53 protein-coding genes (2 of these 53 running past the window's edge) are annotated in these 57671 nt (G+C 68.4%); 24 read left to right on the top strand and 29 right to left on the bottom strand.

Features of this window, described 5'->3' with window-relative positions; translation table 11 throughout:
• Positions 1–712 carry the 5' portion of a hypothetical protein gene (locus HDA45_RS41230; protein ID WP_343072272.1) on the bottom strand. Its footprint begins 509 nt before the window's first position, so the window shows 712 of its 1221 coding nt (coding positions 1–712); its start codon is at positions 710–712; its stop codon lies beyond the left edge, outside the window.
• A 151-nt stretch (positions 713–863) separates the two neighbouring features.
• Here HDA45_RS41230 and HDA45_RS41225 point away from each other — a divergent pair, with 151 nt between their 5' ends.
• Entirely contained in the window at positions 864–1619 is a 756-nt protein-coding gene (locus tag HDA45_RS41225) for an SDR family oxidoreductase (RefSeq protein WP_184904881.1), read from the top strand.
• Positions 1620–1669: 50 nt separating this feature from the next.
• On the top strand, positions 1670–2548 hold the full coding sequence (locus tag HDA45_RS41220) for a LysR substrate-binding domain-containing protein (protein WP_184904879.1): 879 nt from the start codon (positions 1670–1672) through the stop codon (positions 2546–2548).
• Between the two features lie 122 nt (positions 2549–2670).
• Here HDA45_RS41220 and HDA45_RS41215 read toward each other — a convergent pair whose 3' ends face one another.
• Entirely contained in the window at positions 2671–3144 is a 474-nt protein-coding gene (locus HDA45_RS41215) for a MarR family winged helix-turn-helix transcriptional regulator (protein ID WP_184904877.1), read from the bottom strand.
• A 94-nt stretch (positions 3145–3238) separates the two neighbouring features.
• Between HDA45_RS41215 and HDA45_RS41210 the strand changes: the two genes are divergently transcribed.
• Entirely contained in the window at positions 3239–4327 is a 1089-nt protein-coding gene (locus HDA45_RS41210; RefSeq protein WP_184904875.1) for an epoxide hydrolase family protein, read from the top strand.
• Here HDA45_RS41210 and HDA45_RS41205 read toward each other — a convergent pair.
• Positions 4305–4898, bottom strand: coding sequence for a TetR/AcrR family transcriptional regulator (locus HDA45_RS41205; RefSeq protein WP_184904873.1), 594 nt, complete (start codon positions 4896–4898; stop codon positions 4305–4307). The two genes, HDA45_RS41210 and HDA45_RS41205, sit on opposite strands and share 23 nt — an antisense overlap.
• A complete protein-coding gene (locus HDA45_RS41200; RefSeq protein ID WP_184904871.1) occupies positions 4898–5746 on the bottom strand; it encodes an oxidoreductase in 849 nt (282 codons plus the stop codon). Before HDA45_RS41200 ends, HDA45_RS41205 begins: the two co-directional genes overlap by 1 nt.
• Positions 5747–6029: 283 nt before the next feature.
• Between HDA45_RS41200 and rox the strand changes: the two genes are divergently transcribed.
• Complete coding sequence (gene rox, locus HDA45_RS41195) at positions 6030–7481, top strand: rifampin monooxygenase (protein ID WP_184904869.1); 1452 nt, start codon at positions 6030–6032, stop codon at positions 7479–7481.
• A 124-nt stretch (positions 7482–7605) separates the two neighbouring features.
• Here rox and HDA45_RS41190 read toward each other — a convergent pair whose 3' ends face one another.
• Positions 7606–8313, bottom strand: coding sequence for a GntR family transcriptional regulator (locus tag HDA45_RS41190; protein ID WP_184904867.1), 708 nt, complete (start codon positions 8311–8313; stop codon positions 7606–7608).
• Positions 8314–8439: 126 nt separating this feature from the next.
• On the opposite strand from HDA45_RS41190, the gene HDA45_RS41185 reads away from it, so the two are divergent.
• The 9 genes from HDA45_RS41185 to HDA45_RS41145 are packed head-to-tail and all read left to right on the top strand — an operon-like array spanning position 8440 to position 19321.
• Positions 8440–9411, top strand: coding sequence for a phosphoglycerate dehydrogenase (locus HDA45_RS41185; protein ID WP_184904865.1), 972 nt, complete (start codon positions 8440–8442; stop codon positions 9409–9411).
• Complete coding sequence (locus tag HDA45_RS41180) at positions 9408–10205, top strand: TIM barrel protein (protein ID WP_184904863.1); 798 nt, start codon at positions 9408–9410, stop codon at positions 10203–10205. Before HDA45_RS41185 ends, HDA45_RS41180 begins: the two co-directional genes overlap by 4 nt.
• Entirely contained in the window at positions 10202–10810 is a 609-nt protein-coding gene (locus HDA45_RS41175) for a hypothetical protein (RefSeq protein WP_184904861.1), read from the top strand. The genes HDA45_RS41180 and HDA45_RS41175 overlap by 4 nt, the downstream gene beginning before the upstream one ends.
• Positions 10807–12045, top strand: a complete 1239-nt coding sequence (gene otnK / locus HDA45_RS41170; RefSeq protein ID WP_184904859.1) for a 3-oxo-tetronate kinase — start codon at positions 10807–10809, stop codon at positions 12043–12045. The genes HDA45_RS41175 and otnK overlap by 4 nt, the downstream gene beginning before the upstream one ends.
• On the top strand, positions 12042–12689 hold the full coding sequence (gene otnC, locus HDA45_RS41165) for a 3-oxo-tetronate 4-phosphate decarboxylase (protein ID WP_184904857.1): 648 nt from the start codon (positions 12042–12044) through the stop codon (positions 12687–12689). Before otnK ends, otnC begins: the two co-directional genes overlap by 4 nt.
• Complete coding sequence (locus HDA45_RS41160; protein ID WP_184904855.1) at positions 12686–13384, top strand: molybdate ABC transporter substrate-binding protein; 699 nt, start codon at positions 12686–12688, stop codon at positions 13382–13384. The genes otnC and HDA45_RS41160 overlap by 4 nt, the downstream gene beginning before the upstream one ends.
• On the top strand, positions 13381–14730 hold the full coding sequence (locus tag HDA45_RS41155) for a TRAP transporter large permease subunit (protein WP_184904853.1): 1350 nt from the start codon (positions 13381–13383) through the stop codon (positions 14728–14730). Before HDA45_RS41160 ends, HDA45_RS41155 begins: the two co-directional genes overlap by 4 nt.
• Before the next feature lie 5 nt (positions 14731–14735).
• On the top strand, positions 14736–18701 hold the full coding sequence (locus tag HDA45_RS43140) for an NACHT domain-containing protein (RefSeq protein ID WP_184904851.1): 3966 nt from the start codon (positions 14736–14738) through the stop codon (positions 18699–18701).
• Between the two features lie 47 nt (positions 18702–18748).
• Entirely contained in the window at positions 18749–19321 is a 573-nt protein-coding gene (locus HDA45_RS41145; RefSeq protein WP_184904849.1) for an SbtR family transcriptional regulator, read from the top strand.
• Here HDA45_RS41145 and HDA45_RS41140 read toward each other — a convergent pair.
• Entirely contained in the window at positions 19312–20070 is a 759-nt protein-coding gene (locus tag HDA45_RS41140; protein ID WP_184904847.1) for an SGNH/GDSL hydrolase family protein, read from the bottom strand. The two genes, HDA45_RS41145 and HDA45_RS41140, sit on opposite strands and share 10 nt — an antisense overlap.
• Positions 20071–20146: 76 nt before the next feature.
• On the opposite strand from HDA45_RS41140, the gene HDA45_RS41135 reads away from it, so the two are divergent.
• The gene (locus HDA45_RS41135; RefSeq protein WP_184904845.1) at positions 20147–20623 is read left to right on the top strand and encodes a hypothetical protein; all 477 of its coding nucleotides are present in this window, start codon (positions 20147–20149) and stop codon (positions 20621–20623) included.
• 72 nt (positions 20624–20695) lie between these two features.
• On the opposite strand, the gene HDA45_RS41130 is transcribed toward HDA45_RS41135, so the two are convergent.
• From HDA45_RS41130 to HDA45_RS41110, 5 genes are all read right to left on the bottom strand, one after another.
• Entirely contained in the window at positions 20696–20926 is a 231-nt protein-coding gene (locus HDA45_RS41130) for a hypothetical protein (protein WP_184904843.1), read from the bottom strand.
• Between the two features lie 132 nt (positions 20927–21058).
• Positions 21059–23833: a P-loop NTPase fold protein gene (locus HDA45_RS41125; RefSeq protein ID WP_184904841.1), complete on the bottom strand. Its 2775-nt coding sequence runs from the start codon at positions 23831–23833 to the stop codon at positions 21059–21061.
• A 104-nt stretch (positions 23834–23937) separates the two neighbouring features.
• A complete protein-coding gene (locus tag HDA45_RS41120; RefSeq protein ID WP_184904839.1) occupies positions 23938–24525 on the bottom strand; it encodes a hypothetical protein in 588 nt (195 codons plus the stop codon).
• A gap of 313 nt (positions 24526–24838) precedes the next feature.
• Positions 24839–25333 (bottom strand): hypothetical protein, encoded by a 495-nt coding sequence (locus HDA45_RS41115; RefSeq protein ID WP_184904837.1) that lies wholly within the window; start codon positions 25331–25333, stop codon positions 24839–24841.
• Positions 25330–28737 (bottom strand): CHAT domain-containing protein, encoded by a 3408-nt coding sequence (locus HDA45_RS41110; RefSeq protein WP_184904835.1) that lies wholly within the window; start codon positions 28735–28737, stop codon positions 25330–25332. The genes HDA45_RS41115 and HDA45_RS41110 overlap by 4 nt, the downstream gene beginning before the upstream one ends.
• A gap of 487 nt (positions 28738–29224) precedes the next feature.
• On the opposite strand from HDA45_RS41110, the gene HDA45_RS41105 reads away from it, so the two are divergent.
• On the top strand, positions 29225–30457 hold the full coding sequence (locus HDA45_RS41105) for a hypothetical protein (protein ID WP_184904833.1): 1233 nt from the start codon (positions 29225–29227) through the stop codon (positions 30455–30457).
• Between the two features lie 71 nt (positions 30458–30528).
• Here the strand turns inward: HDA45_RS41105 and HDA45_RS41100 are convergent, their stop codons facing one another.
• The 4 genes from HDA45_RS41100 to HDA45_RS41085 all read right to left on the bottom strand — a co-directional run bounded on the left by HDA45_RS41100 (position 30529) and on the right by HDA45_RS41085 (position 34684).
• Complete coding sequence (locus tag HDA45_RS41100) at positions 30529–33180, bottom strand: ATP-binding protein (RefSeq protein ID WP_246480951.1); 2652 nt, start codon at positions 33178–33180, stop codon at positions 30529–30531.
• A gap of 354 nt (positions 33181–33534) precedes the next feature.
• Positions 33535–33942, bottom strand: coding sequence for an SRPBCC family protein (locus tag HDA45_RS41095; RefSeq protein ID WP_281401075.1), 408 nt, complete (start codon positions 33940–33942; stop codon positions 33535–33537).
• A gap of 38 nt (positions 33943–33980) precedes the next feature.
• On the bottom strand, positions 33981–34298 hold the full coding sequence (locus HDA45_RS41090; protein WP_184904829.1) for a metalloregulator ArsR/SmtB family transcription factor: 318 nt from the start codon (positions 34296–34298) through the stop codon (positions 33981–33983).
• A complete protein-coding gene (locus tag HDA45_RS41085; RefSeq protein WP_184904827.1) occupies positions 34298–34684 on the bottom strand; it encodes a VOC family protein in 387 nt (128 codons plus the stop codon). The genes HDA45_RS41090 and HDA45_RS41085 overlap by 1 nt, the downstream gene beginning before the upstream one ends.
• Before the next feature lie 64 nt (positions 34685–34748).
• Between HDA45_RS41085 and HDA45_RS41080 the strand changes: the two genes are divergently transcribed.
• On the top strand, positions 34749–35246 hold the full coding sequence (locus tag HDA45_RS41080) for a hypothetical protein (protein ID WP_184904825.1): 498 nt from the start codon (positions 34749–34751) through the stop codon (positions 35244–35246).
• A gap of 4 nt (positions 35247–35250) precedes the next feature.
• On the opposite strand, the gene HDA45_RS41075 is transcribed toward HDA45_RS41080, so the two are convergent.
• Positions 35251–35730, bottom strand: a complete 480-nt coding sequence (locus tag HDA45_RS41075) for a pyridoxamine 5'-phosphate oxidase family protein (RefSeq protein ID WP_184904823.1) — start codon at positions 35728–35730, stop codon at positions 35251–35253.
• Between the two features lie 102 nt (positions 35731–35832).
• Here HDA45_RS41075 and HDA45_RS41070 point away from each other — a divergent pair, with 102 nt between their 5' ends.
• The 3 genes from HDA45_RS41070 to HDA45_RS41060 are packed head-to-tail and all read left to right on the top strand — an operon-like array spanning position 35833 to position 38221.
• Positions 35833–36417 (top strand): NADPH-dependent FMN reductase, encoded by a 585-nt coding sequence (locus HDA45_RS41070; protein WP_184904821.1) that lies wholly within the window; start codon positions 35833–35835, stop codon positions 36415–36417.
• Complete coding sequence (locus HDA45_RS41065) at positions 36414–37862, top strand: DHA2 family efflux MFS transporter permease subunit (RefSeq protein ID WP_184904819.1); 1449 nt, start codon at positions 36414–36416, stop codon at positions 37860–37862. The genes HDA45_RS41070 and HDA45_RS41065 overlap by 4 nt, the downstream gene beginning before the upstream one ends.
• Positions 37859–38221, top strand: a complete 363-nt coding sequence (locus HDA45_RS41060; RefSeq protein ID WP_184904817.1) for a MerR family transcriptional regulator — start codon at positions 37859–37861, stop codon at positions 38219–38221. The genes HDA45_RS41065 and HDA45_RS41060 overlap by 4 nt, the downstream gene beginning before the upstream one ends.
• Here HDA45_RS41060 and HDA45_RS41055 read toward each other — a convergent pair.
• Positions 38211–39467: an MFS transporter gene (locus HDA45_RS41055; protein ID WP_184904815.1), complete on the bottom strand. Its 1257-nt coding sequence runs from the start codon at positions 39465–39467 to the stop codon at positions 38211–38213. The two genes, HDA45_RS41060 and HDA45_RS41055, sit on opposite strands and share 11 nt — an antisense overlap.
• The gene (locus tag HDA45_RS41050) at positions 39464–40804 is read right to left on the bottom strand and encodes a M20/M25/M40 family metallo-hydrolase (protein WP_343072271.1); all 1341 of its coding nucleotides are present in this window, start codon (positions 40802–40804) and stop codon (positions 39464–39466) included. The genes HDA45_RS41055 and HDA45_RS41050 overlap by 4 nt, the downstream gene beginning before the upstream one ends.
• 68 nt (positions 40805–40872) lie before the next feature.
• Between HDA45_RS41050 and HDA45_RS41045 the strand changes: the two genes are divergently transcribed.
• Positions 40873–41412 (top strand): winged helix-turn-helix domain-containing protein, encoded by a 540-nt coding sequence (locus HDA45_RS41045; RefSeq protein WP_184904813.1) that lies wholly within the window; start codon positions 40873–40875, stop codon positions 41410–41412.
• 180 nt (positions 41413–41592) lie between these two features.
• Here HDA45_RS41045 and HDA45_RS41040 read toward each other — a convergent pair whose 3' ends face one another.
• The 6 genes from HDA45_RS41040 to HDA45_RS41015 form a co-directional block, all read right to left on the bottom strand.
• Positions 41593–42936: an SPFH domain-containing protein gene (locus tag HDA45_RS41040; RefSeq protein ID WP_184906546.1), complete on the bottom strand. Its 1344-nt coding sequence runs from the start codon at positions 42934–42936 to the stop codon at positions 41593–41595.
• 47 nt (positions 42937–42983) lie between these two features.
• Entirely contained in the window at positions 42984–43415 is a 432-nt protein-coding gene (locus tag HDA45_RS41035) for an NfeD family protein (RefSeq protein WP_184904811.1), read from the bottom strand.
• A 95-nt stretch (positions 43416–43510) separates the two neighbouring features.
• Positions 43511–44326 carry a DUF3097 family protein gene (locus tag HDA45_RS41030; RefSeq protein WP_184904809.1) on the bottom strand — a complete coding sequence of 272 codons (816 nt, stop codon included), beginning with the start codon at positions 44324–44326 and terminating at the stop codon, positions 43511–43513.
• A gap of 51 nt (positions 44327–44377) precedes the next feature.
• Complete coding sequence (locus tag HDA45_RS41025) at positions 44378–45271, bottom strand: aminoglycoside phosphotransferase family protein (protein ID WP_184904807.1); 894 nt, start codon at positions 45269–45271, stop codon at positions 44378–44380.
• The gene (locus HDA45_RS41020) at positions 45256–46038 is read right to left on the bottom strand and encodes an SCO1664 family protein (RefSeq protein ID WP_184904805.1); all 783 of its coding nucleotides are present in this window, start codon (positions 46036–46038) and stop codon (positions 45256–45258) included. Before HDA45_RS41020 ends, HDA45_RS41025 begins: the two co-directional genes overlap by 16 nt.
• Positions 46039–46042: 4 nt before the next feature.
• On the bottom strand, positions 46043–46618 hold the full coding sequence (locus HDA45_RS41015; protein ID WP_184904803.1) for a DUF3090 domain-containing protein: 576 nt from the start codon (positions 46616–46618) through the stop codon (positions 46043–46045).
• Between the two features lie 144 nt (positions 46619–46762).
• Here HDA45_RS41015 and HDA45_RS41010 point away from each other — a divergent pair, with 144 nt between their 5' ends.
• The 4 genes from HDA45_RS41010 to HDA45_RS40995 are packed head-to-tail and all read left to right on the top strand — an operon-like array spanning position 46763 to position 50692.
• Entirely contained in the window at positions 46763–48703 is a 1941-nt protein-coding gene (locus HDA45_RS41010) for a prolyl oligopeptidase family serine peptidase (RefSeq protein ID WP_184904801.1), read from the top strand.
• On the top strand, positions 48700–49587 hold the full coding sequence (locus tag HDA45_RS41005; protein WP_184904799.1) for an LD-carboxypeptidase: 888 nt from the start codon (positions 48700–48702) through the stop codon (positions 49585–49587). The genes HDA45_RS41010 and HDA45_RS41005 overlap by 4 nt, the downstream gene beginning before the upstream one ends.
• 47 nt (positions 49588–49634) lie before the next feature.
• Positions 49635–50258, top strand: coding sequence for a class I SAM-dependent methyltransferase (locus HDA45_RS41000; RefSeq protein ID WP_184904797.1), 624 nt, complete (start codon positions 49635–49637; stop codon positions 50256–50258).
• 14 nt (positions 50259–50272) lie between these two features.
• Positions 50273–50692, top strand: a complete 420-nt coding sequence (locus tag HDA45_RS40995) for a TIGR03668 family PPOX class F420-dependent oxidoreductase (RefSeq protein ID WP_184904795.1) — start codon at positions 50273–50275, stop codon at positions 50690–50692.
• A gap of 379 nt (positions 50693–51071) precedes the next feature.
• Here the strand turns inward: HDA45_RS40995 and mptB are convergent, their stop codons facing one another.
• From mptB to HDA45_RS40970, 5 genes are all read right to left on the bottom strand, one after another.
• Complete coding sequence (gene mptB, locus HDA45_RS40990) at positions 51072–52631, bottom strand: polyprenol phosphomannose-dependent alpha 1,6 mannosyltransferase MptB (protein WP_184904793.1); 1560 nt, start codon at positions 52629–52631, stop codon at positions 51072–51074.
• A gap of 83 nt (positions 52632–52714) precedes the next feature.
• The gene (nikE, locus tag HDA45_RS40985; RefSeq protein ID WP_184904791.1) at positions 52715–54364 is read right to left on the bottom strand and encodes a nickel ABC transporter ATP-binding protein NikE; all 1650 of its coding nucleotides are present in this window, start codon (positions 54362–54364) and stop codon (positions 52715–52717) included.
• Positions 54361–55266 carry an ABC transporter permease gene (locus HDA45_RS40980; RefSeq protein ID WP_184904789.1) on the bottom strand — a complete coding sequence of 302 codons (906 nt, stop codon included), beginning with the start codon at positions 55264–55266 and terminating at the stop codon, positions 54361–54363. The genes nikE and HDA45_RS40980 overlap by 4 nt, the downstream gene beginning before the upstream one ends.
• A complete protein-coding gene (locus HDA45_RS40975) occupies positions 55263–56294 on the bottom strand; it encodes an ABC transporter permease (protein ID WP_184904787.1) in 1032 nt (343 codons plus the stop codon). Before HDA45_RS40975 ends, HDA45_RS40980 begins: the two co-directional genes overlap by 4 nt.
• Positions 56295–56303: 9 nt before the next feature.
• A protein-coding gene (locus HDA45_RS40970; RefSeq protein WP_184906544.1) for an ABC transporter substrate-binding protein crosses the window boundary here: on the bottom strand, positions 56304–57671 show its 3' portion. Its footprint extends 420 nt past the window's final position; 1368 of the gene's 1788 nt are visible here — the last part of the coding sequence; its start codon lies off the right edge, out of view; the stop codon is at positions 56304–56306.

The following is a 57671-nucleotide window of genomic DNA, read 5'->3' as shown; positions in this document are numbered from 1 at the left end:
GCCGGAAGACCGCGATCAACGCCGCGACGACCACGACCGCGACCAGCACCACCGCCGTCGACCTCGACAACCCGGCCGCGAAGGCGCACAACCCGGCCAGCATCCATCGCCGCTCCAGCACCCCCACCAGCGCCCACACCGCGAACGCGCAGAACACCGCCTCCGTGTAGGCCATCGAGAACACGATCGCCATCGGCGCACCGGCCCACAACGCCACCAGAAGCAGACCGGTCCGGTCACCCCGCTCCGGCGACACCGCCCGCCCGATACGGATCAACCCGCACGCCAGCACCAGACCGCCCAGCACCGACACCGTCAGCGCCGCGGTGACCACGTCGAGCCCGAGCCACATCACCGCCTCGACGAACTTCGGATACAGCGGGAAGAACGCCATCGGCGCGTCCGAATACGGCTGCCGGGCCGCGTCCAGCGTCCCCGGCAGATCGGCGTAACCGTGCACCGCCAGCCGCAGATACCACTGCCCGTCCCACGCCGTCAGCCGATCGGTCAGCGACGCGCCGCGCCGAGCGGCAAGCAGGTCCAGCAACTGGACACTGGCCGTGCGAATCACGAGATACAGCAGGATCGCCCTCGGATAGGGCGACCGGGCCAGTCTGTCGAGAACTCTCTCGAACACACGCGCCGGGCGCCCCTGCCGGGGCGCCGTCTCGGGAACGGCGGGCTGATCAAGGTCGTCGACTTCTCGGAGCACGCTCAGAGTGTCCACAATAAGAAGCCGCTTCGCCGTTCGATCACGAATATTCGCAGCTCCGAGGACGTGGGGAAGGCCACAAACCGGGCTTGTACCCCCACCCGGATCTTGTGTTTCCCAACCCCCGCCCCCGGCTCCTACGTTCGAAACCATGAGCGAACAGAACTTGACCGGCACGGTCGCGGTCATCGCCGGCGGCGCGAAGAACCTCGGCGGACTCCTGTCCACCACACTCGGCGACGCGGGCGCCAAGATCGTCGTCCACTACCACGGAGACGCCTCGGCGGCCGACGCCGAAAAGACCGTCGAGGCCGTCCGCGGCGCGGGCTCCGAAGCCATCGCCGTCCAGGGCGACCTGACCCACGTCACCGACGTCCGCCGCCTCTTCGACACCGCGGTGGACACCTTCGGCCGCGCCGACATCGCGGTCAACACCACCGGCATGGTCCTGCGCAAGCCGATCCTCGAAACCACCGAAGAGGACTACGACCGCATGTTCGCGGTCAACGCGAAGGCCGCCTACTTCTTCATCCAGGAAGCCGGACGACGCCTCTCCGACAACGGCAAGATCATCAGCCTCGGCACCTCACTGCTGGCGGCGTTCACCGACGGATACGCCACCTACGCCGGCGGCAAAGCCCCGCTGGAACACTTCACCAGGGCCGCCGCCAAGGAGTTCGCCGACCGCGGCATCTCGGTCAACGTCGTCGCACCCGGCCCGATGGACACCCCGTTCTTCTACCCGCAGGAAACCCCCGAGCGGGTCGAATTCCACAAGTCGCAGGCCCTGGGCGGACGACTCACCCGGATCGAGGACATCGTGCCCATCATCCGGTTCCTGGCCACCGGCGGCGCCTGGTTCACCGGCCAGACCCTGTTCCCGAACGGCGGCTACACCACGCGCTGACCCCTACGCTGACCACGACGCCGTAGACCGACACGAAGGGGAACCCCGGGGTGGGCCTGGACCTGTACAAGCTGAACCACCTCATCGCCGTCGCCGAAGAAGGCAGCTTCACCCGCGCGGCGACCCGGCTGCACCTGAGCCAGCAGGCGCTGTCGACCTCGGTGCGCACGCTCGAGCGGGAAGTCGGCGTCCCCCTGCTCGAGCGGAGCGCCACCGGGGTCACCGTCCTCCCCGCCGGACAGGCACTGATCGCCGACGCCCGCCTCCTGCACGGCATCGCCGACTCCGCCGTCCAGCGCGCCCGCCGCATCGGCCGGAGCGAACCCGAACGACTCCGCGTCGGCCACACCCCCGCCGTCACCGGCGACGAGGTCACCGCCCTGCTGCACAAACACCAGGCCGACCCCGGCCTGATCATCGACGTCAACCAGCGCTACCCCGACGAACTCGTCGCACAACTGCTCGGCGGGCAACTCGACCTCGGCCTCGGCCGGGCGCTGACCCTCGCGCACGGCCTGGTCGGCACCACCCTGCTCCGGCAGCGGCTCAACGTCGCCGTCGCCACGGGCCACCGCCTCGCCGGACGCGAAGACCTCCGGCTGAGCGACCTGGACGGAGAGGAGATCACCGTCTGGGGGCATCCGGGCCGATCCGGCTACACCGATCTGCTCCTCAACCTCTGCCGGGAGGCGGGTTTCGAGCCGCGCGTCCGCCGCAACCCCATTCAGGGAACGCCGCCGGTCACGGCCGTGCTCGACACCGACGGCGTCGCCTTCGTGACCGCGTCCCCCGGCCCTGCCGCCGGGGGCGCGGTCCGGGTCATCGAGCTGGCGCCGGAGGTGTACGTCCCGCTACAGGCGCTTTGGCCCCAGCACAGCACTTCCGACGCTCGCCAAGCCTTTCTCTCGTCGGTCCAGGGCTTCTCTTGAGTGTCTTTGCCCGCTTGAGGTCCGTGAAGGACTCCTTCCCTACCCTCAGAGTAGGCAAGGGGCCCTTCACGGACCGGACCCACGAACAACAACCCAAGCCACTCACGAGACCTGGCCGACAGCTAACCCGTCCAGACCTCGCCGCTTCGCCGGTCGTGATGGTCCAAAAGCTTCGACAGCAACTCGGTGAACCGCTCCCGCTCGTCGGGGGACAGCGGTGCCAGCAGTTCGTCCTGACGCTCGGCCAGCTGCTTTTCCAGCCGTCGCAGCTGCCGTTTGCCCGCGGTGGTCAGCGAGACGACGTTGCGCCGCCGGTCGGCAGGGTCCGGGGCACGCTCGACCAGCTCACACTCGGCGAGCTCGTTGATCGTCGCGACCATCTCGCTGACGTGGATCCCGCTGCGGCGGCCCAGCGTCGCCTGGCTGGCGGGCCCGAACTCGTCCAGCGTCGCCAGGACGCGGAAGTGGTAGCCCCGCGCGTTGGCGGCGGAGAACCCGTCGGTCACCAGACGATGCGCATGGTTCGCGGTCTGCGTGAGCAGCCAGCTGGGCAGGGCCTGCCAACCGGCGCGCGAGTCTTCCGAGGAGTTCTCCATGTGACGAGTCTAACGAATCGTTGGGCGACCGAACGATTAAGCTATCGTTGGGTCACCAAACGTTTGGTGACCCAACGTTCAAGGAGTCGGGACCATGATCAAGCCCTTCCGTATCGACATCCCCCAAGCCGATCTCGACGACCTCGCCGACCGGCTCTCCCGCACCCGCTGGCCCAACGAGGTCGCCGACGCCGGCTGGGACTACGGCTTCCCGCTGGCACGCCTCAGAGAACTCGCCGAATACTGGCGAACCGGCTACGACTGGCGCGCCCACGAAGCCGAACTCAACGAGCTCCCGCACTTCACCACAGAGATCGACGGCCAGAACATCCACTTCGTCCACGTACAGTCCGCGAACCCGGACGCGCTCGCACTGATCCTGACCCACGGCTGGCCCGGATCTTTCCTGGAGTTCCTCGACGTGATCGAGCCGCTGTCACGCGACTTCCACCTGGTGATCCCCTCCATCCCGGGCTACGGGTTCTCCGGACCGACCCACGAACGCGGCTGGGACCTCGTCCGGATCGCCCGCGCCTGGGCCGAACTGATGCACCGCCTCGGCTACGAGCGCTACGGCGCACAGGGCGGCGACTTCGGCTCGGGGATCTCGACCACACTCGGCGCGCTGGCACCGGAACACGTCGTCGGAGTTCACGTCAACTACCTGCCGACCCGGCCGGACCCCGACGCCGGCGTCGAACTGTCCGAAGTGGACCAAGCCCGCCTCGCCAAGGTCGAACACCTCATGGCGAACCGCCCGCCGTACCAAGCCCTCCAGGCCACCACCCCGCAGACCATCGGCTACGCGCTGACCGACTCTCCCGTCGGCCAGCTGGCCTGGATCGCCGAGCGCTTCGCGCACTGGACCGATCCGCGCTCCCCCGTCAGCGACGACAGGATGCTCACCGACGTCTCGCTGTACTGGCTGACCGCCACCGCGGCCTCGTCCGCGCGACTGCACCACGACACCCAGAGAGGGAACGCGCCTTGCCGCGTACCGCTCGGCGTCGCGGTGTTCCCGCACGACATCACGCAGTCGGTCCGACCACTTGCCGAGCGGCTCTACGACATCAGACACTGGTCGGAATTCGAGCGCGGCGGCCACTTCGCCGCGATGGAAGTCCCGGACCTGCTGGCCGAGGACATCCGGGACTTCTTCCTCAAACTGTCAGACCGGCACTGACCATCCAGATGTGCTCACACGTCGAAGATGCCCGCTGCAAGCTCTCACGGGATTCTTGCGAGGCGTGATAGAAGGTCCGCTCGATCATCCAGCACAAGGCACGCGCCATCGCGGGCGCCTGTTCCGGTTCGGCGCCGGCCCGAACACCGGCCCGTTCCAGAACAGCGGTGATCGCCGCGCTGAACAAGTCCGCCGTCCGGCTCCACAGTTCGCCGATCTCCGGTACGGTCAACGACAGGTCGATCGCCGTGCGCATGACCAGGCCGTGCTCGTTCCACAGCTCGACCGTGCGCCGCATGGCCGCCCCGATGGCCTGGACCGGCTCGTCGGCCTCCGCCGCGACCCGGGACCGTTCCCACAGATGCTCGACGGTCCGGGCCACGAGCGCGGTGACCACTTCCTGCTTGGAACCGAAGTAGAAGTACAGGGCTCCGCGGGTGATCCCGGCCCCCTGGGCGATGTCCGCGACAGTCATGGCGTCGTAGCCTTTCTGGGCCAGCAGGACTTCGCAGGTGTCCAGAATCGCCCGCTCCCGGACGTCGCCCTTGCGCTCGGTGACGCGCCTGGACATCAGAGCTGTGCACCTTCGGCGAAATCGGTCGTACGAGAGAGCGTCTCCCACGTCCGGATGTCTTCGTCCACGGCCGAGCGCGCGGCGGTGACCAGTCGCAACGCGTCCGAGCCAAGCAAAAGATGAGACGGCGGCCTGTCGAGCGAAGCGATGTGCACGAGGGCCTCCCCGGCCTTCGCCGGATTGCCCAGCTGGTTGCCACTGGCCTTCTGCCGCGCTTCACGAATGGGGGTGAACAGCTCGTCGTAGTCGTCGATCGTCCGGGTGGCGCGGGACATGGACCGCCCCGCCCAGTCGGTGCGGAACGAACCCGGCTCGATCGCCGTCACGTGGATCCCGAACTGCGCGACCTCCTTGCTCAGAGCCTCGAGAATCCCTTCCAGGGCGAACTTGCTGCCGCAGTAGGCGGACATGCCGGGCACCGCCATGAGCCCACCCATGGAAGTCACGGCCATCAGGTGCCCGCGGCGGCGCTCGCGCAGATGAGGCAACGCCGCTCGCAGCGTGGCCACCGCCCCGAACACATTCACCTCGAACTGCCGCCGAACCTCGGCCAGCGGGGTTTCCTCGAAGGTGCCCTCCAAGCCGTAACCGGCGTTGGCGACGACGACGTCCAGCGGGCCGACGTTCTGCTCGACCTCGTCGACAACCGCCGAGACGGCGGCGTCATCGGTCACATCCAGGACGCGGCCGCGCGCGTTGCCCGGCTCGAGCTCTTCGAAGGTCCGGAGATCCTCCTGCGAGCGAACCGTTCCCACGACGGTGTGCCCGGCGGCCAAGGCTGCTTGGGCGAAGGCGCGCCCAAGACCCGTGCCGACCCCGGTGATCAGCCATTTCTGCTTCCGCATCGCCCCTCCAGAGGACTCGAACCAACTCTCGTGCGCCAAATTCTACACAGCGTCGATTTTTCTCATCGCAGTGTCGAGTTCATGGTCACGCGGCCGGGAAAAAGAACTCGACGGGACGAACCTGGGCTTGTACCTTGCACTCGACCGTGACACCGCCCCAGGAGGTGAGACCCATGAACGCTGTATCGACGTGGGTGCTCCCCCTCTCAGTCACGGCCGGGCGATTGACGTAGGTGTCGCCGGGAGCGCCTCGACCACAAGGCACTCCCGAAAGGCACCACCTATGCACTCTCAGCAGTTCACCCCCGACTTCGACGTGATCATCGCCGGATGCGGACCGACCGGCGCGATGCTCGCCGCCGAACTGCGCCTGCACGATGTGCGGGTACTCGTCCTGGAGAAGGAAACCGAGCCCGCGTCGTTCGTGCGCATCGTCGGCCTGCACATCCGCAGCCTCGAACTGATGGCCATGCGCGGACTGCTCGAGCGCATCGCCGAACGCGGAAGACGGCGCCCGGCCGCCGGCTTCTTCGCCGCCATCGACAAACCCGAGCCCAAGGGCCTCGACTCCGCGCACGCCTACCTGCTGGGCATCCCGCAGCCGATCATCGATCACCTGCTCGAACAGCACGCGATCGAACTCGGCGCACAGGTCCGGCGCGGCCGCGCGGTGACCGGTTTCGACCAGGACGACGACGGGGTGACCGTCGAACTGACCGGCGGGGAGCGGCTGCGATCGCGTTATCTCGTCGGCTGCGACGGCGCACGCAGCACGGTGCGCAAGCTGCTCGGCGTCGGCTTCCCCGGCGAGCCCTCGCGCACCGAGACGCTGATGGGCGAGATGGCCGTCGGCGTACCGCAGGAGGAGATCGCCGCCAAGGTGGCCGAGATCCGCGAGACCACCAAGGTCTTCAGCCTCGGTCCTTTCGGCGAAGGGGTCTATCGCGTCGTCGTCCCGGCCGCGGCGGTCAGTGAGGATCGCGCGGAACCGCCCATCCTCGAGGATTTCAAACGGGAGCTGCGCACCATCGCCGGAACCGATTTCGGCGTGCACTCCCCGCGCTGGATGTCCCGCTTCGGTGACGCCACCCGGCTGGTCGACCGATACCGGGTCGGGCGGGTGCTGTTGGCAGGCGACGCGGCGCACATCCATCCGCCCGCGGGCGGTCAGGGCCTCAACCTCGGCGTTCAGGACGCGTTCAACCTCGGCTGGAAACTGGCCGCGCAGATCCGCGGCTGGGCGCCGGAACCTTTGCTGGACACCTATCAGACCGAACGCCATCCGGTCGCCGAAGACGTACTGGACAACACCCGCGCCCAGATGGAGCTCTCGTCCACCGAGCCGGGCCCGCGGGCCGTACGCAGGCTGCTCACCGAATTGATGGACTTCGACGAGGTGAACCGCTTCCTGATCGAGAAGATCACCGCGATCGGCATCCGCTACGACTTCGGTGACGGCCACGACCTGCTCGGCCGCCGCCTGCGCGATTTGGACCTCAAACAGGGCAGCCTCTACGACGAACTCCGTCAAGGCCGCGGCCTTCTCCTGGACCGCACCGAACGTCTGACCGTCGGCGGCTGGTCGGACCGGGTCGATCTCATCGCGGATCCCACCGCCGCGTTGGACGTTCCGGCCGTCCTGCTTCGTCCGGACGGGCACATCGCCTGGGTCGGCGAGCACCAGCAGGACTTGAACGAGCACCTGTCCCGCTGGTTCGGCAAGCCTGTCGACTGATTCCCTGAGGGCCTCCTCGCGAATCGGCGAGGAGGCCCTCAGGGTCAGTGCGATTCTTTCAAGGAATGCTTCTAAGCGTTCTGAAAACAACCCCAGGGTATAGGGCGTTATACACTTAAAAGAGTCAGCGGCCGGACGGAACTTCGGCCGCTTCGACCGACCGTCGATCCTCCAGGACGCGCTGTTTCGCGTTCTCGATGTGCCGGCGCATCCGGGTGGCGGCCTCGTCCGCCTCCCCCGCCACCAAAGCGTCGTAGACCGCGCGATGCTCCTCCGCCGCCAGCCCCGGCGCTCCCCTGGCCGAGCCGAGCTTCGCGAAGAACCGGAAACGCTGCACCTGGCCGCCGAGCGATCGGTAAGCCTTCTCCAGGAACGGATTGTCCGCCTGCGCGGCGATGAGCAAATGGAACCGCTCGTCGATCGTCCAGTACGCACTGAAGGCCGCGGTGTCCGGCGACGTGGCCGCGCGCGCGAGGTCGTCGACGCTCTCCAGGACCTCCCCCAAGAACTCCGGGGTCGTCCGGCGGGCGGCCTCGTAGGCGAGGGCGGGCTCCAGGACCAGACGGGCGTCCATCAGCTTGATCAGCTCGAACTCGGTGAGCAGCGGGGCGACCCGATAGCCCTTGAGCGCCTCGCGGCGGACGAGCCCGGTGTGCTCCAGCCGTGCCAGCGCCTCCCGGAGCGGGGTCTGGCTGACGTCGAGTTCCCGTGACAGCGCACCGATGTTGACCGGCTCGCCCGCGGACCATCGGCCGTCGGTGAACTGACCCAGCAGCACCTCGTACATCCGGTCGGCGAGCGGCTGCCGTCCGGACCTCCGCGGGGAAGCCATGTGTCCCTCCTTAGTCGCATCACGATATCCCGCGTCTCCGGATGCCTTGATCTTGCCTCGCTATAGTATTGACAAGAATCCTATAGTATCTGCATCGGACTGCTTCGAACAGGAGAAACGAACCGGATGACCATGCGCGTACTCGTGACGACCTCGTATCTGAAGCCCGGCGGCGAGGTCGACAAGCTGCTCTCCGACGCGGGTTTCGACACCGCCTTCACCACCCCCGCGCAGCGCGAGGCCACCGGCACTCCCCTGGCCGACCTCGTCCGTGACGCCGACGGGATCGTCGCGGGCACCGACGCCTTCACCGCCGACGTCATCGAGGCCGCGAGCAGGCTGAAAGTGTTCGGCCGCTGCGGCGTCGGCTACGACAACATCGACCTCGACGCGGCGACCCGCGGTGGTGTGGCCGTCACCTACACCCCCGGCGCCAACCGCCGTTCGGTCGCCGAGCACGTCCTGGCGCTCATGCTCAACTGCGCCCGCCTGATCCCGCAGAACATCGCGAGCGTCCAGGCGGGCCGCTGGGAGCAGCGCAGCGGGCGGGAACTGGACGGCGCGATCCTGGGCCTGATCGGACTGGGTTCGATCGGGAAGACCGTCGCGCGGCTGGCGCTGTCACTCGGGATGCGGGTCGTCGCCCACGATCCCTTTCCCGACCAGGACTTCCTGGCGGAAACCGGAGTCGAAGCCCGCACCTTCGACGAGGTACTGGCCGAGGCCGACTTCCTCAGCCTGCACATCTTCCTCGACGACTCCACCCGTCACCTGATCGACGCGTCCGCGCTGCGAAAGATCAAACCCGGGGCTTTCCTGATCAACACGGCGCGCGGCGAGGTGGTCGACGAGGAAGCCCTCGCCGACGCGCTGGAGAACGGCGTGCTGGCGGGCGCCGCCCTGGACGTGCTCACGGAGGAGCCCTTGCCACTCGACAGCAGGCTGCGCGGCCTCGACAACGTCGTGGTCACCGCCCATATCGGGGCCGCGACGGAACAGGCCCGGTCCCGGTCGAGCCTGATGGCCGCCCAGCAGGTGATCGACGCCCTCCAGGGCCGCACCCCCGGCAACCTCGCCAATCCCGGGTACCGCCGATGATCCTCCACAATGGACTTCGCCTGGACGCCAATCTCAAGTGGCTGTTCACGGAAATCCCCTTCGAACAGCGCTTCGACGCGGCCGCGGCGGCGGGTTTCACGGCCGTCGAGTACGCCTCGCCGTACCCCTTCCCCGCCGCCGCACTCGTCCGGCGCCTCGCCGACGCGGGCCTGACCCAGATCCTCGTCAACTCCCCCACCGGCGAGCCCGGCTCTCCCGAGCGGCTCGGCTACGCATGCCTCCCCGGCCGGGCGGCCGAGTTCCGCACCGGCGTGGAACTCGGGCTCGAGTACGCCGTGGCCTTGGGCAGTTCCTTCCTGCACCTGCCCGCCGGGATCCGGCCCGCCGACATCTCGCGGGACCGTGCGTTCGCGCAGTACGTCGCGAACATCGCGTGGGCGGCGGATCAGGCGCGCGGCAGCGGCGTCCGACTGCTGCTGGAGGCACAGAACAAACAAGACGCGCCAGGCTTCGTCCTCGACGATCAGGCACACGCGGCCGCGGTGGTCGACGCGGTCGACGAGGACCACGTGAGCCTGCTCTTCGACGTCTACCACGCCTCGATCGACGAGAAGGACGTTGTCGCGGCGCTGCGGGAGTTCCTGCCCCGGACCGCTCACGTGCAGATCGCCGACTCGCCCGGCCGGGCCGAACCCGGCACCGGTGGCATCCCCTGGACCGACGTCTTCGACACCTTGACGTCCGGGGGCTACCAGGGGTGGATCGGCTGCGAGTACCAGCCCGCCACCAGCACCGAAACGGGGCTGGACTGGATCAAGGAGCAGATCCGATGAGCCCGCGCATCGCGCTGATCAGCGCCACGCCCGCCGCCATCCCGCCCGCCGTCGCCGCGCTGGCGACGGGATTCCCACAGGCCCAGCCGTGGAACATCCTCGACGATCGGCTGCTGGCCGACGTCGGCGAGCATGGCCGCACCCCGGCTTTGGACGACCGGATGCGCCGCCTCATCGGCTACGCGATCACCGGCGGCGCCGACGGAGTGCTGCTCACCTGCTCGCTCTACGGCGAGGTCACGAAGCAGGTCGACGCTCCGATCCCGCTCTTGGCTCCGGACGAAGCGGCCTTCGACGACGCGCTGTCCAGCGGTCACAGCAGGATCCTGGTGGTCGCCTCGCTCGCTTCGGCCCTGAGCGACTCGACGGCGCGTTTCGAGCAGGCTGCGCGCGAAAACGGGGCCGTCGTCGAGATCGGCGGAGTACTGGCACCGGACGAGCTCGTCGAAACCTGCCGGGCGTCGGCCGCCGGCTGGGACCTCGTCCTGCTCGCCCAGTACTCCCTCGCTCCGGCCGCGGAGGAGCTGTCCGCGGCGCTCGGTGTGCCGGTCGTGTCCGGGCCGCGCAGCGCCGCGGCGAGATTGAGGGCGGTGATCGGGGAATGACCGGCGTGCTCGGCGCGATCGCCGACGACTTCACCGGCGCCACCGACGTCGCGGTCGCCTTTCGCCGCGGCGGCCTGCGCACCCTGCTGTTCTTCGGCGTGCCACCCGAAGCCGAGGTGCTTCCGCCACACGACGCGATCGTGATCGCCCTCAAGAGCCGCGCGATCCCGGCCGCGGACGCGGTCTCGTCGTCCATGGAAGCATTGGAGTGGCTGCGAAACCGGAATGCGGAGCAGATCTACTTCAAGTACTGCTCCACCTTCGACTCGACGCCGCGCGGCAACATCGGCCCGGTTCTCGACGCGCTGTCGCAGGCGACGTCGTCCAGCAGGGTCTTGATGACGCCGAGTTCGCCGGAGCACGGGCGCACGCAGTACCAAGGACACCTCTTCGTCGGTGACACCCTGCTGGCCGAATCGCCGCTGCGCGACCATCCCGCGACCCCGATGACGGACTCGCACCTGCCTCGGCTGCTGCGGGCGCAGACCACCACACCGGTCTTCCTCGTCACGCACGACGTCGTCCGTCGCGGTGAAACCGCCGTGCGCGAAGCGATCGACGGCCACAGTGGCTACGTCCTCGTCGACGCGCTCACCGAAGAAGACCTGCGCCTGCTGGGCCGGGTGGCGGTGAACTCGCCGCTCGTCGCGGGTGCGGCAGGCCTCGCGGCCGGACTCGCGACCGCGCGAACCTCCGGCACTCCCCTGGCGAGCGGCACGCACGCACCGACCGGTCCGGCCGTGGTGCTGTCCGGAAGTTGCTCGGCGCGAACACTGGAGCAAATCGCCGTCATGCTGCGGCTGGGCCGTCCCGCGCACCGGCTCGACCCGGTGGCGACGCCGGATCCGGACGCCCTCGCGGCGGGAGCCCTCGCCTGGTACGACTCCTTGACCGACGCCGTCGGGCCTTTGGTCTACTCGTCGTCGAATCCGGCGGATCTCCAACGCACGCAAGAGAAACTGGGCGTCGCACGGTCGGCCGGAATCCTGGAGGAAGCGACCGGGCTCATCGCCCTCGGCCTCGCCGGACGCGGTGTCCGCCGTCTCGTGGCCGCGGGTGGTGAGACCTCCGGCGCGATCGTCACCGCACTCGGCGTCCGCGGCGGTGTCATCGGTTCGGAAGCCGCATCCGGGGTGCCGTGGATCCACCCCGTCGGCGACCGTCATCCCGCCTTGTTGCTCAAGTCGGGCAACTTCGGTGAACCGGACCTTCTCGCGACGGCATCCGCCTCGTGAGCGGCGACAGGCTCCACCGCGAACGCGTCATCGCCGCGGCCCGTTCGCTGTACGACCGCGGGCTCACCCACGGCCGCACGGGCAACATCTCGGTGCGCCACGGCGAACAGATCCTCGTCACGCCCACCGGGGCCTGCCTCGGCACCGTGCGGCCGGGAGATCTGTCGGTCATCGACGCCGACGGAAACCACCTCGCCGGCCCGCCGCCGTCGAAGGAAGCCTTCTTCCACGCGATCGTGCTGCGGCAGCGGCCTTCCGACAACGCGGTCGTGCACACCCACTCGACGCATTCCGCCGCCGTCTCCTGCCTGGACGGCCTCGACCCGGACGACGCCATCCCGCCGCTGACCGCGTACTTCGCGATGCGGGTCGGCCGCCTCCCCCTGCTCCCCTACCACCCGCCAGGCGACCCCGGCGTCAGCGAGCCGATCGCTCGCGCCGCCGTCGATCATCCGGCGCTGCTGCTCGCCAACCACGGCCCGGTGGTCGCCGGGACGAACCTCGACACCGCACTGGACGCCCTCGAAGAACTCGAGCACACCGCGGAGATCTTCCTGCTCCTGCGAGGCCTTTCCGCCCGTCCGCTGACCGATCGCCAGCGCGACGCCCTCCACTTCCCACCCGTTCGAAGGGACACCCCATGATCACCCTCTTCAGCGCCCTGTCCGTCAAGAAAGCACTCGACGACGTGCTGCTCCACGCGTTCGAGAAGAAACACGCGGTCGAGGTCGACGTCACGTTCGACCCCACCACCCTCCTGGTCGAAAAGATCCGCGACGGCGCCAAGCCCGACGTCGTGATCGCGGTGTCCAGTGCCTTCGCCGGACTAACGCCAGCCGGCGCGATCACCCCCGATTCCCGTGTGGTGCTGGCGAAAAGCGGTATCGGTATCGCCACCGCACCGGAGCTCGACAGCCCCGACATCGGCACGGTGGACACTCTCCGCACGGCCCTCACCTCGGCACGCTCCGTCGCGTACTCGCGCAGCGGCGCGAGCGGCATCCACTTCGCGCGGCTGATCCAGGACCTGGGCGTCGCCGACGAGGTGAACGCACGGGCCACCATCGTCGAGAAGGGCTTCACCGCGCTCGCCGTCACCGACGGCCGCGCCGACCTCGCCGTCCAGCAGATCAGCGAACTGAAGTTCGTCCCGCAGGCCCGGATCGTCGGCCCGCTCCCCGACGGGGCCCAGCACTACAGCGAACTCTCCATCGCGCTCGGCTGCGCGGCCCCGCCCGAAGCCGCGGACCTCCTGCGGTTCCTGTCCGGACCGGAGGCGAAGGTCGCCTACCGCGACGCCGGCCTCGTCACCGACGACTCGTCCCGGGCTCGCGGATGAACGCGATCCTGGCGCTGGGCGCGTTCATCGCCGCCATCGTCGTGTGGAACGCGGTCTTCAAACGCAACATCGGCGAAGCGATGGTGGTCGGCTTCCTCGTCACCGCCGCGTTCGCGGGCACGGACTTCTTCGCCGTCGCCTGGAAAAGCCTGGTCGACGGGCTCAAATCCGAGATCACCTTCGCCGCGCTGGCGTTCGTCTTCGTCAGCGAACTGCTCACCAGGACCGGCCTGGTGCAGCGGATGGTGGACATCCTCAGCTCGTTCCTCGGCCGACGCCGAGGAGGGTCGGCGTACGCGGCCACCGTCGCCTCGGGACTGTTCGGCGCTGTCGCCCACAACGGCGCCGCGATCGTCGCCACGGTCGGGTCGATCACCATCCCCTGGATGAAGCGGTCCAAGGCCAGTGGCGAAACAGCGGCCCTCGTGCTGTCCGGGAACGCCGGCGTCGGCGCCACTTTCCCTTTCAGCGGCGCGTTCTTCATCCTTCTGGCCGCGCCGACCGTGCTGCCGGTGCTGGACGCGGGCGACATCGTCGCGACGATCTTCGTCACCGGCGCGTGGATGGTCGGGATGCGGCTGATCATGGCGTACGTCATCGTCAAACGCCGCGGCGTCCAGGCGATGGAGCCGCAGGACATCCATCCGCTGCGCTCGTCGTTCAAGGTCGGCTGGCCGTCGCTGGTCGTCCTCGGCTCGATCGCCGTCCCGATCCTGCTCACCGCCCCGCCGACCGCGGACTTCGTCTCGGCCCGCATCGGCATCGACGCCCCCGACGCGATCCCGCTGCTCATCTGGCTGCCGATCGTCATGCTGCTGGTCGGCCTGCTCGTCGAGCGGAAGGCGCTGCCGAAGGGCCGGGCGCAGTGGTGGGACCTGTTCGGCGCGGTCGGGCCCAAGCTCGGTCTGGTCGGGGTCACGATGATCTCCGCGTTCGCCGCGTCGAACGTGCTGAAGACCCTCGGCCTGGACGATCAGCTCAAGCCCTACCTCGAAGGACTCACCGGAGTCTCCCCGCTGGTGGCGGCCATCGTGGTCGGCGTCGTCATCGTGCTCGTCGCGGGACCGCTCAACACGACGTCCACGGTCGCCGCGGTCGGCCCGGTGGCGTTCGCCGCCCTGACCGCGGCCGGTATCCCTCCGCACGTCGCCTTCGCCGCCATCCTCGTGTGGGCGTCTTCGGAGGGCTGCTCCCCGCCAGGCGCGGCACCGCTCTACGTCGCGGCGGGCATCGCCGAGATCAACCCGGTACGGATCTTCGTCCCGGTCGTCCTCTACTACCTGTTGCCCACCCTGCTGTTCGGCGTGCTCATGGCCGTCGGCGTGCTGTGGCTCCCTGGAGCGTGATCACCGTGTACCGGATACTGCTGGCCGCGACCAGAATCTGCCTGTTCGCGTTCCTCGTCGGCGGCTTCGTGGTCGTCGCCGGGCAAACGCTCGGCATCGTCGTCGGCTTCGGGCCGATCGTGACGACGTTCGGCACCGATGTCGCCGACAGCGTGTGCGTCATCGCCGGCATCGCGGGGATTCTCGCGTTCCTTACCTGTTACGCCGGAGCCGGTGGCGGCGAGGTCGCCGCCGTGGCGGCCGATCTGGCGGCGACCCAGTCACAGCCGGTGGGGCGCTGGACGCTGGCCGCGGCACGCGGCAAGGAGACGGCCGGCGACAACGCCTTCGTCGACGCGCTCGAGCACGCCCTCGGCTCGCTCGGCCGCAGTCCTGGTGTCGAAGAGATCGTGCAGGAGATCAACGTCTACTTCACCCAGCACGGCAGGCGACAGTGCGCGACGTACTCCACGGTCGACAACCCGGGTACCGGACCGTTCTTCCATGTCCCACGCGGCAGCGGGGCCGTCGACCACGCCCGCATCGCCGAGTTGCATCGGCTCGACAACGCCCGCTTCGGCATATCCGGTCGCGGCGTGCGGAATGTGAGCGACCCGGGAGACTACTTCGCCGCACGGACGACGGCGCTCGCCGAACTCCTGTCCTGGCTGGGATCCGGCACGCACGACCGCCGCGCCCGGGTCGTGGTCGGCGATCCCGGCTCGGGCAAGACCGCGCTGCTGGGCAGGCTGCTCATGCTCACCGACCGGCGTCACCCGGCCCGCCGTCATCTGCGCCCGGAGCCCGAACCCGGACCCGAGATGGACGTCCTGGCGCTGCACGCGCGCGGGGACGACGTTTTCGCCGAACTGGCCACCGTGCTCGGAAACCCTCGAGCGAGCCATGACGAACTCCAGCTCATGCTGAGCGTGCGCGACACCCCGCTCCTGGTGATCGTCGACGGTCTGGACGAGGCCCCGGACAGCGGGCACTTCGCCAGGATGCTGCGGCCGTTCACCACGCTTCCCGAAGTGCGGCTCGTGATCGGCTCGCGCCGTCCGCTCCTGCCGGAATTGGGCACGGGAGTCGCGGTGATCGATCTGGACGCCGCGGGCCATCTCACCTCCAAGGACCTCGCTTCCTACGCACGGGACGTCCTCCTCGACGCCCAGGACCCGGACAGCCTTTCCCCCTACCGCGGCCGATTCGAGGACGCCACCGAGGTCGGCGAGGTGATCGCCGCATCGGCCGGTCACATGTTCCTCTACGCCCAGGTGACGGCTAGCGCCGTCGTCAAAGGCCAGATCACCGTCGACACCACGGAACCCGGCTGGAAAAACCGGCTGCCGAACGACATCAACCAGGCCTACTCCACCTACCTCGCCCGGTTCGGCGACCAGCGGAGAAAAGTCGAACGCCTGCTGCGGCCGCTCGCGTACGCGCAAGGAGCCGGTCTGCCCCGGTCGGCCGTCTGGTCCGCCATGGCCACCGCGCTCTCAGGCGAGCGGTGCACCGCCGAAGACGTGCACTGGCTCCTCGAAACCGCGGGTGAGTACATCGCGGAACGCCCTTCGGCGGACGGTCCCGTCCACCGGTTGTTCCACGAAACCATGGCGGGCTACCTCCGCCGTTCCTTCCAGGACGCGGACTCTCACCGGGCGATCACCTTCGCGCTCCTGGATCTGGTGCCCGCCGATCCGTCCGGCCGTCGCGAGTGGACGGTCGCGCACCCGTACCTCCGCCGCCATCTGGCCACTCATGCGGCCGCCGCAGGCCTGCTCGACCGCATGCTGGCCGATACCGATTTCCTCGTGCACGCCTCCCCGGATGATCTGTTGCGGGCCCTGCACGGCGCGCCCGTCCAGACCGGCGGCGCGATCTATCGGGCGTCCGCGTCCGTCCACCGTCATCTGGATCATCGACGCCGTCAGCAGCTTCTCGCCATGGACGCCGCCCGCTTCAACGCTGGAGATCTTCACCGCGATCTCTCCCGGAACCTGGTCTGGGCCACGCGATGGGCGACAGGCCAACAGATCAGCCCCGCGCTGAGAACGACCCTCCCGGGCGGCGGGAGCGTGACGTCGGTGGCCTGCACGAGCGTGCGCGGCAACGCCATGGCCGTCACCATCGGCGCCGGACGGACGGTCCGCACGTGGGAACTCACCACCGGGCTTCCGGGTGCCACCTTCGAGCTTCCCGAATCGGACCCGGTCTCGTGCGCCACGGCTCCGGATCGGCCGCTGGTGATCATCGGGGACGACGAGGGGACGGTGTGGACGTGGGACCTGATCACCGGCGCCCGGACCGGGTACCCCAGCGAGCAGGACTGCATCCACGCCGTTGCGTACGGGACTCTCGACGGCGTTCCCATCGCGGTCACCGGCGGCGAAGACGGCTCGCTCCACGTCGTGGATCTCGTCACCCATGACCGCACCGTCCTGAATGGACGTCGAGGGTGGGTCAAGGCCGTCGCCTACGGGTTGGTCGCCGGCCGTCCGACAGCTGCAACCCTCGGCAGCGACGGCGTGATCCGGCTCTGGGATCTCGCCGAGGGCACGTTGTCGAGGCTTGTCGGCCCGCATGAGCAGGCGATGGACCTGGCTCTCGCGGAACTCGACGGGGAACCGGTGGTGGTGACCGCGAGCGACAGCACCAAGGTCTGGGATGTCCGCACCGGCGCGGCACGCGCGGAGATGGGCCGCGGCGACGGGTGGGCCAATGCCGTCACCTGCACCATCCTCGACGGTCGGCCGGTCGCCGTCATCGCCAGTGACCAGGGGACGGTCCGCGTTCGCGACCTGGCGACCGGCGAGTCGCGCGCGACCCTCACCGGGCACCGGAGCTGGGTCAACGCGGTCACCTGTGTCGAGGTGGACGGTCATCCGCTCGCGGTGACGGCGAGCGACGACGGGTCCGTTCGCGGCTGGGACCTCACGATCGCGGCCTCGGGTGGACTGGCCGCGGCCGGTCACACAGCCGAAGTCACGGCCCTCGACGGAGCCGTCACGGCCGGCCGCACGGTGGTGGTCAGCGTCAGCGAAGACCGGACGGCCCGCGTCTGGGACATGCTGACCGGCGAAATCCGCTGCGTCCTGACCGGTCATGGGGCGCCCGTGTACGACGTGGCGTGCACCGTCGTCGACGACCGCCCCGTGGCTGTCACCGGAGTGGGCGACGGCACGGTCGGGGTGTGGGATCTGGACACCGGCCAACCGGCGTACACCCTGCAGGGGCACTCCGGGCTCGTGTATCTCGTCTCGTGCACCGAAGTGGGCGGCAGGCGAACGGCGCTCAGCGCGAGCAGCGACGGGACTGTCCGGGTGTGGGACCTCGCCGCCGGTGACCTCACCTGGGTCCTCGATGAGCACGAGGGACCGGTACGTACCATCGCCGTCACCAGCGTCGGCGGCGACCCCGTCCTGCTGACCGGTGGGCACGTGGGTCCGGTACGGATGTGGAATCTGGCCACCGGTGAGATGCTCGCGACCTTGCCGGACTCCGCCGGTGGGGGTGTCATCGCCACCACCACGATCGGCGGCCGACCGGTAGCCGTCGTCAACAGCCTGCGCGACAACAGCACCGGTGTCTGGGACCTCGCCGCTTTGACCCGCACTCCCCTGGCCGCGCCACCCGCGCACGCGCTGACCGTCCAGGAGTCGGTGCGAGGGAACGGTCCGGTGGCCGTACTCGCCTGTCTCGACCGGACCGTTCAGATCTGGGATCTGGTCCACGACGAGCGCCTGTCCACGCTGCACGGCCTCGCCGAACCGGTACGCCGGGTCGGCTGCCTGACGATCGACGGCCGTCCCGCGGTCGTCACCATCGGAAACGACGACACCGTGCGGCTGTGGGACCTGGGGACCGCCAGGGAGATGGCCACGTTCGACTTCGCGGGCCCGGTCGGCTCGGTGCGGTACTTCGCGCAAGAAGCCCGGCTGGTCGTGGCCACCGGCTGGGATCTCGCTGTACTGGAGAAAGCGGGACACGGGTGACCCGGCCGCCGGTACCGCCCTCGACACCGGGTCTAGGATCCCCGCTTGTGACGGACGAGAGACCGCTCCGAGCCGATGCCCGCCGTAACCGGACAAGGGTGTTGGAGGCTGCGGAGCGCGTCTTCACAGCCAAGGGCACCAGTGCGCCGACCGAAGTAGTCGCCCGTGAAGCAGGCGTCGGGGTCGGCACGGTTTTCCGGCACTTCCCGACGAAGGAAGCCCTGCTGGAAGCCGTTCTTTACGCGCGCCTTCACCGCTTCGCCGACGAAGCGGAAGCCACCGTCGCCGCTGAGTCGCCCGATCCGGGAGTGGCGTTCTTCGGCTTCCTCACCGGCTGGATCGAGATGGCGGGCGCCAAGAACGCCTACTTCGAAGCCCTGTCAGCGGCCGGAGTCAGCGTGCCGACCACGGGATCGGTCATCGGCGTCCGGCTCAAGGAGGCGCTCGGCGTACTCCTCAATCGCGCGCAGGACACCGGCGACGTCCGCAAGGACCTCTGCGTCGACGAACTGATCCCCGTCATCATCGGCACGGCGAAGGCGGCGGAGCACGCCGGACCCGAGTTACGGACCCGGACGATCTGCATTCTCTTCGACGGACTTCGGCCGCGTCAGGCGTAGGGATCCATCGTCGGCCGCTTCGGCGCAAGCGCGTCTCCAGAGGACTCGCCACGCAGCCGTCGCCTGATCCACGGGACGGCGTGCTCCTTGCCCCACTGCAGGTTCTCCGTACGCCGTGCCTGCGGGCTGAGCAGCGGACGTGGTCCGAGTTCGGCGGGCGTGAGCTTGTGCGGTTCGCCGAGAGCGTCGAGGACGGCGATGGCGATCTCGTTGTGCCCCAAGGAGTTCAGGTGCAGGCGGTCCGGTGCCCACAGGCGCCGGTCACGCAGTTGACGCATCGACCACATGTCCACGAGCAGTGCCCCGTGCCGCGCAGCGATTCCGCGGACGTGCTCGTTGTAGATCGCGACGCGGCCCCGGATCCGGCGGAACAGCGCGTCCTCGACCCCGTCGACACCGGTGAAGAGAACGACGCGAGCGCCGGTGGCGACGATCTTGCCGACCGCGGCGTCGTAGTCGTCGAGGAGGGCGTCGATGTCGACCTTCGGCCGCATCAGGTCGTTGCCGCCCGCGTACAGCGTCACGAGGTCCGGGTTCAGCGCGAGCGCCGTGTCGAGCTGTTCCGCGAGAACCTGCCCGAGGAGCTTGCCGCGGATCGCGAGGTTCGCGTAGCGGAAGTCCTGGTGATTGCCCGCGAGCTGGCCCGCGACGCGGTCTGCCCAGCCGCGGACGCCGTTGGGGGACGACGGGTCCTCGTCGCCGACACCCTCGGTGAAGGAATCACCTAGACAAACTAAGCGGTTGGTCATACGCCGATGCTACTGGCGCAGTCCGGTCCGGAGAGCGCTGGGGCAACCGCGACCGTGTCCTGGGCGTACTGAGGGCATGACGTCTTCGAGGTCCCGGCTGCCCGGGATGGCCGTGTTGTGGCTTCCGCTGATGTTGCTGGGGTGCGGGCTCGCGGTGCTGTGGCTCGGTGTTTCCCTCGCCGTGGATGTCAACCGCTCGGCGGGGCTCCTCCCGGGAAGGGTCGTGGCGACCACGTTCCGGATGGGCCCGATCACGGACGTCGAATACACCGGACTCGACGGGGTGACGAGGACGGAAACCTTCGAGCACCGCAACGGACGCAAGATCCACCCGGGGAGCCGGGTACACATCCGGGTGTGGCCGGACGAGCGACGCGCGGAATTCGACGAAGGTGACAAGCACACCGGCGTGATCGTCGTGGGCAGTGCGCTGACCCTGGTCGGCGCGGGCGCCACCGTCTTCCTGGTGCTGTGGCATCACGGCGTGCGGATGGAGAAATCCCGAGCGCGGGCCCACCTGTGGTGGTGCTGGTTGGTTTCCTTCTGGCGGTGACGTCCCGCGATCGCCGGTTCGACGGTCGTGGGGACCCTCTGGCAGTCCGTCAGGTCCCCACGACATCGCGGGTCACCGCTTGACGTAGAGGTCCCACGTGTAGGTCTCCGCAGAGCAGAAGTAAGCCTTCCACCTGCCTTGCTGCTGGCCGGTGTGGCCGTTGAGCTTGCAGTCGCCCTCAGTCGACCAGCTGGACTCGTAGTAGTACCTCGGGTCGACGCCCGCACTGGCGGGCTGCGCGAACGCGATCGTTGACGCCAGCGCGCCCATGACGGCGGCGGTTGCCGCGATCTTCTTCTTCACTTGTACATCCCCAGTTTTCTGTTGGAACACGTGCTCGCGCAGGTAATCACGAAACGGGCTCGCTTGTCTGGCGAACGGGCGGATTCCCCGGAAGGCGCTCATGCCCATCCGGGTCGGCGAGGACGACGAGCCTCAGCGGGTCCCGGGTGAGAGCACGTAGGAGAACCGCCGGACCCGCGGCACCCAAGTCTGGAAAGCACGGACGTCGGGCAGCGTCACCGCGGCGGTGAGCTCGTCCAGGCTGGCGTGAAGGTGCTCCCACTGCACGGCTTCGTCCGCGGGAACCCGGCCCACGGCCTCGCTCATCCAGTGATCGTCTCGCTCCACTGGCCGCAGTCGCCCGACGAAGTCCCCCCATGGTGTCTCCGGCGCCGCCCGCAGCAGCGCGTCGGCGAAGCGGCCGAGCAGGCGGCCGTGTGCGGTGCACGTTCCCAGCAGCACGGCCACCGCCTCGTACTCGCCGCCGAGGAACGTCGAGGCGTCGGACAAATCACGGGTGGTCCGGAGCATGCGGTACAGGTTGATCAGGCGCTTCGCGTCCCGGGGTGTGTCGATCAGCCTGTCCAGCTTCGACAGCAAGGCGATCTCCGGATCGGTCAGCGGCCGCGGGACCTCGGCCGGGCGATCCGGGTCCAGTTGCACGGCCATCTGTGAGCCGGGCTCGACCGGGATGTGCGGCGCCGCAACACCCGATGGGGTCACGACGCTGGTCTCCTCGTCGTGCGCCCGCGCGGTCGGCCGCTGCTCACCTGTCTCGGCGACGGCCGGGGTTTCGGCCATCGACCACAGCAGCCGTTGAAGGCTGCCCGCCGGCATCCGCGGCAGCACAAGCGGAATGTTGAGGATCTTCTCCAGGTAGTCCTCGGGCGTCACATGCCAGCCGTCCGCGCGCACGACGGCGTCGGCTTCGATCAACCGGTCGTAGTGCGTGCTCAGCGACCGCAGCAGCCACCGCGGGTCGACCCCGACGACCACCACGAACAAGTCGAACGCGAGCAGCAGGTGCACGGCCTGCAGGACGTCGACGACCTGTTGCGGGCTGCACCGGTCGAGGTCGTCGATGTAGAGCACGATCCGGTCCAGCGGGCGGGTGCCCTCCTCGCCGTCGGCCACGGGCGCGCTCATCAACGCGACGAGCTTTTCGAAGTCCTTGCGGATGGTGGAGATCAGGCCGAGGTTGCCCCGGTAGTCCTCACCGCGCGACCGTTCGGCGAGGAAGGCGTAGAGCCGCCGGCCCGGGGTCAGCTCCGTGAGCTGCCGGCCCAGCTCCCCGATCCGGGTGACGACCTCAGCAAGCTGCTGTTCGGCGATCTGCTCGTCGGCTTCAGCCTTACGCAACGCGAGCAGCTCCTGCTGGGCGCCTTCGACCAACCCCCCGCGCAGGTCCTCGGCGAGCACCCGCAGGCGGCGCAGGCCGGCGCGCGCGAGACCCACCATCGCCAGCCCGGTCGTGGCCAGAGGGACGAACACGGCGCCGACGCCGGCCAGCCACGCCTTCACATCGGGCATGAGGGCTGTGAGTGCCACGCCGGCCACCAGCACGACGGCGGCGGTGGCCAGTGCGGCCTTGCCGTGCCGGTAACGCGCGATCCGGCTCAGCGCCTCGGTTTCGCCCTGCGCGCCGCGCATCTCGTCGGCCAGCAGCCGTCCCTGATCGGCCAGGTCGCCAACACCGAGTTTGCTCCACAGCCCGTCGTACTCCTCTTGAAAGGCACGTGACCTCCGCAGCGCGCTCAGCAGGTCGCCGATCCGTACCTTGCGCTCGTGTTCGGCTTCACCGATCCGGCGTTTCAGCACGGCGGCCTCGGCCTGGGCGCGTTCGGTCACCGCGGTGAGCTGCTTGCGCTGTTCCAGTTCGGCGGCCAGTTGCTCGCGCAGCCGGGCTCCTTCCCGAAGCCGAGCCTGGTGCTCGGCGTCCGGTTCGCCGGGGCGCCGAGCGGGTTCGGCGAGCTGCCGGAAAATCTCGTCGCCGAGGCTGGCCCAGAGGTTGGCGTCGGCGTAATGCCAGGCGTTGAAGCCGACCTGGGCGATCTTCGCGCAGTGGCCGGGGTTGCCTTCCAGAGCTTTGACCTGGCCGCGCAGCATGCCCATGAAGAAACTCTTGCCGGCGCCCCACTCACCGAAGACGCCGATCGACAGCGGCAGTGGCGTGTCCTTGGCGGCGATGACCGTGGCCAACATGGAGACGTACGGGGTGACGCCAAGGTGGTCCTCGGTCAGCGGGATGCTCTCGTTCGGGTCGACCAGGTCACGGGCGACACCGCCGGCGAGCTCGTGGTCGGAGAACACCGGCACCAGCGGGACCGGGGACGGCTCGGGCACGATGGAATCCGGTTCGGACAAGGCCTCAGAGCCCGATACGTCGGTGGCCCATTGCTTACGGATCGCGTCGATATTGCTGGCGTAGTCGGAGAACAAGATGACTTCGCGGAGGCTGGACTTCGCGGCCAGCGCGCCCCGAATGACCGCTCGGGCGGAGATGGACGCCTGCAGTCCGAGACGTCCGGTGGCGAACAGCGGGAGTGCGATGGCGGACACTCCGGCGCTCGCGGCCGTGATGATGGCCGCGGTCGTCGCCGTCGTGATCGCGTCCGGGGTCGGGTCGTTGTACTTGTCGTGGGGCGTGGCGAGGACGGCGAGGCGCAGCCGCCGACCGCCCGTGTGCGCGCTCAGGTCCAGCACAACGGGCTCGGCGGTGGTGATCGATGAGAGGTCGACCTTGCGCCAGGCGGCGCGGGGGAACTTCTCCTTCATCGCGTCGCCGACGCCGCCGTAGAGAGCGCCGACGGAGATCGCCAGCGCGTCGACCGGGAGGTCCCACGGTTGTTCGGTCAGCGCGACGGCGTAGGAGACCCCGTCGACAGTCTGGAGCGGAACCACGTCGTCGCCGAACTCCTGTGCGTTCATCTATTCCTGACTCGTCGAGAACGGGGCCTCCGTTACAACCGGATCCGGCTTTCGCCCGATCGAAGGGCCGCCGGGACGGGCGGACTGATCATCTCGAGACGGCGCTAGTAGCTGCACTGGACTTCGAGATCGTCGACATACTTCGTGCCTTGACCAGGGTCTCCCACTCCGGCCAGTGTGACAACGAACCGCAACGCGGTGTCGCCTGGGCGCAGCGGAATGTCGGTGAGGGTGACCGGCGCGTAGCCGGTAGGGGGAAGCGGCACCGAACTTGTCGTCGCACGATATTCGCCGCGCTGGTCAATTGCCGAAAACAACGTGGCACCCTGGGCGCAGAGCCCGTGGGCGATATGAATGCGAGCCGAGCACGCAATACTGTTAGCGGGTATTCCGACCCAGATCCCATACCGGACTGTCCCATAGTGCGCGTAGAGATAGCCAAGGCACTGTCCGGTGCGCGCCCAGGGCTGATAGCCGACGTCAGTCGCGACTCCGTCACCTTCCCGAGTCAGTGTCCACGCGTTGCGCTGGTCAGGAGACTCAAAACCGTTGTGGTAGTACATGATCCCGCCGGTCGGGGCGGCGGATGCGCTCGCAGCCCCAGGTAGCAGAACCGCTCCGGACGCCAGCAGCGCCACCCCGGCCCGCGCGAAACGACGGAGTCTGTTCCCCTCGTTTCCCCAGATGATCACGACAACTCCCCCTCATTCGGCCTCAAGATCCGCACCTTGTTACTACCATGAATTTGCGCGCTCAAGACCTGGATTGCGACTACGCGCCCCTATGGCCGCCCCTAAGTGCCGAATCTCCGACTCGATGACCTAGGCGACTGTTGACCTATTGTCTCCATTGCGCGCGTCATTCGTCCGCAGCCGCGTGTTTCCGAGCAGATCCACGACGCCTTTCCGTAATCCCAGAGGGCACGACCATCGCCGCTCTGTGCCACGGACCGGCAGCACGTCTCGCCGCGCTGGAGCGGACCGACGGCCAGTGGCTGTTCGAAGGCTATTGACGGATCTGCCGGAAAATGTCGGTGATCGCTCCGAGGGGGCGGGTTGGGTCGGTGTACTCGATCTTCTCTTTCTCCACAAAAGTGCCGTCCGGTTTGCGGGTCGTGGTCTTCTCGTACCTCTTGATGCCACGGGTGGTGCGCAGGTACATGCCGTACATGCAGGCGATCGCGATGATCCCGACCTCGATCACGGGCAGTTTGCCCTTGGTCTCGGTCAGCACCGCACGAATCCGGTTCTGCTCGGACTCGTCCGACCAGGCTGCGGAGAGCACGGCCAAAGCAGCGCTTTCCAGCGCCCGGGGATCGCGTGTCAGGTCGGAGTGGACCGCGTCGACACGGTCTTTTCCGGCGGCGTCGTACATCTTCTCGAGCATGTCTTCCGGTGGCAGGTCATCGAGCCGTTCGGCCAGGTAGTAGCGCAGCGCCTGATGGACGCCGTCGGTGTCGATCGCGCGAGTGTTGAGTTCGTCAGCGAATGAGGGCGTCATCGCCAGTCTCCTTCGAGGATGAGGGCGTGGGCAGACCATGCCGGGCTGCCTTGGTCGATCGCGTGCCGCACAGCCTGCCGGACACACTCGCCCAGCCCGGCCTCCCGGGCCAACAGGCGCGCGCGGATGTCACCGAGGATCGGGAGGACATCGGAGGCCATGATGTCCCATTGCGGCGCGACGTAGGCTTGCAGGCCGACCGGGCTCAGGACGTTATAGAGACCCAGATGCTCGCCGAGGCCGACGATGTGGCCACCTCCTGTGCCGCAGGCCGCGGACAGGATCACCCGGGGCGCTTTGGTCAGTTCGGCGTACTCCCGCCATCCGAACCGATGCACCCGGCCACGCGCGCTGGACGCGGCGACCGAGTGCGCGAGCGGTAGCGCGCCATCTGCTGCGAGCATCAGCGCTACCTCGGTCTCCGACGCGCTGGTGTACCCGTGGGTGAGCAGGGTCGCGAGATCGACCTCGGTCATCAGGCCTGTCACCGCATCACGATCTGCCGCGACGCCTTCCAGCGCGCGCACGCCGTCACCGCAACCGGCCACGTACCGGGCCATCGCGTCGGTGATCTCTGCTGAGTCGCCGACACGCGGCACCGCGACCACACCCTCGCTGAAACGTTCCTGCAACCGCTCACCGGCCACAGTGGACAACAATGCCACCCATCCCGGCTCGTAGGAGCAGGTCACGCGGTCGAACGCGGCGGTATGCCAGGGCAGTTGCCGCCAGCCGGAGAACGGGACGACCACCAGATGGTCATCGTGGGTGAGTCGACCGTCGAGCAGCCGCTCCAGCCACGCCCTGCAGGTCTGCCACTCGGCGACGCCGAACGGGTCGCCTTCCCGCCCTGGCCTCCACGTCGACAACCGCGACCGTATCCGCGACGCCAGTCGAGCGAGGTCGACGTCCGGCAGCGGAACGACCGCGCTAGCGACGGCCCCGGCGGCGTCGACCACGGTGAACAGCGCACGTGTACTGATACCGTCGGTCACCCATTCAAGCACCCCGACCCGGCCTTGGCTCGGCGCGATCTCGGCCACCACATCGTCGTCGAGTCCGTGCCGGCACCACGCCGGTTCCCCATCCGAGCGTCGAGCATTCCGGCCGGCGATCCCCCGGCGAAGTTCACCGGCAAGCCGCAGGTCCGCCGGAGTGGCAGCAGGTTCGGCGAACATCGCACTGGTGACCAGATCGACCTCCCGGGCAGTGTGCGTGCCAGCCAGCGCGGCGGTGCGCATGTTGCTGTCGTGGCCGAGCAGCAGCGCAGGGTTGCCCAGTTCTTGTTTCAGCAGATGTCTTGCCGCGAGCAGTTGGTCGGCTGCGATGAGGTGCGCCGCGGCGAAGAGATGGCCTTCCGTAGTCGTGTGATCGCACATTTCCGCCATCACGGACGCCAGGCGTTGCCAGGAGTCCAGGGCTTCGTCCGGCCGGTACACCTGGTCGTACAACGCTGCCACGTGCAGCGCGCGGCTCGCCGTGGAAACGTCTCGCTCAGCCAGTGCCTGGTCGAGCACATGCTCCAAGTCGGCTCGGACGCGGTCGAGAAACTCACGGAGGGCAGGGTCGGACTCGGCTATGCCTGGTGTGAGGAGCGCGGTCGCCGCGAACATGTCCCGTTCGGAATCCGCCAACTGGCCATCGCCGAGCGCGTCGCCGATCAGGTCATCGTCGGGATCACGACCGTTCAGTGCCTGGCACCACATCGTCTGCGCCGCGTACCTCCCGACCGGCCATGTCATCCTGTCCCGTAACGCACCTGTGTGAGCCGCGCGTCCATGGCCGGCGGCCTCCCTGTACCTGCCGAACCGCAGCAACGTCGCCATCAGCGACTCATGCAGAGGCGGTTGAGGGTTGCCAACCTCCGCGAGCAGTGCCTCCAGCCGCGCCAGCGCCGCCACGGGCGAACCGAGCTCACGCTCCAGCCGCGCACGTACGATCCCCAGCGTCTGCTTGCCTCCGGGCTCGTCCAGCACCTCCCGCGGCGCCGAATCCAGCAACTCCAGTGCCTCGACCTTCCGCCCGAGTGCCCGCAGGGCCATTGTGCGCAGCTGGAGCATCTGAACCTGGCGGAGGAGCGTAAGACTTTCTTCTTGCGGCCCCGGCGTTTCGCCGGCCTCTTCAAGCAGGCGCGTCGGCATGCGCATGTCGAACAGCTGGCGGTAGTACCACAGCGACACACCCGCCACCTCCGTGTCCGGCACGGCGGCACGCATTGCCTCCACAACTCTTTTGAGATCGTCGGCACGACCCGCTTCGATCAGCGATGCTGCCATCGACTTCGCAATGGCAAGAGAGTCGGCCGTGTCCGGACGATCGGCCCGCATCACCTCGATGGCCCGGTCCGCGGCCTGCTCGACCCGAAGGTCGGGAACCCTCATACCGCTGAAGATCGACGCGAACTGCTCGTCGAAACCAGCGTCATGGAACGCATCTTTCAGACACTTAACGAACGATTCGATGTCGAGGGCCGGGGTCACGCCATCCCTGTCGGCCATCAGCGCGTCGCCGAGCAGAAACGCACCGGCGAAGCGTGCGCTGTCGGGGGGCACCGTGGCGCGGAGCCTCTCCGCCGAAACCGCCAGCGCGGGCACGTCGGACACACCGCAGCCACCAGCGAGTCGCATAGTCAACTCCCGCGCCAACCAGATACACGCCCATCGGTCCGCCAGCGGATCCGGCCGGCCAACCCGTGCATAGAGGCTGGCGCGCAACGCCTCCCGGCGGTACACGTCCATACTTCCGAGCACCGCGCTTGCCGGACCCGGAAGTTCTTCCAGACCTGCGGCGAACCGGAGCGGATCCCCCACACAGGCCGTGCGATCCACATACTCGGCCAGATCCTCCTCGAACGACCCGACCCCCGCGCCGTTCGTCCAGTCAATGAGCATCGCGGCCCAGATACCGGACTGCCGCGACGCGACGAAGTCTTCGAAGTGTCCCCGGCCGGGACCCTGTACGACGAACCTCATCGACGGCACCCGACCGGTCAGTGCCACCCCCACCGCGGCCATCACCGGCGCGGTGAACAAGCGCCAGTTCTCTTCTAAGAAGCCTGTGTCACCGAACCCCTCGGGACCACCGGTCAGCACCGGGAGAAAAACTCTCAGTCGCCGGTCGATCAGCTCGCCGACCACCCGCCGCAGCTCCTCGGCATCCGCGACGACCTTGACGTTGGCTGCCGCATCGGCTGGTAGACCGGCAGTGGGGTCGCCGGAATCACCGTGGGCAACGTAAACGCGGCCCGTGTCCCCATCCAAGAACACCAAGCCGACTCGAGCATTCAAGCGGCAGCCCGCCTCACACGATGCATAGTCGAGCTCGCCGGTCAACAAGTTGACGACGCCCTGCACGTCGAGATCTTCGATGATGCGCCACTCACCCCGCCCGTCGAGTATCGGCACGGGCGCCCCGCACACGCAAGTCACCATCGCGCCAGTCTGACGCGACCAGACCCTGCCCGATCGCCACCGCGCCCAAGCAGCCCTGACCAAACCTCACCGGAAACGGCACCCGGCTCATGCCGGTCGGTGCGCGTGCCCGGCTTCGTGGTTGAGCGGGAGTTACCTTGAGCCGGTGACGCCGCGCCGGATTGATCCGGCTGCGATACCACGGCACTTCCCTCTCGTATTCGACACAGGTAAAGCCAGCGCACATGCCGCTCTTCCACGGTCTTCTCCCAGGGAACCGACGAATACATGGCTCCCCACCCCTGGTTGTCGACGACGGAGATCGGGGGCCGTGGCCCTGCAACGCACTTCTGATGTCGCCGCATGGCCCGGTAACGACGAGCAATGCGTGCGCGACTGCTACCCGACAGAGCAAGGCGCGAGTTCAGCGTGACAGTCCCAGGAGGCGACGTTGGTGAGTACGACAAGACCAACATTCAGGTTGATTCTCACCATCCTGTTGCTGGTATCAGTCAGCGTCACCGTGGCGAACCCCGCGCATGCGGTGCAGCCGTTCAACAACGCCGGCGTGGCGGACGCCGGCCTCGCGGAACTGGGGACATCCCGCCCTACCGGATGGAACCAACCAGGCGAGTGCATCAAAAGCGTGCAACGCTGGGTCGCCGCGGCCGGAGGCTCCTTCGGAGGCGGTGGCGTTGTCAGCGGCTATGCGAACTCCGGTGCACAGGAAGTGTCGCTGCAGTCTGCCGTCAAAGGTGACGTCATCCAGTACACCAACGCGAACGGCAACGACCAGGACTGGTCACACGCCCACACCATGGTTGTGATAGCCAATCACGGCAACGGACGATTCGACGTCGTTCAATCGAACTCGCCGCCAGGTACAGGACTCGTCACGCGCGCCGATAACGCAATTCCCGCACCAGCAACAGGTTGGGTGGCGCGAGCCTGGAGGTTCGGAACCTTGCCGAGCGGCTCCGCCCCCTACCCCGGCGTGGGTACCGCCATGTTCAAGGGTAAAGCGACTCTGTCAGCAGGAGAATATCTGCATCCCAACGAGTACATTGCCTCCGAGAACGGGCAGACAGTGCTCATCATGCAGTCCGATGGCAACCTCGTTCTTTACCGGGGAAACGCCGCGGCTTTGTGGAGCAGCGGTACCAGCGGTCATCCGGGTGCGCGCGCGATTGTCCAGACCGACGGTAACATCGTCATCTATTCAGCCACCAGCACAGCACTTTGGTGGACCGGAACAACAGATGTAACCACGTTAGTCGTGCAGAGCGACGGGAATCTCGTCGGCTACTCCGCAGCCGGATCCGCAGCGTGGCAAGCTGGCACCGGCGGCCAAGACTCGCTGACATTCCTTGGTTCAGACCATCTGTCCGCTGGCCAACAAATTCACCCTCGCCAATACATCAAGTCGGCAGACAACCGGTACTTCCTGGTAGCTCAAAACGATGGCAACATCGTTCTGTACGGACCCGGGTACCATGTTCTGTGGACGACGAACACCGGCGGGCACATCGGCGGCGCCTACCTCGTCGTCCAGAACGACGGAAACGTCGTCGTCTATTCGGCGAGCAACACGCCACTGTGGTGGACGGGCACGAACAGCACAGTCATCCTCTGGCTGCAGACAGATGGCAATCTCGTTGGCCGCAACTCAGCGGATGGCCCGACTTGGACCAGTGGTACCAGTGGCCGGATCTGAACGAGCCTTACCGCTGCAGCACCTGACACAGTGGCGGATCACCCCAAGAGGGCGTGACGTGTCCTGGGGAATCAGGGCGGGGTTTGAGCGTCGGTGAGGCGTTGGCGGACTTCGGCGGCTTTGGAAAGATAGCCGGACTCATCGTAGATGATGGCGGCTTTCTGCCAGTAGGTGATTGCTTCGCTGGTGCGGCCGATCTGATGCAGACAGGTTGCCAGGACGTCGAGCGGCTCGGCGACGGCGTCGTGGCGGTCGAGCCGTCCCTTGTAGCCGAGGGCCATCGACTCGCGACATAGCTTGATCGCAGCCTCGGGATCGCCCAGCTGGCGCCGGGCACGTGCCAGATGCAACAGCGCCAAGGCTTCGCCAGGGTCTCGTGCTTGGCGGCGCAGGCGCAAACCGTGTTCGGCGTGTTCAAGGGCGAGCTGACTGTTGCCGAGTCCGAGATGTGCGATACAGAGATTGCCTTCCAGTACCGCTTCCAGGCGTCCGGCGTCGAGACCCCGGCTCAGCGGTAAGGCTCGATTCAGCCACTGCGCGGCCTGCTCGAACCGCCCTTGTTGAATCAACAGCAGACCTTGCGCATTGAGGCAGTACGCCTGTATTTCGATATTTTCCATTTCTTGAGCCAGCGTTGTCGCACGGTCGAGATCTTCTCGCGCCTCCGTCCACTGTCCCAAAACACAGGACAACTCACCGCGGCCGAGAAGAAGAATCGATTCCTGTGTGTGGTTTCCGGCGCGGCTCAACGCGGCGATCCCGGCCCCGTAGGCGTAAATCTGCTCGGACGGGTTGCCTGTGGAGCCGAGAAACCGGCAAGCGCGGGCAAGGGGAATGATGTAGTGGTCTAGCTGGTGTTTGTCAACGTACTGAAGCACGGCCAGGATGTTGGCGCGTTCTGCGGTGACCCATACCCAGGCCTCGTCGATATCGCCAATGGGGTGCGGATGGGCAGGTTCGGCCACGGCCATCAGCATCTGAGGGAACAAGCGATAGAAGAAGCGGTCGGCGGTGCCGACAGTGTGGACATAGAAGGTCAGCATGGATTCCAGTGCCCGGTATCGATCTTCGTCGGTGTCGTGACCACGAGCTTGGTCGGCGGCGTAGGCGCGCAGCAGATCGTGGAATCGGTACCGGCCACCGGCGGCCGGCTCGATCAAGTGGGCATTGGCCAATGCGGCCAGCAGAGGGCGGGTCTCAGCGGGCGGTAGTTCGGCGAGCGCGGCCGCCGCCGCGAGGGACAAGTCTGGGCCTGGGTGCAGGCCGAGACGGCGGAACAGCCGTGCCTGCGCGGACGGAAGCCGCCCGTAGGACCAGTCGAACACCGCGCGGACGGCGGCGCGCTCATCGCCGAACTCGCTGAGGACATCGAGCCGGGTGCGGTCATCTGCCAGTTCGGTGACGACGTCGGCGACCGTCAGATGCGGGTGAGCGGCGGCGCGACTCGCCGCTACCCGCAGCGCCAGTGGTAACCGCCCGCAGAACTGGACCAACTCACCGACGGCGTCCGGTTCGGCAGCCGCCCGATCGGCGCCCAGGATGCCGGACACCAAGTCGAGCGCTTCGGCTTCGCTGAGCAGGTCCAGGGTGAGGCGGTGAGCGGCGTCGGTGACGACGAGGCCGGTCAGGCTGTCACGACTCGTGACCACCGCCATGCACCCGGCGGTCCCGGGCAGGAGGGGCCGGATCTGCTCGGCGCTGTGAGCGTTGTCCAACAGGAGCAGCGCGCGTTTCCCCGAGAGCAGAGACCTCAGCAGTGCTGCCTGGGCGTCGACATCCGCGGGGATCGCGCGGGCCGCGACACCCAAGGCCCGCAGAAGACCGCTGAGGGCCTCACCCGCGGTCACGGGAACGCCTGGCCCATATCCGCGCAGGTTGATGTGCAAAGTGCCGTCGGGGAACCGGTGTTGTATCCGATGGGCCCAATGCAAAGCGAGGGTGGTCTTGCCCATCCCGCCGGCACCGTCGACCGCCGTGATCACCACCGACTGAGGTCGCCCATCATGCTGGCCAGGGTCAGGCGGGATCAGCGCGTCGAGCGCGGCCAGGTGGTCGGCCCGCCCAGTGAAATCCCGCACAGAACCCGGAAGCTGCCGGGGCACCACCCTTCCCGATCGGGGGCGCCCGGCGTGCTCTGTCCGGGTGTCCGGTGGAGCCGGATCCAGGCCGCCCGCCGGGTAGGGGTGGTCTGGCAAGGTGATCCAGCCAGTCGTGGCGATCTCCTTGACCTCGACCGGTACCGGGCGCCAACTCGCGGGCGCCGCACCGGGAGTGTGGCGGACGACGTCGTCGAACAACCAGTCCGACGCGATCACCGCCAGCAGCCCAGGAGAGGAGGCGAGTGCGGCCTTCAGCGGGGGTGCGTCACACAACCGGAACGCCAGCGTCAGCGATGACGACGTAACCCCGTGCTCGTCGTAACCGACTTCCCCGGCGTGCAAAGCGATCCGCAACCGGATCCGCTGTGCCTCCGGGTGTGTGTCGTTGTGCACCCGCAGCCGTGTCACCACCATCGGCAGGATCGCCTCGATGAACGCCGCCTTGTCCACTTCGCCCGGCACGAGCAAGAACACGGCGTCTCCGCGATCCTCCCGGTAACAGTCCTGCCATACCGTCTTCGCCGCGGTGAACGCGGCCTTCATGACTTCGTAGAGTCCATCGCGCACCGCCCGCTGATGTGGTTCCGTCCGACGCCGCTCACCGAACCCTTCGACGTCGGCCATGACGATCAAGTGATGTCGCGAACCCCGCCTCGCTGCCATCGCCGCCCCTCCGCTGCGTGTGCCACATCCCGGCAATCCACGACCAGGGTCCCAAGAACCCGGCGCGGGGATAAGGGCCGCTGAGCGATTCAGGACCTGCGATCATCGATTCGGAGCGGTCGCTCTGCATCACCTTTGTTCGAGCTGGCACAAGATGCTGGCCGACGCCGACCACTACTCGTCCACCGGGCCAACCATGAGCGGCGCCCGAGTTGAGAGATACCCGCCTTCGGGCCGGTCACCGAGAGTCGTTGACTCCGCGCACGACAGGAGCTTCGTGGTCGTCCTCACAACTTGACCGCTGCCGGACGAAAGTCACTGTCCGATCGCGTCCCCCATGTCGGCCAGTACGCGCGCCAACGCCTTCGGGACCCCGGTGCGCCAGCCACCGCCCATGATCCGGCGTGACATCCGCTGGAACTCGTCGTCGGGATCGAAGCCCTCGTGGCTCAGGAACAACCGGGTGCCCCGGCCTTCCGGCTCGAGTCGCCAGGTGACCGTCCACTCCGGACCCCAGCTGATGCTGAGCAACCGCTCCGGCTCGACGGCCAGCACTTCGCAGGCGACCGGGCCGCCGGCGAATCCGGCGGCGGGAACGGGGTCCGCTAGCAGTTCGAACCGGTGGCCCACCACGGGTTTGATGTCGTTCGGCATCCGAAGCCAGCGTTCCAGCAGGTCCGGTTCGGTCAGCGCGCGCCACACCTTGCGCGGTGGATGCGCCAGGAACTGGTCGACGTGGATGGCCGTCGGATCCTCGCCGTTCAGAAGTCCTCCTCGTCCAGCAGGTCACGCAATCCGTCCAGCTTGCCGCGCCAGTACCGCTCGTACGGCGAGAGCCAGTCCGAGACTTCCCGCAACGGGGCGGCTTCCAAGGAGTAGACGCGATTGCGACCCTGGCGCTCTTCTCGGACGAGCCCCGCCTCCCGCAGCACCCGAAGGTGTTCGGACAGACTGGGTCGCCGCATGTCGAAGCGCTCGGCGATCTCCCCCGCCGCCCGCGGGCCGCTGAGAAGGATGCCCAGCACCTCGCGGCGGGCGGGGTTGGCGAGCGCGGCGAAGACGTCGTCGTTGACCGGCACTAGCGCGGCCAGTTCCCGTAGCCCGACGGCTGGAGCAGCCCCATCACATTGCCGTCAGGATCCTTCACGGACGTCACGCGACCCCACGGCATTTCCTCCGCGTCCTCGACGTCGACACCTTGGGCGCGGAGCTCGGCGATGTCGGCATCGACGTCGGCGGTGCTCAGCTGGAAGTGCACCCGGGTGTCGAGATCGAGCCCGCCGACGGCTCGGTCGACCAGGACGAGCCCGGTTTCCGCCCTCTTGGGGCCGACCATGACGAACTGACCGTGTGGACCGCTGACGTCGACGAACAGATCGAAGCCGAGCTTGCCGACGTAGAAGTCCCGTGCCTTGGCCTGATCCGAGACCGGCACGGTGAGGAACTGGACGCGATCGATGTTCATACCGGCGACCATACGTAGGAGATTACCTACGTGTCAATCGACGGGTGCCGGGTATGCCCTGGATATGGCCGACACTCACCCCGATCCCGCTCTGCTCGGCATCTATCTCAACGACCATCTGGCGGGCGCGACCGCCGGCGCCGAACTCGCCAAACGGCTCGCCACAGCCGAACGCGGACAGCCGGGAGAAGCGGTGCTGAGCAGGCTCGCCGAAGAGATCGCCGACGACCGGGCCGCCCTGCTGACCTGCATGTCCGCCTTGGAGGTACCGGTGCGCCGCTACAAGACCGCGGCGGCCTGGGCAGGCGAGAAGGTGGGACGGCTCAAGCCGAACGGGCGGCTCGTCTCACGATCCCCGTTGAGCGTGGTGGAAGAACTCGAGCTGATGCGCCTCGGCGTCGAGGGCAAGGCGGCGGGCTGGCGGACCCTGCGGGTGCGCGCGGACATCGATCCCCGTCTCGACACCGGACGGCTGGACGATCTTCTCGACCGGGCGCGGCGTCAGATCGACGAGCTCGAGGAACTCCGCGTCCATGCCACAACGGCGGCCTTCGGGGGCTGATCACTCAGGATCCGATCCGGGTGTACTCGGCAATGTCGTCCCAGCGGAACACCGGCGTGTTCTCCAGATCCGGAAACGCCACGGCCATCCCGCGTTCCGGCGCCATCGACCACAGCACCGCGTCCGGCGAAGCCGCGTGCGCCGCCCAGGAGTCCGTCCACTCCGGGATGTAGCGCTCGTAGATGCGGCGGATTCGCGGGAGTTCCTTCGACTCGAGTCGGGCAGGTCCGGTCAGGCGCACCTGACGGACGTCGTCCGGCGGGGCGAAGGTCGCGACCATGACCGCGACATCACGACAGAGCCGGGCCGCGTCGAGGAACGGCGCCGGCCGACCTTCAGGTGTGTGGAACCAGAGCCGGTTTTCCTCGGCCACGAACCACATCATCGCCAAAGCGGGCGTGCCGCGGCGGGTCGTCGTCGCAACACTGGCCGGGCGTTCGCGTTCGCCCAAGAACCCTTGCACATCGAATCCCGGTCGCTCCATGGCGGCACCGTACAACCTCGACCTTGATAGAGGTCCAGAGATCGTGAGCAGGGCCGCAAACGGCTTGAGTTCACCTATGGGCGAGCTTTTAGCGTCATCGGCATGAACACGGAAACCACCGCACAGTCCCCGCTTCGCCTCGCTGTGATCATCGGCAGCGTCCGGCACGAACGGTTCGCCGACGCCATCACGGACTGGCTGCTGACCGAACTGGCCGCCATCGACGGCCTGGAGGTCGATCCGATCGACCTCGCCGACATCGATCTCCCGCTCCAGGGAACTCGCCCTGGCGGCACCGAAACGGTCATCAGCGGCAGGCTTCACGCGGCCGACGCCTATCTGGTCCTCACCCCGGAGTACAACCACAGTTTCCCCGCCGCCCTGAAGAACGCGATCGACTGGCATTTCGTCGAATGGGCGTACAAACCCGTCGGGTTCGTCGGCTACGGCGCCGGTTCGGGCGGTATCCGCGCGATCGAGCAGCTGCGGCTGATCTTCCCGGAGCTGAGGGCCACCACCACCCGTGACGCGGTACTGCTGAACGCGCCGTGGACCCGTCTGGGCCCGAACGGGTACGAGGCCACCGAAGGCGAGCGCGCCGCGCTGACCGCGACGATGACCGAGCTCGGCTGGTGGGCCCACACTCTGCGCGCCGGACGGGCCGCGGTTCAGGAGAGTGCGGCATGAACCGGCTGACCCGGCAAGAACTCCGTATCGCGGCGGTGATCGCACTCGGCGGGCTGATGGCCGTTCTCGACACCACGATCGTCGCGGTCGCGCTGCCGCAGTTCATGACGACCTTTTCCGCGTCACTCACCACGATCCAGTGGATCGTGACCGCTTACGCACTCGGCATGGTCGCGGCGATGCCGCTCGCGGCGACCTTCGCCCAACGCTGGGGAGCCCGCCGGGTGTACCTGGCCGCGCTGCTCGTGTTCGCGGCGTCGTCCGCGGCCGCCGGAGTAGCGGGCGACCTGGGATGGCTGATCGCCGCACGAGCGGTACAGGGCCTCGCCGGCGGTCTGATCAACCCCTTGGGAATGACCATCGGCTTCGGCGCGGTGTCGCCGGAACGCCGGGGCCGGATGACCACGATCACCGGGCTGCCCCTGCTGATCGGGCCGATCCTCGGTCCGTTGCTCGGCGGTGTCCTGCTGGACAGCCTCTCGTGGCGGGCGCTGTTCTTCATCACCGTTCCGCCCGCTTTGCTCGCCGTCGTGGGCGTGCTGCGGTGGGTGCCCGCCGAGACGCCGTCGGCCGAACGCACCCCGATCGACCTCGTGGGTGGTCTGATGCTCGTCCCCGGCGTCGTCGCGGTGGCCTACGGCTTCAGCGAAGAGAACACCGCCGTAGGGGTTCGCGCGGCGATCATCCTGATCGGACTGGGTCTCGTGGCCGTGTTCGTACGCCGGTCGTGGGGTCATCGCGCGCCGCTGCTGAACGTCCGTCTCCTGCGTGACCGGACGTTCGGGCGCAACGCCGCTGTCCTCGTCCTGTACGCCGCGCCGTACTTCGGCTCGATGTTGCTGATGCCCGCCTACATCCAGATCATGCGCGGGGACTCGACCATGGTCAGCGCGCTGATGATGGTGCCGGGCACGATCGGGATGGGCCTCAGCATCCAGTTCGCCGCCCGTGTCCTGGAACGCTTCGGCCCGCGGATCGTCGTCGGGACCGGGCTGGGCCTGGCGATCGCCTCGACCGGACTGACCGCGCTCGTCCTCACGCCCGATACGCCGTACACGGTGCTGGCGGTCTTGGGGGTGATCCAGGGAGCGGGCACCGGAGCGATCATGATGCCCACCATCGTGAGCGCCGGCCGGAACCTGCTCGGCCCGGACCTCGCGTCCGGTTCCGCGATCCTTCCCTTGGCCAGCACCATCGCGACCGCGGTCGGCACCGCGGCGGTGAGCGCGACGTTCACCGGGTTGATCGCGACGGCCACCGGAGGACGGGGTCTGGCGGCGCTGAGCGAACCCGCGGCCGGCGCGGCGCTCACCGCGGAGATCGTCTCCGCGTACCGGGTGACCCTCGTCGGTGTCCTCGCGATCATGGTGATCGCCCTGGTGGTCAGGCTGAGGACCCCGTCCGCCCCGGTGACGGAACCCGCCACAGTGGGGAGCACGGCATGACGACGCAGACCCCGGCCCGGCTCACGATCGGTGAGGTCGCGAGCCGGGCCGGGGTCTCGGCCAACGCCGTCCGGTACTACGAGCGCTACCGCGTGATCACCGCCGAGCGCACCGCGGGCAACGCACGCCGGTTCACGGTCGACGCCATCTGCCGGATCCGGCTCGCGGTCGCCGCCCAGCGGGTCGGGCTCAGCCTCGCCGAAAGCGCGAAGATCCTGGCCGAGATCCCGCCGATGTCCTCCGACCTCGAGAAGTGGTCCCAAGCCGGGCAACGACTCATCGACGCCGGCCGGGCCCGCATCGCCGAACTCACCACCGTGGTCGACGAGTACCGCACGCTCGGCTTCCTCACGAACTGAACCGGTATCGGCGCGCGAGCAGCACGCAGGTCCCGCTGAGCAGGGCGAGCGCGGTGATCCAGTAGCTGGGCGCCAGCGTGGAGCCGGTGGCCGAGATCAGCAGGGTGATGGCAAGCGGCGTGACTCCGCCGAAGAGGATCACCCCGACGTTGTAGCTGATCGACAGCCCGGTTCCCCGGTTGCCGACCGGGAACATCTCGGCCATGGCCGCGGGCAGGGGGCCCGCGTACCAGGCTTTGACCAGGCCCATCACCGCCAGTGCCACCACCAAGGTGACCATTTCCGGGACGGCGCGGATGAGCAGGAACAGCGGGATGGCGATGAGGGCGATGACGACGGCGGCCGCGGTGAGCATCCGGGTTCTCCCGATCTTGTCGGAGAGGTGCCCGGCCACGGGGGTGAACACGGTGAGGATGACACCGGTCACGAACGTCGCGGTGAAACTCGTCGACGGCGACATGCCGAGCTGCCGGATGGCGAACGTCGGCATGTAGGTGATCAGGTAGGAGAATCCCGTCGAGATCGCGATCATGCCCATGACCAGCAGCACCCGTGCCTTGTCGTTGCGCAGGAGCTCGACCAGCGGGCGGGCCGGTCCGGGGTCGGACGCGGCGCGCGCGGTGGTGAACTCGGGCGAGTCTCGCAGCCGGGTGCGGATGTAGTAACCGGCCGGGCCCAGGAGCAGGGCGACCGCGAACGGTATCCGCCAGCCCCACGCGTCGAACTGCGCGGGACTGAGGAAGGCGCTCGTGGTCGCGAGGAGTCCTGTGGCGAGCAGGACCGCGAACGCCTGGCTGGCGGTTTGCCAGCTCCCCATGAAGCCGCGCCGCCCGGCGTGACTCTCGACGAGCAGCGCGGTCGCGGAGCCGAACTCGCCGCCCGCGGAGAATCCTTGGATCAGCAGCGCGAGCAGCATCCCGATCGGGGCGAACACGCCGATCTCCTGATAGCCGGGCAGGAGCACGATCAGGAGCGAGCCGAGGGTCATCAGCCGGATGGCCACGGTCAACGCCGCCAGCCTTCCGGCCCGGTCGGCGTAGACACCCAGCACCACCGCGCCGACCGGACGGGCCAGGTACGCGGCCACGGCGGTCCCCAGCGCCAGCATCAACGACGTCACCGGATTCGCCGACGGGAAGAACTGCCGCGCGATGACGTCGGCGACCAAGGCGTAAGCGGTGAAGCTCAGCCATTCCAGCATGTTCCCCGTCGAGGCGGCCGCGACGATCCGGACAGTCGCGTTCATCGTCGTCCGATGCTGGACAGGACGCCGGCCGCGGTCACGATGCCTTGGTGGAACCGGTGCAGTTCGAAGTTCTCGTTCGGCGCGTGGTTGCGTTCGTCGACGTTCGCCAGCGCGATGCCGTAGCAGGGCAGCGCCAGACCGTCGGTGAGCGCCGCGATCGGCAGGCTGCCGCCCAGTGCGGGGACGGCCAGCGCCTGCTTCCCGTGCGCCTCGGTCACCCCGCGCAGCACGAGGTCGGCGTACGGCGCGTCCGGCAGGGTGCGGGACGCCTCCATGATCGCCCCGAAGCGCAGTTCGGCATGCGGCAAGTGTTTCTCGATGTGAGCGCGGAGCGCGGCGATGACCGTTTCCGATCGTTGCCCGCAAGCCAGCCTCAGATCGCAGCGCGCCACCGCGACGGACGGGATGACCGTCCGGTGCTCGTCGTTGTCTCTGCAGGTCAGCGAGTTGATGCTGAACGTGGGCGTCGCGAGTCGCTCGTTGACGTCCTGGCCGTGGCCCGCATCCATCCGGTCCAGTCCGGCTCCCGCGAGCATCGCGGCCGGGTCGATCGGCAGTGCCCGCAACGCGTCGAGCTCGGCGTCGGTCAAGGGCGTCACGCCCGCGTCGTAGCCGTCGACGGTCACCCGGCCGTCAGGGGCGCGCATGGTCGACAGCAGCCAGGTCAGCTCCCAGGCCGGATTCGGCGCGACGTTGCCCCAGTTCCCGGAATGCAGCGCGCTGTTCGCGCCGCGCACGGTGATCTCGAAGGCCACGGCACCGCGCACGCCGAGCGCGACAGTCGGCTCGTAACTGTCGTGCACCGGGCCGTCGCTCCACACCGCGAGGTCTGCGGCCAGTTCCTCCCGCATCGTCGTGAGCGTGCCGGTCAGATGCGGGCTGCCGATCTCTTCCTCGCCGTCGAGCAGGACGGTCACCGAGCACGGCAGACCCCCGTCGATGTCGCGCAGGGCCCGGAGTGCGAGGAGTTGCGCGAGATGCTGCCCCTTGTTGTCGCCGGTTCCGCGCCCGTACATGCGGCCGTCGCGGATGGTCGCCTCGAACGGCGGGCTGTGCCATTCCTCCAGCGGGCCCGCGGGCTGGACGTCGTAGTGCCCGTAGATCACCACGTGCGGGCGATCGGGCGGCCCCGCGGCGTGCCCGACGACCAGCGGCCAGCCGCCGGTGTCGACGATCCGGGCGTCCAGCCCGCTGCGTTCCAGCAGCTCCAGCGCGTAGGGCGTGGCCCGTTCCATACCCTCGCCCGTGGCGCTCACGCTGGGCACCGCGATCCAGTCGGCGAGCTCCTGCTCGTGCCGCGCCCGGTGTTGCCGCACGTATTCCCTGACCGAGTCCACATCGACTCCTCATCGATTTCATCGAGTGAAATTGATTTCGAGTATGCGAATCGATTACAGTGCTGTCAATGGCCGGACAGACCGAGCACCCAGCGGCGACACCCGACGAGTTGCGCGCGCTCTCCCACCCGCTGAGCTGGCGCATCCTGCGGCTGTGCCTGGACACGGCCTGGACCAACCAGCAACTCGCCGAACGCCTCGACGTCGCACCCGCCACGCTCCTGCGCAGGCTGCGAGTGCTGACGTCGACCGGATTCCTCGTGGCCGAGGAGCCACGCCGAGGACCCAAAGGGGCCTGGGAACATCCCTACCGGGCGACCAAAAAGACGTGGCGCCTCGACCTCGAACCGAAGAACGACCGCCACCTCACGGCCAAGGTCGACCTCGCCATCCTCGACGCGCACCGCGCGGAGATCAGCGAGAACGACCCGTCCATCCCCCAGCACACCCGCCGGGCCGTCCTGCGACTGGATCCGGGCGACCAGGCGGAACTGAACAGCAGGGTCGACGCGCTCCTCGACGAGTTCGCCGGTCGGGAGAAATCCGGCGGGACACCCATCGCCATCCTGTGGAACGCCGCCGAACGCCACGAGTCCCCCGGGTCCTGAGGCCGACTCACGCCGGTCTCGCGTGATCAGGCGCCGCACTCGTGTGATCAGAGGCGGAACTCGCGTGATCACACGCCGCACACGCGAGTTCCGGGTCCAATCACGCGAGTGCGGCGCTCGATCACGTGAAGTACGCGAAAAGGGCCGCCCCGGACGGGACGGCCCTTTTCGGATCTGTACTCAGCGCTGCGGCGGCGGCCCACCCTGCGGTCCGCCGAACGGACCCTGACGCGGGAACGGCCCGCTACCACCCGGCGCCTGTCCCGGAGGCCCCTGGTACGCGCCTCCCTGCGGACCGGCGGGCGGCTGGGGCTGCGGCAGCTGCGAGGGCGGCGGAGCCTGCTGCGGCTCCGGGGCCGCCTCCGGCTCCGGAGCGGCCTTGGGAACCTGACGCGGGGCCGGCGGCTCCTGCCGCGGCGTCGCGACACCGAGCGCAGGAACCTCCTTGCGCGCCACGGCTTCCGCGGCCGCGACGGCCTCGGCGACCTTCGGGTCGCTGGAGACGTCGAACCAGCCCTGGACCTCTTCGTCCTCGAGGTCCGGCTTCTCGATGTGGTCTTCCTTCGGCGGCTCGTAGCGGAACACGCCATCGTCGCCGGGGGCGCCGAGCGCGCGGGCGAAGCCCTCCAGGGCCTTGCCGTAGTCGCTCGGGATCATCCAGACCTTGTTCGCGTCGCCCTGCGCCAGCTGCGGCAGGGTCTGCAGGTACTGGTACGCCAGGACCTCGGGCGTGGGACGTCCGGCCTTGATCGCCGCGAAGACCTTCTCGATGGCCTTCGCCTGACCCTGCGCCTGCAGGTACCGCGCGGCACGTTCACCCTGTGCCCGCAGGATCCGCGACTGCCGCTCGGCCTCCGCGCTCAGGATCGCCGCCTGCTTGGCACCTTCGGCCGCGAGGATCTGGCTCTGCTTCTGACCTTCCGCGGTCTTGATCGCCGATTCCCGCTGACCTTCGGCGGTCAGGATCATCGCGCGCTTCTCACGGTCGGCGCGCATCTGCTTCTCCATCGAGTCCTGGATGGAGGGCGGCGGGTCGATCGCCTTCAGCTCGACTCGCGCGACGCGGATGCCCCACCGGCCGGTGGCCTCGTCGAGCACGCCACGCAACTGGCTGTTGATCGAGTCACGCGAGGTCAGCGTCTGCTCGAGGCTCATGCCACCGACGACGTTTCGCAGCGTCGTGGTGGTCAGCTGCTCCACACCGACGATGTAGTTCGAGATCTCGTAGACCGCCGCCCGCGAGTCGGTGACCTGGAAGTACACGACCGTGTCGATGGACACGGTCAGGTTGTCCTCGGTGATCACCGGCTGGGGCGGGAACGAGACCACCTGCTCGCGGAGGTCGATCCGCGCCCGCACCTTGTCCAGGAAGGGCACCAGAAACGTCAGGCCGGGAGAAGCCACCGTCCGGAACCGGCCCAGCCGTTCGATCACAGCGGACTGCGCCTGTGGCACCACCATGATCGCCTTGACCACGACGACGACCACGAACAACGCGAGCAGCCCGACGACGATGAACACCACTGTCTCTGACAACTACCTTCCCCTAACGTAGAAACCCTTTGCCGTGCTCACACCGCGGCCGAAACGACCGCCGTGGCGCCCGCGATCTCGACGACCGTCACCGACGTCCCCGGGGCGATCGGTTCGCCGTCGGTCATGCACCGTGCCGACCAGACGTCGCCCGCCAGCTTCACCTGGCCGCCTTCGCCGTCCACAGTGGACACTACTACCGCCCGCGCGCCGATCAGCGCGTCGGTGTTGGTCTTGATGTCCGGCCCCGACAGGAACCGGCGTTTGAGGGTCGGGCGGACGAGGGCGAGCATCCCGACCGAAGCGATGGCGAACACCGCGACGTCGATGAACGGGTTCCCGGTCAGCGCGGCCGAACCTGCCCCGAACAGGGCTCCGACACCGACCATGAGCAGGAACAAGTCACCCGAGAGCAGCTCGGCGATGATCAGGAGGATGCCGGCGATCAGCCAGATGAGAGCGCCTGTCATGCGTTCATGCTCCCAGATCGCGCCGATTCATACCGAAGAAGCGAAACTGACGTGACCGACGCGTGACCTTGAGTGACCCCACGCAAACCGGTCATTCAGGAGTCCTCGCCCGGGTCGGAGACGAAGTCGATGAGCCGCTCCACCGCTCCGATCAGCGGCGTTTCCAGATCCCGGTAGCTGCCGACAGCCGCCAGGACCCGCTGCCAGCCCTCCCACGGCTCACCCCATCCGAGCGCGTCGCAGATGCCCTGTTTCCACTCCGTGCCGCGCGGGATCTTCGGCCAGGCACGGATGCCGACCACCGACGGTTTCACCGCTTCCCAGATGTCGATGTAGGGATGCCCCGTGATCAGCACGTTCTCGTCGCGGATCCCGTCGACGATCCGGGACTCCTTGCTGCCCGCGACCAGGTGGTCGACCAGCACGCCGAGACGACGGCCGGGCCCGGTGCCGAAATCGCCGATGCAGTCGGACAGCACATCCACACCATCGAGTGGTTCCACCACCACGCCTTCGACCCGAAGGTCGTGTCCCCAGACCCGCTCGACGAGTTCGGCGTCGTGCTTGCCCTCCACCCAGATGCGCGAATCGCGCGCGACCCGGGCCTTGAGTCCCTGGACCTGGACCGACCCGGACGCGGAGATCCGCTTGGCCGGGGTCTTCGGGGCCGCCTTGAACGGCACCAGCGTGACCGGTTTGCCTTCGAGCAGGAAACCCGCGGGGTTCAACGGGAACACACGATGCTTGCCGTGCCTGTCCTCCAGCACGACGTTGCCGTACTCGATCTTCACCACGGCGCCGCAGTACCCGCTGGCCGGGTCTTCGACCACGAGGCCCGGTTCGGCGGGCACCTCGGGGATCTTCCGCTTGCGCGGACCGGACAGCACGTCGTCATACGAATGAGAGCGCACGGCGGACGACGCTAGCGGTGCCCCGGGGTCAGCGTCTCCCCGCCACGCCGGTCAGGCCGCCATCCGGAGCATCGCTTCGACGAACGAGGTCCGTTCACCCCGTTCGAGCGGGCGCATCACGAACAGCGGCGACAGCGCGACACACCACGCCCGGACGCGCTCGGCGTCGAAACCCGGCAAGTGCGGCGCGATGGCGTCGAAGCCGTCCTCGAGCGTGCCACCGGCGGCCATCGGCAGCGTGACCCAGTCGGCCAGATCGAACGACGGATCGCCGACGCTCGGACGAGGGTCGATGGCGACCGCGCCCCTGCCGGGCCCGCCGTCGAGAACGTTGCCGGGATGCAGGTCGCCGTGCACGATCGAGGTCCCTCCCCCGCTGGTCGCGAGGGCGAGTGCCCGCAGCCGGGCGCGATCGAGGGTTTCCAGTGACAGCGTCGCTTCGGCCACCGATCCCCGCAGCCCACGCTCGGCGAGCCGGTACATGAAGACGACACGGTCCTCCAGCGCCGAAAATCCGGACGGCGGCGTCACCGCGTGGATCTGGGTCAGCAGATCGCCGACTTCGGCCCACGGGACGTCCGTGCCGGCCTCCAGCAGCTGCGTACCGGGATCGATGCCTTCCAGCAGGATCGCACCGTCGGCGAGCTCGGTGGCGAGGACCTGCGCGACCCTCGAGCATCCGTCCCACGCCCGCAGCGCGGCGGCCTCGGACTCGGCGATCGCGTGCTCCGGGGTCAGCTTGAGGACCTTCTTCGCGCCGTCGTCCCCCACGCAGATCAAGGTGCGGCCGGTGTTGCCCGGTTTCGCGCCGACGACGGTGAGACCCCACTGCTTCGACAACCGCGCCACGAGCGCGGGCAGAGCGTCACACCAGGCCGCGACGCCTTCACCGAATCGCGTGATCAGGCGCGCGCGAGCCGGATCGTCGATCAGAACAACGGCCACGGGATGGCGCGCCAGTCGTCGCCCGGCTCGGGGAAGACACCCGCTGCCAGAAGCAGTTCGGTGCGCTCGGCCAGCGCACGGATCTCGAAGCCGGTGAGGTGCTCGCCGAGCGCGTCACCGAGCTCGCCGTCCAGCTGCTCGCGCAGACCGCGCAACTTGCCGACCTCGGCTTCGGTCAGCCGCTCCCCGATCCAGCCCCACAGCACCGTCCGCAGCTTCGGATCGGTGTGCAGGCAGATCCCGTGATCCACGCCGTAGATCCGGCCGTCGGCACCGGCGAGCACGTGGCCGCCCTTGCGGTCGGTGTTGTTGACCACGATGTCGAGCAAGGCCAGTTCCCGCATCCCCTGCCGGTCCGCGTGCGCGAGCACCGCGGGCTCACCGTCGCGATCGTGGGCGTGCAGTACGACGCGCCAGTCGTCCGGCAGCCCCTCCGGGGGCCGCACGTCGACCAGTTCCTCTTCGGTGGTCTCGATCCACAGCTGCACCATGCCGGGGCCGAACGGCCCGTCGCGCAGCACCGTCGGCGGGATCGCGCCGAGCCCGGAAGCATCGGCGACCATCGCCGTCGCGACCTCGCGGCCCGCGAGCGTCCCGTCCGGGAAGTCCCACAACGGCCGCTCGCCCGACACCGGCTTGTACACGACGTTGCCTGTCACGCCGTCGAGCTCGATCGTGCAGAACAGCGTGACGTTGGAGGCGTCGACGAGCCTGCCTTCGACGTCGATCTTGCCGCGCGTCACCAGTTCCCGTGAGGTCTCCGTCACCCTGTCAGTCCTCGAGGACGTCGACGTCGCGGCGGTACCCGTTCTGCCGCGGGCAGATGTGCCCCGCCGGATCGAGCGGCTCGGCGCACAGCGGACACGGTTTGCGGCCGGCGTTGACCACCCTGTCGGCTCGTTCGGCGAACGCGCGCGCCGCGCCGGGGGTCAGGAAGACGCGGACCGCGTCCGGCCCCTCTTCGGTGTCGTCCAGAACGACCGTTTCGTCCACCTCGCCTTCGGTCATCGCGAGCAGCTCGATGACGACGGCGCTGCTGTCGGCGTCCCAGCCGAGGCCCATCGTGCCGACGCGGAACTCCTCCTCGACCGGCACGGTCAAGGGGTCGACGTCGAGGAGCTCGTCGGGCGCGTCGTCCGGTACGTCCGCGCCGAATCGGTTGGCGACCTCTTCCAGCAGCGAGCTGAGCCTTTCGGCCAAGACCACGACCTGCTGTTTTTCGATCGTCACACTGATCGTGCGGACGTCCTCGGACGCCTGGAGGTAGAACGTGCGGTCGCCGGGCTCACCGACGGTTCCTGCGACGAACCGGTCGGGCTGGCGGAAGACGTGGATTACGCGAGACATGGCACCTTTGACCCTAGGCCACAGGCCCATGATCGGCATCCGCCGCCCCACGGTTCCGCCCAGGGCGAAACCGCTGGACAGAACAGCCCGTCCGAGCCGTGCCCCGGCCCGTCGCGGACAAAGGGGCGAACCTAGTCTTCAGCTGTGGTTGAGATCGCCCCTTACGGCACCTGGACGTCTCCCCTGTCAGCCGCCGATGTCGCGGCGTCGGGAGTCAGCGCGCAATGGCTCGGAACGGCGGGAGACGAGGTCTGGTGGGCCGAAGCGAGAACCGGTGAGGGCGGCCGCGTCACCCTCGTCAGGTCCCGCGAGGACGGCACCGTCGAAGACGTCCTTCCCGCTCCTTGGAACGTCCGGAACCGCGTCCACGAGTACGGCGGCCGCCCCTGGCTCGTACTCGGCGACACCCTCGTCTTCACCCACTGGGCGGATCAGCGCGTCTACCGCCGCGACCTGACCACCGGCGAGACGACACCACTGACCCCGGAACCGGCGACCCGGCACGGAATCCGCTACAGCGACCTCCGCCCCGGCCGTACCGGCGAGGTGTGGCTGGTACGCGAACGCAGCACCGGCGCCAGGCGCGTCGACATCGCCCGGGACCTCATCGCGGTCCCTCTCGACGGCGGCCCGGAACGGGTTCTGACGGCCAGCCATCACTTCCTCACCGCACCGCACCTGTCGCCCGATGGCGCGCGTGCGGCGTGGATCGGCTGGAACCACCCCGCGATGCCTTGGGACGGCACGGAACTGTGCGTCGCCGACCTCCGCGAGGACGGGACTTTCGGACCGCACCGTGTGCTCGCCGGCGCGGCCGACGTCGCCGTCTGCCAGGTCGAATGGGAGTCCGCGGACAGCCTCCTGGCGCTGCTCGACCCGAACGGCTGGTGGAATCTGCACCGCGTCGGGCTCGACGGCGCCGTCACGAACCTGGCGCCGTCCGAGCAGGAAATCGGCGGCGCGCAGTGGAAACTCGGCGCGCGCTGGTTCACTCCGCTCGGCGACGGCCGGTTCGCCGTCATCGCCTCGGGCAGGCTCGCCGTCCTCGACGAGGCGACGCGTGAAGTCACCCCGGTGGCGGCGGCCGCCGACCTGACCGCGTGGTCCACCAACGGTTTCGCCGTCCACGAAGGCGGCGTCGTCGGCGTCGCGGCAGGCCCGGAACGCGAAGGCTCCGTGGTGAAGGTCGACCTCGAACGTGGGACGGTGACCGAACTCGCGTCGGCGCCCGAACCACCGTCACCCGCCTACCTGTCGACGCCCGTGGAGCGGATCTTCAAGACCGACGACGGCGACCGGATCCCGGCCTTCGTCTACCTGCCCGCGAACGCCGACTTCACCGCCCCGGACGGGGAAAAGCCGCCGCTGTTCGTATACCCGCACGGCGGGCCCACCGGCCGGGACAGCGCGGTGCTCGACTACGAGATCGCCTACTTCACCAGCCGCGGGATCGCCGTCGTCACGGTGAACTACGGCGGCTCCACCGGCTACGGACGCGCCTACCGCGAGCGGCTGCGGGAGCAATGGGGTGTCGTCGACGTCGCGGACTGCGCCGTCGTCGCCGAATCCCTCGCCGCCGAAGGCACCGTCGACGGCGACAGGCTGGCGATCCGCGGCGGCAGCGCGGGCGGGTACACCTCCGCCGCGTCACTGACCACCACGACGACCTACCGCGCCGGCACCGTGATGTACCCGATCCTCGACCTCGGTCAATGGACCGGGGACGGCGGCGAGACACACGACTTCGAGTCCCGCTACCTCGACGGGCTGATCGGGCCGCTGCCGGAGACCGAGCAGCGCTACAAGGATCGCTCGCCGATCAACAACGCGGACACGCTCGCCGGTCCGCTGTTGTTCCTCCAGGGCCTCGAGGACGAGATCTGCCCACCCGAGCAGGCGGACCGGTTCGTGGCGGGGCTGGCGGGGCGGGGCATCGATCACGCCTATCTGAGGTTCGAGGGCGAGCAGCACGGCTTCCGGAAGGCGGAGACGATCGTGGCCGCGCTCGAAGCGGAGTTGTCGTTCTACGGCCAGGTTTTCGGCTTCGAGACGCCCGGCGTCCCGAAGCTCCGGTTGAGCCGGTGAAGCCGCCGAAGACGCGGCCCGGCGACACGATCGCCTTGGTCGCCCCGGCGGGTCCGGTCCCCGCGGAGCTCGTCGAGAAGACACTGCCCGTGCTGCACGGCTGGGGTGTCGAGGTCCGCGTCGGCGAGTGCGTCCGCGCGGCCCCCACCGGCTACCTGTCGGCCCCGGACGCGGTGCGGGCCGCCGAGTTCACCCAGGCCTGGCTGGATCCCGGCGTGACCTGTGTCCTCGCCGCCCGCGGCGGCTACGGCTCGCAGCGGATGATCGACCTGGTCGACTGGGCGGCGTTGCGGGCGACCGGGCCCAAGACGTTCGCCGGGTCGAGCGACGTGACCGCGCTGCACCGGGCCGTGAACGTCCACTTGGGACTGGAGACGCTCTTCTCCCCCTTGCCCGCGACCACGCTGTTCGACGCGGTGGCCGCCGAGCACCTGCGGATGTCGCTGTTCGAGCCGGACGGGATGCGGACGATCGCCTCGACGACAGGGTCACCACTGGTTCCGGGCACCGCGACCGGGACACTCATCGGCGGCAACCTCGCCCTGCTGGCCTCGGGCCTCGGCACTCCCGAGCAGGGTTCGGCACGGGACGCGATCGTGCTGCTGGAGGACGTCACCGAGAGCGCGTACCGGATCGACAGGATGCTGACCCAGTTGCTGCGTTCCGGCTGGTTCGACGGCGTCCAGGGGATCGTGCTGGGCTCGTGGACCGCGTGCGGCGATCCCGAGGCGATCCGCGAACTGATGCTCGACAGACTGGGGCCGCTCGGCGTGCCGACGGTCTGGGACTTCGGCTTCGGGCACGTCCCGGCGTCGCCGACCATTCCCCTCGGCGCCCGTGCCACCCTCGACGCCGACACGGGCACGCTCCTCGTTTTGCCATAACGGCAACGGGACTGGCGGATTCGGCCATACCGGGGCATCTTTCGGTCATGGACTCCACACAGCAGTTCTGGGAAGACTTCTACCGGGACAAGGACCAGGTCTGGAGCGGGAAGGCGAACCCGCTCCTGGTGCGCGAAGTCGCCGAGCTGACGCCGGGCGCGGCACTCGATCTCGGATGCGGCGAAGGCGGCGACGCGATCTGGCTCACGCAACGGGGATGGCGGGTCACCGCCGTCGACATCTCGGACGTCGCGCTGAAACGTGCCGCCGGGCACGCGGCCGAAGCCGGCGCCGACGGCATCGTCTGGGAGCGCCACGACCTGGCGAAATCGTTCCCGGAGGGCAGCTTCGACCTCGTCTCCGCGCAGTTCTTCCACTCCCCCGTCGCCGTGGACGGCGAACGGGACAAGGCCCTCCGGCACGCCTCCGAAGCAGTGGCGCCGGGCGGCACGCTGATCGTCGCCGGCCACGCGGGCTGGCCGACATGGCTGGAAGAGCCACCACACAAGGACTTCCACTTCCCGACACCCGCCGAAGTACTCGAAACCCTGGCTCTGGCCGACGGGTGGACCGTGGAGTTGCAGGAAGTGGTGACACGCGACTTCCCGGGGCCGGAGGGCCAGCAGGGAACGCGTTCGGACAACGTGCTCCGCGTGCGACGCTCGGCGTAGGTACCGTTGCCGGTATGCGGTTGACGCCTGCGGAGGCCAGGTCCCGGTTCGAGGGCGAGCGGATCGCGAGGCTGGCGACGGCAGGCTCGGACGGCCTGCCTCACCTCGTGCCGGTGACGTTCGTCGTCGAAGGCGATTCGGTCGCTTTCGCGATCGATCACAAGCCGAAGAGCACGACGGCGTTGCGGCGGCTGAAGAACATCGCCGGGAACCCCGTGGTCAGCTTCCTGACCGACTGCTATGACGAAGACTGGGCCGAGCTGTGGTGGGCACGGGCCGACGGCGTCGCCCGGGTGCTGACCGATCCCGAGGAGCAGGCACTCCCCGTTCGACTGCTGCGGGAGAAGTATCCGCAGTACGGGGCGCAGCCCGCTCCGCATGCCGTGGTGAGCACGCTCGTTCACTCTTGGAGCGGTTGGCGTGCTTCTTCCTGAGCTTCTTTGTCGTGTTGCCGTTCCACGGCAACACGATGCCGATCGCCGGGCCGTATAGGTCGTTATACAGTTTGGTGCTGTTCCGTGAAGGACTCCTTGAGAGGCCCTGGGTCCCTCGAAGTTCCCTCACCCGACCCGGAACAACACCTCTAGCCCCAACGACATCACCAACCACGGCAGCGCCGCGTGAAGGCCCCCTTCACTGCATTAGACGCAGTGAAGGAGGCCTTCATTTGTTTACCGTCGCGCGAGTCACCGTCCTGAAACCTCCACACCCGGACCCACACACACCAGCAGGTCAGCAAACACAAGCCCGCTAAGGGGGCCTTCACGTACTTCAAGCAAAGTGCCCACCATCGGCACGATCAGCGATCCAGAGTCAGGAACGCGGAGCTTCGGCGGGCAGGAACTGCTCCACCGGCTTCCCCCGCCAAGCCGCGATGATCCCCAGCGGATCCGGCCGCAGCAGCGAGGCGGCCGCGTACACACTCGCGGCGACGACGCCCGCCATGAACCACCAGTCGTAGAGCGCCTGCTCCCCCGTCGGGTAGTACACCAGCGTCACGAACACCGAGACCGCGACGACGACAGCGAGGTTCCGGCGGCGCCACTCGAAGGCGGACAGGACCACGAAACCCCAGGTCAGGTACCACGGCAGCGAGGGCGGCGGGACGATCGCGCCGGCCAGCAGAACGATCGCCATCCGGTGGATCGCCGGGTTGCCGCCGTCGCGGGCCAGCCACCACTGGCGGCCGATGAAGACGGCGAGGCCGACCCACGCGATCGCCCGGAACACGGTGACGAACGGCGAGACCTCGACGTCGATCACCAGGTTCACCAGCGTGTAGAAGATCTCGCCGATCCCGGTCGGGAAGTTCATCCAGTTCGCGATCAGCGTCGGCGCCTTGAGGCCGGTCAGCCAGCCGAGGTTGACCGAGCCGAGCGAGAGCCAGGTGCCCGCGACGAACACCGGCAGGAAGATCCCGACCGAAGCGGCGCCCGCGCGGAAGAAGTTGGCCACCTTCCGGTCGCCGGGCAGGTGGTTCGCCCAGACCCAGACCAGGAACGGCAGCGCCAGTGCCGCGGTGGGTTTGATCAGCATGCCGATGGTGACCAGGACGATCGCGACGACGTGCTTGCGCTCCAGCGCGGCCAGCACGCCGACGGTGAGGAAGCCCAGCATCAGCAGGTCGTTGTGCGGCCCGCCGACGAGGTGGATCACGGTCATCGGGCTGGCGATGGCGAGCCACAGGGTGATCGGCAGCTTGCCGCCGAGGTGTTTGACCAGCCGCGGCAGCGACCACAGCATCCCGGCCAGGCCGATCATCAGCACCAGGCGGGTCGCGATGACACCGGCGATCATGTCGTTGCCGGTGACCGCCACGATCCCCTTGGCGATCAGCAGGAACAGCGGGCCGTACGGCGCGGGGGTGGTCTGCCACAGCGGGTGGACGTTCTGCACGACGTCCTGCAGCACGGCCAGCTCGGCCGGGCCGTTGGCGTACGGGTCGAGACCGTTGAGCAGCTGTGCGCCCTGCGCGAGGTAGGAGAAGACGTCGCGGGTGAACAGCGGCGGCGAGACCAGCAGCGGCGCCATCCAGCAGGCGGCGGCGATCACGATCGGGCGGCTGCCGATCCGGCCCGCCAGCGCGTAGCGGCCCAGCCGGACCCAGGCCCAGATGATCAGCGCGAAGCCCGAATAGAGCATCGTGTTGGCCAGGATGCGGCCGTGGCCGTAGCGGATCCACGACAACGGTCCGTGGCCCAGGATCGGGTCACGGATGAGGATGCCCCCGGCGCCTAGCGCGGCCAGCATCAGCAGCGTGCTGCCGATGGTTCCCATCGCGATCGTGCGGTACGGGAACCGGGATGGCACCCGGAGCCGCTCGCCGAGCGAACCGGCCGAGGGCGTCTGCGGGGTGTCTGTCGTGGTCGCCATTTCGAGATTGGAGGTTACACACCGCGCCTGTGCGAGTGCGCGGCAATGGGTGTTTCCCGCGTCGGACACGGGAATCGCGTCGGTCAGCGGTCGACCGCCGCCCGCTGGGCGGTACCACCGGGCAAAGCGGCGAGCAGCGACTTCGTGTAGTCGTGCTTCGGGTCCAGCAGGACCTCCTCCACGGTACCGACCTCCACCAGCTCCCCGCGGTACATCACGGCGACACGGTCGGCGATGTTCCAGGCCAGCCCGAGGTCGTGGGTGATCACGAGTCCGGCGAGACCCAGCTCACGCCGCAGGCGCAGCAACAGCGCGAGGATCTCCCCTCGCACCGACGCGTCGAGCGACGCCACCGGCTCGTCGGCCACGACCACGCCGGGGTCCAGCGCGAGCGCGCCCGCGATGACCACCCGCTGCCGCTGCCCGCCGGACAGCTCGTGCGGGAGCCTGTCGAGGAACTTCTCCGCCGGCCGCAGTTCGGCCGCTTCGAGGGCCTTGGTGACGATCTCGTGTTCGTTCGCGCTCATCCCGTGGATGCGGGGGCCTTCGGCGACGGCCTCGTACACCGTGTGGTTCGGGTTCAGCGCGCTGGTCGGGTCCTGCAGGACCAGCTGGACCTGCCGCCGGTACGCCTTGAGCCCGGCACCGCCGAGCGGGACCGGTTTGCCGTCGTACCGCACCGCGCCGGAGTCGGGTTTCTGCAGTCCGAGCAGCGTCCTGGCCAGCGTGGTCTTTCCCGAGCCCGACTGGCCGACGAGCGCGACGATCTCGTCCTTCCGCACCTGGAGGCTCACCCCGGCGACGGCGTTGATCCGCTTCCCGGTGCGGTCACGGAAGCTGACGCGCAGGTCTTCGGCCTCCAGCAGCGCGGGCCGCTCACCGGAGCGTTCCGGTTCCGGTGGCAACGGTGTGCTGGTCGCGGGCGCGAACCGGGACACCGGATCGCCGACGGTCGGGAAGGCGGCCGCCAGCGCCTTGCTGTGCTCGTGGTGCGGCGAGCTCATCAACTCGGCGCTCGGCCGTTCCTCGACGATCTCACCGTCGTACATCACCGCGATCCGGCGGCAGGTCGCGGCGAGGACCGACAGGTCGTGGCTGATCATGATCAGCCCGATCCCCTGCTCGGCGACCAGCCTGCCGAGCAGGTCGAGCACCTGGGCCTGGACGACGACGTCGAGTGCGGTGGTCGGCTCGTCCGCGATGATCAAGCGCGGCGAGCAGGCCAGCGCCATCGCGATCATCACGCGCTGCTTCTGGCCGCCGGACAGTTCGTGCGGGTACGCCCCGGCGCGACCGGGTGGCAGATCGACCTGCTCGAGCAGTTCCGAAACCTTGGCCTTGACGGCGGCGTCCGACAACGCCTTGCCCTCGGGCGGGTGCAGTCGGATCGGCTCGGCGATCTGTTCCCCGATCTTGCGGACCGGGTTGAGCGCGTGCATCGCGCCTTGGAACACCACCGAGGCCTCGGCCCAGCGCACCGCGCGCAGCCTGCCCCATTTCATCGCCGTGATGTCTTCGCCGCCCAGCAGGATCTCGCCGCTGACCTTCGCCGAACGCGGGAGCAGCCGCAGCACGCTCATCGCGACGGTCGACTTCCCCGAACCCGACTCCCCCGCCACGCCGAGGGTGTCGCCGGGTTCGAGTACCAGGTCGACACCACGGACGGCGGCGACGTCGCCGCTGCCGGTGGTGTAGGTGACGCCGAGGTTCTTCAGTTCCAGCAAGGGGCTCATGAGTGCTGTCCCTTCAGGCGCGGGTTCAGCACGGTTTCCAGCGCGCGTCCGACGAGAGTGAAAGCGAGGACGATCACGACGATCGCGATCCCCGGCGGCAGCAGGTTCCACCAGGCACCCCGGGTGATGGCTCCGTTGTTCAGCGCGGTCTGCAGCATCGCGCCCCAGGAGATGGAGTTCGGGTCGCCGACCCCCAGGAAGGAAAGCGTGGCGTCGGCGATGACGGCGTTGCCGACGACGAGCGTGGTGTTGGCGAGTACGAGCGGCATGACACCGGGCAGCACGTGCTTGCCGATGAGGTGCAGGTGTCCCCCGCCGAGTGCCTTCGAGCGCTCGATGTACGGCCTGCTCTCGATGGTCAGGGTCTGCGCCCGGACCAGCCGCGCCGTGCTCGGCCAAGCGGTGACGCCGATGGCGACGATGACGGTCGCCGTGTTCCGGTCGAGGACCGCGGCCAGCACCACGGCCAGCACGAGCGACGGCAGCACCAGGAAGAAGTCCGTGAACCGCAGCAGCAGGCTCGAGATCCAACCGCCGAAATGCGCGGCCGCGATGCCGATGATCGTGCCGATCAGCACCGAGAGGAACGCGGCGGAGAACCCCACGAGCAGGGAGATCCTCGCGCCCCAGTACGTCATCAGGAGGACGGACCGGCCGTCGATGTCGGTGCCGAGCCAGAACTCCGCGCTCGGGGGCTGCAGCGGACGACCGGTGACCTTGGTGACGTCGAGCCCCGAATCGTCGGTCAGGACCGGGGCCAGGATCGCCAGCACGCTGATGACACCGAGGAAGATCAACCCGGTCAGCCCGGCCTTGTTGGTCGCGAACTCGCGCCAGTGCTTCGCCACCGCCGCCCGGCGACGGCGCCAGGCGATCGTGCCTGGTTTGTCCGTGGTGGTCATGCCGTCCGCACCCTCGGGTCGAGTACGCGGTAGAGCAGTTCCGCGAACAGGTTCATCACCACGACCGCACCGGCCAGGACCACGAATACTCCTTGCAGGAGAGGGAGATCCGGCCCCTGGAGCGACGTGTAGAGCAGCTGGCCGAGGCCGGGCCAGCTGAACACGGCCTCCACCGAGACCGCGCCGGACACCACCATGCCGAACTGGATGAAGATGAGCGTGACGGTCGGCAGGAGGGCGTTGGGCACCGCGTGCTTGCGCCGCACCAGCTCGTCCCGCAACCCTTTCGCCCGCGCGGTGGTGAGGTAGTCGGAGTTCATCTCCCCGATGAGCGACGACCGCATCACGAGCATGTACTGGGCGTAGAAGACCACGAGCAGCGTCAGACAGGGCAGCACCAGGTGGTGCAGGACGTCGAGGCCTTCGGAGAAGAATCCGGGCTCGACGTCCGGCGAGTGCATGCCTCGGCTGGGGAAGAGCCCGTTCGTCGCGACCAGCAGAATGAGTCCCAACCAGAACTGCGGGACCGACCACAGCGTGAGCGCGATCCCGGTCTGGGCCCGGTCGAAGGTGCTGTCACGCCGCCACGCTGCCCGGATGCCGAGCCACAGACCGAGCAGGATCGCGAGTACCGTCGCGCTGCCGACGAGCAGGATGGTCGGCCAGAGGCGTTCACCGATCAGGCCCGCGACAGGCTGCCGCAGGATGTAGGACTGGCCCATGTCGCCGGTCAGCAGACCGGTGATGTAGTCCCAGAACTGCACCAGCAGGGGCTTGTCCACGCCCATCTGCTCGCGCAGTTCCGCCATCATCTTCGCGTCGGTCGGCCGGTCGCGGACCATGGTCCGGACCGGGTCGCCGGGCAGCATCCGGAACAGGAAGAAGCCGAGGACGACCACCAGGACGAGGCTGGCCAGCGCTTCGCCGATCTTGGTGAGGACGAACCGGGTGGTACCGGTCCCGCCCCGGCGCTCGTCGGGATCGACGAGCGCCGAGGGCTGATCGAGGGAACTGAGTGCTTCGGTCAACGCTGTCCTTTACTCCCGGTCGTCGGCCGACTTGCCGCGCCGCCCGAGCAGCACGCCGCCGCCGACGAGCACCACGAGCACGACCGCGCCGATGCCGATCCACAATCCGGTATTGCTTCCGCCGTCCTCCGAGCCCGCCGCGGCGGCGTCGGCCGGGGTGGCGCCGTAGACGCCCCAGTAGCCGGACTGCTCGAGGATCGCGCCGTCGGGCTGTGGCTGCTTGGTGAACGAGGCGAACTTGTCCGAGCGGTAGGCCTCGAGCACGTTGTCGTAGTCCAGGACGACGTCGACGTACTCGCCGGCCAGCACGGCCTGCGCCTGCTTGACGATCTCGGCGCGCTTGGCCGGGTCGAACTCGGTCAGCTGCTTCTTGTACAGCTCTTCGTAGCGCGGGTCGCAGAAGAACGTCGCCGAGCTGCCGCCGTTGCCCTGGGCGTTCGGGCGGCCGGCACAGGTGTTCAGGCTGAGGGCGTAGTCCGGGTCGGGCGAGGTGCCGTAACCGGAGATCGCCAGGTCGTAGTTGCCCGCGGTGGTGCGGTCGTCCACCTCGTCGTCGGAGACGAGTTCCTGCTTGACGCCGATGCCGATGTCCTTGAGCCAGCCGCCGACGAACTGGGCGGTGCGCTGGTCGAACGGCCGGTTCGAGTGGCCGACGAGGCGGAACTCCAGCTTCGCGCCACCGGGGGCGACACGGATGCCGTCCGGCCCCTTGGCGTAACCCGCCTGGTCGAGCGTGGCGTTCGCGGCGGCGATGTCGAACTTGGTCTTCTCGGCGTCGGACGGGGTCCAGGTGTAGGACTTGTAGATCGCAGGCACGACACCGGTCCCGGGCTGGCCGTAGCCGTTCATCACCTTCTGGACGATGCTCTCGGTGTCGATGGCCTGCGCGATCGCCTTGCGGACGCGCAGGTCCTTCAGGATCGGGTTGCCGTCACCGATCGGCTGGTCGACCACGTTCTTGACGCCGAAGTTGATGATGAGTTCGTTGTACCGGCGGCCGGGGGCCTTGTTCGTGGTGATGTTCTTCTCGCTCTTGAGCGCGTCGAACTGCGTCGGCGTGAGCCGGTTGATGACGTCGACCTCGCCCTGCTTGAGCGCGTTCACAGCCGCCTCGGCGTCCTTGAACTGCAGCAGCTGCAGTTCGTCGACCTTGGGCGCGCCGCGCCAGTAGTCCTTGTTCGCCTTGAACTTCACGAACTCGTTCTTCTTGTACTCGGTCAGCAGGTACGGCCCGCTGCCGACGCCCACCACGGCCATCTCGTCGGTCGAGGGGGCGTTGAGGTCCTTGATCGGCTCCCAGATGTGCTTGGGCACGATCGGGACGTCGAGCGAGGTCATGCTCGACTGCGGCGCCTTGGTCTTGATGACGAGCGTCTT

The organism is Amycolatopsis umgeniensis, from assembly GCF_014205155.1.
Lineage (GTDB): Bacteria > Actinomycetota > Actinomycetes > Mycobacteriales > Pseudonocardiaceae > Amycolatopsis > Amycolatopsis umgeniensis.
Note: the sequence above shows the minus strand (reverse complement) of the source record. Positions and strands in the feature narration are given on the sequence as shown.

Bases quoted from the DNA above. Each gene is read 5' to 3' on its own strand.
- HDA45_RS41155 (WP_184904853.1), top strand. From the start codon at position 13,381: ATGAACGCGATCCTGGCGCTGGGCGCGTTCATCGCCGCCATCGTCGTG.
- HDA45_RS41100 (WP_246480951.1), bottom strand. From the start codon at position 33,180: ATGGCCGACGTCGAAGGGTTCGGTGAGCGGCGTCGGACGGAACCACAT.
- HDA45_RS41060 (WP_184904817.1), top strand. From the start codon at position 37,859: ATGACGACGCAGACCCCGGCCCGGCTCACGATCGGTGAGGTCGCGAGC.
- HDA45_RS41070 (WP_184904821.1), top strand. From the start codon at position 35,833: ATGAACACGGAAACCACCGCACAGTCCCCGCTTCGCCTCGCTGTGATC.
- HDA45_RS41140 (WP_184904847.1), bottom strand. From the start codon at position 20,070: ATGACCAACCGCTTAGTTTGTCTAGGTGATTCCTTCACCGAGGGTGTC.
- otnK (WP_184904859.1), top strand. From the start codon at position 10,807: ATGACCGGCGTGCTCGGCGCGATCGCCGACGACTTCACCGGCGCCACC.
- HDA45_RS41225 (WP_184904881.1), top strand. From the start codon at position 864: ATGAGCGAACAGAACTTGACCGGCACGGTCGCGGTCATCGCCGGCGGC.
- HDA45_RS41065 (WP_184904819.1), top strand. From the start codon at position 36,414: ATGAACCGGCTGACCCGGCAAGAACTCCGTATCGCGGCGGTGATCGCA.
- nikE (WP_184904791.1), bottom strand. From the start codon at position 54,364: ATGAGCCCCTTGCTGGAACTGAAGAACCTCGGCGTCACCTACACCACC.
- HDA45_RS40980 (WP_184904789.1), bottom strand. From the start codon at position 55,266: ATGACCACCACGGACAAACCAGGCACGATCGCCTGGCGCCGTCGCCGG.
- HDA45_RS41085 (WP_184904827.1), bottom strand. From the start codon at position 34,684: ATGAACATCGATCGCGTCCAGTTCCTCACCGTGCCGGTCTCGGATCAG.
- HDA45_RS41215 (WP_184904877.1), bottom strand. From the start codon at position 3,144: ATGGAGAACTCCTCGGAAGACTCGCGCGCCGGTTGGCAGGCCCTGCCC.
- HDA45_RS41125 (WP_184904841.1), bottom strand. From the start codon at position 23,833: ATGAACGCACAGGAGTTCGGCGACGACGTGGTTCCGCTCCAGACTGTC.
- HDA45_RS41045 (WP_184904813.1), top strand. From the start codon at position 40,873: ATGGCCGGACAGACCGAGCACCCAGCGGCGACACCCGACGAGTTGCGC.
- HDA45_RS41205 (WP_184904873.1), bottom strand. From the start codon at position 4,898: ATGTCCAGGCGCGTCACCGAGCGCAAGGGCGACGTCCGGGAGCGGGCG.
- mptB (WP_184904793.1), bottom strand. From the start codon at position 52,631: ATGGCGACCACGACAGACACCCCGCAGACGCCCTCGGCCGGTTCGCTC.
- HDA45_RS41180 (WP_184904863.1), top strand. From the start codon at position 9,408: ATGATCCTCCACAATGGACTTCGCCTGGACGCCAATCTCAAGTGGCTG.
- HDA45_RS41115 (WP_184904837.1), bottom strand. From the start codon at position 25,333: ATGACGCCCTCATTCGCTGACGAACTCAACACTCGCGCGATCGACACC.
- HDA45_RS41185 (WP_184904865.1), top strand. From the start codon at position 8,440: ATGACCATGCGCGTACTCGTGACGACCTCGTATCTGAAGCCCGGCGGC.
- HDA45_RS41080 (WP_184904825.1), top strand. From the start codon at position 34,749: ATGGCCGACACTCACCCCGATCCCGCTCTGCTCGGCATCTATCTCAAC.
- HDA45_RS41075 (WP_184904823.1), bottom strand. From the start codon at position 35,730: ATGGAGCGACCGGGATTCGATGTGCAAGGGTTCTTGGGCGAACGCGAA.
- HDA45_RS41135 (WP_184904845.1), top strand. From the start codon at position 20,147: ATGACGTCTTCGAGGTCCCGGCTGCCCGGGATGGCCGTGTTGTGGCTT.
- HDA45_RS41200 (WP_184904871.1), bottom strand. From the start codon at position 5,746: ATGCGGAAGCAGAAATGGCTGATCACCGGGGTCGGCACGGGTCTTGGG.
- HDA45_RS41210 (WP_184904875.1), top strand. From the start codon at position 3,239: ATGATCAAGCCCTTCCGTATCGACATCCCCCAAGCCGATCTCGACGAC.
- HDA45_RS41190 (WP_184904867.1), bottom strand. From the start codon at position 8,313: ATGGCTTCCCCGCGGAGGTCCGGACGGCAGCCGCTCGCCGACCGGATG.
- HDA45_RS41175 (WP_184904861.1), top strand. From the start codon at position 10,202: ATGAGCCCGCGCATCGCGCTGATCAGCGCCACGCCCGCCGCCATCCCG.
- rox (WP_184904869.1), top strand. From the start codon at position 6,030: ATGCACTCTCAGCAGTTCACCCCCGACTTCGACGTGATCATCGCCGGA.
- HDA45_RS41000 (WP_184904797.1), top strand. From the start codon at position 49,635: ATGGACTCCACACAGCAGTTCTGGGAAGACTTCTACCGGGACAAGGAC.
- HDA45_RS41055 (WP_184904815.1), bottom strand. From the start codon at position 39,467: ATGAACGCGACTGTCCGGATCGTCGCGGCCGCCTCGACGGGGAACATG.
- HDA45_RS41035 (WP_184904811.1), bottom strand. From the start codon at position 43,415: ATGACAGGCGCTCTCATCTGGCTGATCGCCGGCATCCTCCTGATCATC.
- HDA45_RS41015 (WP_184904803.1), bottom strand. From the start codon at position 46,618: ATGTCTCGCGTAATCCACGTCTTCCGCCAGCCCGACCGGTTCGTCGCA.
- HDA45_RS41160 (WP_184904855.1), top strand. From the start codon at position 12,686: ATGATCACCCTCTTCAGCGCCCTGTCCGTCAAGAAAGCACTCGACGAC.
- HDA45_RS40995 (WP_184904795.1), top strand. From the start codon at position 50,273: ATGCGGTTGACGCCTGCGGAGGCCAGGTCCCGGTTCGAGGGCGAGCGG.